This is a genomic window from Psychrobacter sp. Pi2-52 (genome assembly GCF_904846705.1).
GTDB lineage: Bacteria > Pseudomonadota > Gammaproteobacteria > Pseudomonadales > Moraxellaceae > Psychrobacter.
Genome location: NZ_CAJHBS010000001.1, coordinates 1 through 57,671, shown reverse-complemented (window position 1 = coordinate 57,671; position 57,671 = coordinate 1). Strand labels below are relative to the sequence as shown.

Sequence of the window (57,671 nt, the reverse complement as noted above, 5' to 3'; positions counted from 1 at the left end):
TTATCGCTGGCACCGTCTTCAGCAGATGATAGGTATGCCAATGGCTTTTTCTGGATACTCTCTGGGCGAGGTCAGTGCTTTTTGTTGTAGTAGTCAGCTCAGCTATGCTGCTGGTCTAGATATGGTCAATAAAAGAGCTAACCTTATGCAAGATGCGGTCACAGAGTCTAGTGGATTATTGGCCATCAAAGGTGTGCCCGATAGTAAACTTGATTACCTACTTGCAGAAAGCCAAACCCATTTGTCTATCAAGATTAATAGAGACCAATTCATCATCGCTGGCAATAGTGAAAACCTTGAGCAGGCCACTCAAGTTGCTCAGACCTTAGGTGCTCAAAATATTCAACGACTGAAGGTATCCGTGCCCTCACATACGGTCATGATGCAATCTGCTGCAGACGCATTTAGTAGCTATACACAGTCTCTGACGCTGCATCCAATGCAGATACCTATTATTAGTGCTACTGAAGGCACAAGATATAGCGATACTGAACAAGGTTTACGCATCTTATCGCAGCAAGTTGATCACCCTTTAGATTGGTATTTGTGTCTGGAGACGCTTGAAGAGTATCAGCCGAACATGGTCATAGAGATAGGGCCAGGCAGCGCACTGTCCAAGATGATCAATAATGTGATGCCACATATTCCATGTAGAAGCTGGGATGACTTTCGCAATATCGATGGGTTACAAGCGTGGATCGATAGAAACCGATAGGATTTAATTGGGTTAGTGCTTGCTGATTATATTCTCAGTATGCTTGCCCAGATTGTGCTACAGAGCAGTTATCATATTTATTTACGACTGAGAATCACTAAAAGGTAGGCGTTACATGTTGTATGTGTGGTTTATCATTGCTGGTGCTTTTGCAGGACTCAGTGCAGGTTTGTTCGGCATCGGTGGTGGCATGATTATCGTACCAGTGCTGGTATGGATTTTTACGGCGTACGCCTTTCCACCTGAGGTGGTCACACATTTAGCGATTGGCACTTCCTTGGCAACGATTGCAGTCACTTCTCTCAGCTCATTGATGGCGCATCATAAGCATGACAGCGTGCGCTGGGAAGTTTGGCGCAATATGGCTCTAGGACTAATCATTGGTAGTTTGGTCGGTGCTGGTATTGCTGACATGATTGATGGTCAGATACTACAAATGATTATCGGTGTGGGTGCTTTATTAATGGCGCTAAAAATGCTGTTTTTATCGAACAAAGATCAGATGGTCAAGCCGTTACCGCCTGCGAGTTTACAGTTTGGTGCCGGCACCGGTATTGGGCTGGCATCATCTATTTTTGGTATTGGTGGTGGTAGTCTAACGGTGCCATTTTTGAATTGGTCAGGATTATCGATGAGACAATCCGTCGGTACCTCTGCAGCATGTGGTTTACCCATCGCGTTGGCTGGCGCGGCTGGCTTTGCTTGGTTTGGTCAAGACGTTGTAAATATGCCTGAAGGCACGATAGGCTTTATACATGTTACTGGTTTTATATGTATTTCAGTGGCCAGCTTTGCGATGGCAAAAGTAGGGGCAAAGCTTGCGCATGTATTACCTGCGTTGACGTTAAAGAGATTATTTGGCGTATTACTACTCGTTGCTGGTGGGCAGTTGTTTTTAAGTGGACTTGGTGTTTTGTAGCAACTTTAGGTACTATCTTTTATTCGAGAAGTAAGTCAGGATTTTGCGTCGCATATTCTTGTAAATGTTTTTAAAATCAAGCAAGCCAATGACAGATATACGTATTAATAGTAAATAAAATGTCTATAGTCTATGCACAAAAAGCCGTAGCAGCAGCGGGTGTTGTCATTTATCCGTCTGTTGTTTCCCAATACTGCACTTAGTAGTAATATCGGTAACTTCGCTTGCACGTGACATCAAAATGTTTGCTAACTAGTTTGATTTATCCAATAACATATCTTCCTCATAGGTCTATAGTCGCAGTTACACTTGGGTCAGACCATTTGGTCACCGTCAATTTTTTAAATGATTTAAATCTGATTGTATAATCATGACTATGAGTCGATGTAAGTAAGTATTTTTCTCTACAGCCCATATTTCACGGACAAAAAAAGCCCCAACCTTAAGATTGGGGCTTTTCGAATCTGGTAGGCGTAATCGGATTCGAACCAACGACCTCTACCATGTCAAGGTAGGTCAACGAACATGTAAAAAATCATATTATCTTACATACACTGATTTCATTGGCTCTAAGATACTATATAGATAAATAATTAAGATGTAAATTATTATATAATAAAATTTAACTCGTATTTAGGCACTATATTTTTATAGTGTTTTTACCTCTACTCAATCACTGCTTATAACAAAAAGCCGCGTATTCTTATTAAAAATTTCTCTTTATTGCGTCTATTATTAATATCACTTCTCTAGTTTTAAAGTTCGCAGGTGCTGTTTCTATTGCTTATTCTCTGCATAATATGAAGAGGTTAATAGTTTTATATCTGCATATCTTTGAGGAAAATATAAAGCATATTGCCTATATTCATGAGCACTCAAATTGGACTGAATGGCAATGGTCGGACAAAAAGCTATTGCCACTCGTCAGTCGTGTGCGGATATGACAAGGCAGTTTACTAGGACAATTGCTGACGCTAAGGTTCGATCTGAATGTTGAGGCACAGTCAGATGCGGTGACTTTAGAAATTGTCAAAACTTCTGAGATTGAAGATGAGACGCTAAATGACGAGCAAGTGCGTTCCTCAGTTGTGCGGCACTTAGGGTTAGATAATGCCAGTATGCCAACGACTACTCGTGAGATCTATTGATTCGATGATGTTAATTAGAAATTTACTTAACTCGCTATGACAGAGAGAGTCTTAATGCAAAGCTATAGTAGAGCCCAGCATCTTTATAGTATGTAAGCATAGAGTTCTTAGATAGCCTAATGATTACTGTAAAATAATAAACGTGTAAAAAATGAGCTATATTGAAAAGACTGTAATAGAGATGGCTTGATTTTGATCATTAAAATATGTAATTGAAGTCTCTCAAGTTTATCTCTACTGTTTCTTCAGCATAGCTCAAACTTTATTAACGACGTACGTCTTTAGGCGCATCTCCATTGGGCCAGTCTTTATCTTTATTAGCTTTTACAGGGCGTGGTAAGTGAGTAAAGTAACTAGCAATATCGACTGCTTCTTGATCGCTAAGAGAGTTACCTTGTCCAAAAGGCATCTTACCTTTGATAAAAGCAGCTGCTGTGTATGTTCGTGCCATACCTGCGCCATCGTTAAAAGACTTTTCTCCAGCTACTGCTGGATAAACGTAAGAACTATCATCATTATATTGACCTTCGCCATTTTCACCATGGCAAACACTACATTTTTCAGCGAATAATTTTTTGCCATTATCTGTGTTAGGCTCCAAATTTTTATCTATTTTTACAAAGCCGCGACCTTCGGGTGAGACACCGTATGGCAAATCTTGTGATAGCCAGCTCATATAAGACACCATTGCATTCATATCATCTGAACCTAGGTCAAGCGCTTTGCCGTTCATTGAGCGTTCGAAACACCCGTTAATACGCTCTTGAATTGAGTTGACACGACCACCACGACTACGGTAAATAGGATAGATACCTGGCATACCATTCCAAGGAGCAGCGTAAGCTTCTGAGCCATTACCTAAATGACAGCTAGTACAATTTAATTGGTTGCCAACATTGTCGGGCAACTCTTTATAAGTATGATTAGCAATTTGCAAGCCGCGACGCACAGCTGCGCCAAACTCGTCATCTGGAATAGTAGACTCGTCAGGCATACTGACAGTCAATTTAGTGCTTGGATTTGAGGCCATATCTTTCTTAATTGCTGCAGCTTGTGACTCAAGTGATTTAACTCGTGCTAAAGCTTCAGCTTCTTCTACTCTGTCAACCGCTTTAACCTCTGTTTCACTACATGCTGTTATGCTTACTGCACTAATAGTTAAAGCGGTAGCAATCAAATAAGAAGTATGATTAATTTTAAATAATTTCTTCACTGGAATATCCTTATTATAAAATATAATATCCGATTACATATCTATATGTTAAATTGCAGGACATACTGATAGTAGTATGTCTAATTCTTGGGATAAGTTATGTTAGCTCTATGTATAGTAAAACGAGCTCATCGACTATATCAAGACTACATGCAATACATGATGAACAATGAGAAAGGATTAAAGATGTTTTGCTAGGTTAACTATTTGTTCTTCAAAGCTGCTGACATTACCTTACGCGCATCGCATATTTTGGGGAATACTGCAAGAAATTTCGTTTTTCTCTTTAAGGAGCATATATTCAATAGTGATATTCTTTTTATTGAATGGTATGGCCGAATTGACTTTTAGCACAGTAATGCCGATAACTTTTATAACTCTGTGCGCCGTAAGCTATTCTCTTTACCAGGTGCGCTGAGAGTCTATTCTGCGCACGACTATAAAGAGCACCTTGTCTCTTCAATTACTCAGGAAAAAATCGTAATCCAAGGCTCAGTGGGGCAAAAAACTCGAAAATTTTAGAGTAATCATGAATTATATAAACTTGCTCTATTCCAAATTCATTGACCATACAGTCTCTAATAGTCAGCCATGCGGTATCTGTCCAAATAAATTAATAAAAATCAATACCTTCATTTGCCATAGTTATTGGTATGTCCGTTTCAAGACATGTCTCATAACCTCCAGCAATTGAGGCCACTTGCGTATGGCCAAGTTCTGCTAGTGACTGAGCTGCTAGCGCCGCGCGTCCACTGCTTTGACAATATAGTAGGATTTCAGTATCAGCACCCTTGATAGCTGGTAGGTCAGAAATTCTAAATTCCAGTATGCCACGAGGTACTGATATTGCGCCTTTTATATGTCCCGCAGCATATTCAGCAGGCTCTCTGACATCAATAATGATATCTGCTTTATGACAAGCAACTTGAGCCTGTGCTACAGGTATTTCAGTAATTTGCATTGTTAAACGATCCAATTTAGATTATTTAGCACTTTTTATTATGGATATGAAGCGCTATGCTTGGTTAACCCAGACAGTCCGGTTATCAGTGGCAATATAACCACATAAGCATAAACAAACAATGCTGCCACCATTGCCAGATGGAAGGCCCAATCTACCCAATAATTGAGACTTCCTAAACTAGAATTAAAAAATAATGGCAAAGTAAAAAAGCCAATCCCTGCCGCAATAGCTGCTAGTACAGTGGTAAAACGATATGCTAGCTTTTGATGCCTACCTACAATGCCCCAATAACTCCATGTGATCAGTAATAATAGAAATAATGTACCGACCAGCATCGCATTCTCTAATATAGCTTCCCACAACATCATAAATGCTTGATTTAAAAGTAACATGACAGCTCCTTTGCAAATGTTAGCGAAACTTAGTAAAAGTCCTCGCTTATATAAACGGTAGCCAGCTCATTGAAACTTATGAAGATACTGACTATCTGTACTATACGAGGTTAAACTCGACCTTTGGCAACAGCCATATAAGCAGGTTTCAGCATCATTTCTTCTAGAAACCATGCGAAATAGCTTTCTTTTAACGGGTTAACCAAAGGCACACTTGGGGTTAAATTATTTTCATAATCGAACTCAACAAGCATTGCCTCACCTTCTTTGATTAACAACGGACACGAGGTATATCCATCAAATTTTTGACTGGGTGCCTTGCCTTGTATTACCTCAATAAGATTGTTCGTCACTATGGGTGCGGAGAGCTTAACGGTTGCGGCTGTTTTACCTTTTGGCGTTCCATTAATATCACCGACCCCAAAAATATTTTCATAGCGCTTGTGTTGTAGCGTATATTTATCAACGTCAAGCCAACCATTTTTATTGGCTAAGGGGCTGTTTAGTATACTGTCTACCGCAAACATGGGTGGTACAACATGAATAAAATCATAGTCTTGTCGACTTTGACTGCCCTCCGAATCCGTGAAATAGGCAGCTTTTGCTGATTTATCGATGCCAGTTAAGCGTTGCTCAAAGTTTGCGCCAATTGGTGGATCATAAGATGCCCAGCGTGATAATATATTTTCGTTTACAACAGGCACGCTAAATACCGTCTGATGCGGACTAAAAAATTGAATATCACTGTTTTGTCGTGTACCTGCTTGTATGAGTCTGTCATGCAGCATAAAGGTCATTTTCAATGGCGCACCTGCACACTTCATGTCAGTATGTGCTAGCGTCATTACGGCGCGCCCTCCTTTTTGACGAAAGGCATCTATTTGTTGCCATGTTTTTATAGCAATTTCTGGACTATGGTAAACACTACCAATGCCATCAGTGCCTAAGTCTTGAATATTAAGACCTTCTATTTTCTCAAAACCTAATCTTAAGCCAGTTGCTACCACTAGATAGTCATAGCCAATTTTTTTGCCGCTCTCAGTAATTACCTGATTGTTATCCGGTGAAAACTCACGGGCATTTTCTTGTATCCAATTTATTCCTGCAGGAAGAAGGTTGGCGTTACTGTCTATAACCTTGTCGGTATTATTCCAGACGCCTGTGGCTAACAAAGTGTAGCCAGGTTGATAATAGTGAGCTTGTCGACTGTCTAGTATAGTCAAGGTTGCGTTGGGAAGTTGACGACTCAATCTATTGGCAACAGCCAATCCTGCAATACCAGCACCGACAATAACAATATTAACTTTTTCTTGAGCTGTGGGAGACGATACGCAGCCATTCAGTGACATGCTGCCTATAACTGCTCCAGTTGCAATGCCTGCACCAATCAATTGACGACGATTAAATAATCTTGAAACTATTGGTTGTTTGTTATCGTCAGCGCGATTGGGATGCGCTGCCAACGCGTCTTGATTCGATATACTGTTTTGATTACTTGAATGTCGTTTCATAATGATCTCCTATGTCCTTCTATACCATTCAGAATAGTTAATTAAAATATATAGATATAAAACAAGGACATAAGAGCAGATGTTTTGTCCTTTCTATGGAGCGCTTAAGCTAATCAACTCTTAAGCTACTGATTTCTCATTAAAAACTGGCTATTTTTGTATCTTTATCAACCATCAATTTAGCAATGGCTGCAGGGTCTGCTACGGCAACACCATCAATTAGCGCAGACTTATCAAGCCCTTTACCCGGAAGATAAATGGCACAAACTTCGACTGTAGTTTTGGTTTTTTCCATAACTGTCTTCATTAACCCTTGTGCACTCATATTCATTGGTGGTTGCCCTGTAGTGACACTGCTAGGCGCATCACGTAGTGCCATGTCACCAGCTGCACCGCAGAGCAATACGTTGGTTTCAGCTCCTTGCTTCGCTGACTGCATAGTGAGCACCATTGACATTAGCTGCACCTGAGCATCATCCGATGTGACAATAACCAATAACGATGGTTTTGCTATCTTGATATGACGAGTTTCTTCAGCAGAAGCAGAACTAACTGCTAAAAAAGTGGCAACTGCAGTAAGGATAGGAATAAAGATTCGTTTCATAATATCTCTCAGTTTCTCACGAAGTTATCGGCTGCTATATTTGCTTATATGGCGAACAGCCGCTGGATAGTAATTTTAATAATACAAGTTTAAGACATGCTATTAGATAATAAGTTACAAGGTACATTTAGAAAAACTAATAGTTATATTAAACTATATAATATTTTTTAGTATATTACTATGCTATATTTAATCTATTGCATGATTGCAATGATTTAATACCTATTTAATTAAGGATAAACAAATGAGAAACCGTCAACGTTCACGTGAAAACTGTTCATGCCAAGATGACATGGGACCAACTAACGCCATTCAATTCCCTCAACTCAACCAACCGTCACCAGACTTCAATGCGTTAACCACTGATGGTATGAAGTCATTAGCTGACTACAAAGGTAAATGGTTAGTATTATTTTCTCATCCAGCAGATTTTACGCCTGTATGTACTACGGAGTTCATAGCCTTTGCCAATAAAGCTGAAGATTTTCGTACTAGAAACTGTGAATTGTTAGGATTATCTATTGATAGTGTGCATTCGCATATTGCTTGGATGCGTAATATCAAAGAAAATTTTGGTGTAGAGATTACCTTTCCTATTATTGCTGATTTGTCGATGCAGGTTGCCAAATCCTATGGCATGATTCAGCCCGGTGCCAGTGACACCTCAGCAGTACGTGCCACCTTTATCATTGACCCTGAAGGTATATTACGAGCAATGGTCTATTATCCAATGAGTAATGGTCGCTCTGTTGATGAATTCTTACGCTTACTTGATGCCTTGCAAACCAGTGATGGCAACAAAGTTGCTACACCAGAAAATTGGAAAGTGGGGGAGCCCGTCATTGTGCCGTCACCTCGTACCGCTGCAGAAGCTGAAATACGTGCTAATGAAGGCTATGAGTATAAGGATTGGTATTTTAGTAAAAAGTCGCTGTAACAAATATGAATTTGTGAATTAGCGATTAATTTTGAGAAAGTTAAGCCCTGTTAATTAACTAATGAGCCTTGGCTTTCTCAAATATCACTATTTATATTTATGCCACCAAGAGTGGTTATTAGCATCAGCCAGCTGGCATAAAAGAATCGTATGTATCTATGGAGAGAGCATGAAAACCATTATTTTGTCGTTATTCCTTATGTTTGGTATGATTTTTTCTGCCAGCGCGGAAGATTCGTTATCTGTGCCACCACAGGAGGTCTGGAGCCTTGTGCAGGAGCATCCTGATGAGTTGTTGTTTGTTGACGTACGAGATCCTATAGAAATCATGTTTGTCGGCTTTACGGATGCCGTGGATATCAATATTCCTTTTAAGCTAGTTGATCGTACCCAGTTTAATGAAGACAAAGGCAGCTTTGCTATGCAGAGTAACCCAGATTTTGTCAGTGGTATTGAAAAGGCACTAAAGGCTAAAGGGCTTGATAAAGACTCACTCATTGTTACGATGTGTCGTTCTGGTTCCGCACGTGGCAAGCCAAGTGCCGATTATTTAATTTCCCAAGGGTTTTCAAACGTAAAATATATTGATCACGGCTTTCAGGGAACTACAGTAAAAGAGGGTAGGATGAAGGGATTTCGTGTAGTGAACGGTTGGCAAAATGCTGGTTTACCTTGGTCGTCAATGATTAATGCAAACAAGATTAGTAAACCTTGAGCCTTGCTAAGTGCTATATATAGATGGTTATTAGCACAGCATTTATGTTGAATGACTTCTACTACTGTTAATATTAAATCACTAAACGAGGTTTTATTATGATATTTCGACAACTATATGAGCCGCTCTCTAGTACTTATACCTATCTTATAGGAGACGTCAATACAGGACAGGCAGTACTAATCGATCCTGTCATTGCGACGATGGATCGCGACTTAGCTGAGATACACAGATTGGGTCTGACTCTAGCTTATACTATTGATACACATATCCATGCCGACCATATAACAGCCGCTTTGGAGATAAAGCGTGCGGTTGGTAGTAAGATCGCTGCACCTGCCTACGACCGACTGGCATGTGCGGATGTTGGGCTAGAAGAAGGTATCCCATTTGAGATTGATGGTATTAGCTTGCAGCCTTTACATACACCAGGTCATACTGCAGGACATTTTGCTTACTTGTACAATGATCGAGTTTTTACTGGAGATGCGCTACTGATAGATGGGTGTGGTCGCACTGACTTTCAGCACGGTGATGCAGATGCATTGTATCATTCTGTGAGGCAAAAATTGTTTTCTTTGCCGGATGAAACATTAGTTTATCCTGCACATGATTATAAAGAGAGGTTTGTGTCCTCAATCGCGCAAGAAAAAAAGCGCAATCCAAGGCTTGGTGGCGATACAACGATCGAAGAATTTAGAGCTATTATGAATAACTTAGATCTACCATATCCTAAATTTATAGATCATGCAGTACCTGGTAATCAGCAGTGTGGTGTCTGTCCAAATGACTTACCTGATAACCTAGCGGCATACTGTCGTCAGATGGAACATAGTCCTCAAGGGTAATATGCCTTATGCTAGAGAGGTATTAAGCGCTTTTTGTAGTTAAGCGTTTTAATACCTTTATCTATATATAAGTAGAGCGTTAGAATTTTTCTGATGGACGGATAAATAGACTAGAATCGTTAATCATCGCATGCTACTCATAACGACCCCAGTCGCAGAATAAACTGATAATGGCCTAAAGTTCTTAAAACAGTTAGATTTAAGTCATGGTCAGTGCTAGAAGCAGTTAAACCAACCGTTAGGCTTAACATATGAGTCGACCCACCTAATCGCATATATAATACGTTCCTATTGAAAATAAGTAGCTAATAAAAATCAATACCTTCATTTGCCATAGTTATTGGTATGTCCGTTTCAAGACATGCCTCATAACCGCCAGCAATTGAGGCCACTTGCGTATAGCCAATTTCTGCTAGTGACTGAGCTGCTAGCGCCGCGCGTCCACTGCTTTGACAATATAGTAGGATTTCAGTATCAGCACCTTTGATAGCTGGCAGGTCAGAAATTCTGAATTCCAGTATGCCACGAGGTACTGATATTGCACCTTTGATATGGCCCGCAGCATATTCAGCAGGCTCCCTGACATCAATAATGATATCTGCTTTATGACAAGCAACTTGAGCCTGTGCTACAGGTATTTCAGTAATTTGCGCTTTCGCAGCGCTAACTAGGTCATGTGAGGTTTTCATATTAATGCCTTAGAATAGGTGAGTTCATCATATGTTTAAAGTAATTACAAGCCCATTGCCAGCTTGATTAATTGCGCAATAATAAAAATAGTCAAAAACCCTGCTATATACAATCCAATGAACCATGCCCATTGTGTTTCTTTTTTACTAAAATTTTTCATAATGACTTCCTAGTTAGCGTATTAGTCAGCTTGTTAGGCCCAGCTGCCATAATGACTTACAGCAACTGTCAGTTATTGATAATCATGATTAATACATATGCTCATGATCTGTTTTTCCCTTAAAGGTGTAATAGGCAAAAGCAGTATAACTTAGGATAATCGGTAGCATGATGACCGCACCAACAAGCATAAAGGATAACGACGTATCCGCCGCCGCCGCTTCATAAACAGTCATCTGATAGGGAACAATGTAAGGGAAAATAGCAAAACAAACACCGATATAACCCATCAAAAATAACGCGACCGTTAGTAGAAAGGGACGGTACTCTCGCTCACCTGTCAAGTCTTTACGCATCAAGAAGAATAGCAGTAACACAATGATTGGCATCGGAGCTAGGTAGAGGATACCTGGTAAACTGAACCAGCTTTCAATGGCCACGATATCTGAGAGGTACATAAACACCGTTACCACTATCATCGCTGCGACCAAAGCAAAAAGCAGCCACTCAGAAACTTTACGCGCCCATACTTGTAGGTTGTGTTCTGTCTTAATGATTAGCCACGTAGAGCCAAGTAAGGCATAACCAATAATCATCGCAAAGCCGCAGACGATAGAGAAAGGTGTTAACCAGTCGAATGGACCACCACTATATAAACGATTACTGGCTTCTAGACCTTGTATTAAAGCACCCAACATTAGCCCTTGACAAAAAGTCGCTAACACCGAGCCCACAAAGAAGAAACTGTCCCATACATGACGACGTGTTGAGGATTTAAATCGAAACTCAAACGCGACACCGCGCATAATTAGACCGAATAGCATAAAGATAACTGGTAAGTACAAGCCACTCATAACAATGCCATAAGCGACAGGGAATGCGGCAAATAAGCCGCCACCACCAAGTACGAGCCACGTCTCGTTACCGTCCCAAAATGGCGCGATAGAGTTCATGATGCGGCTACGATTTTTGTCAGAGCCAGCAAAAGGAAATAAAATACCACAGCCCAAATCAAAACCATCAAGTAAAACGTATATGAAGACAGATAAGGCAACTAAACCGCCCCAAATTAGAGGTAAATCTAATACATCACCAAAGTTAAACATTAGCGTAACCCCTCATCATCTTTATCGTTTGCAGGCGTATCCAAGTTCTCTGTATTATCACGTTTGAGGCTTTCAGTAGGGTTACTATCCCCACTTAATGTACGACCCTGACCTTCAGTCACAGAATGCTCATAGAAATTATCTTCCGCAGGATCTTCATAAGGTTGTGGGCCTTTAGAGATCAACTTTAGAATGTAGAAGCTACCCGCGCCAAAGACAAAGATATATAGTACGATAAAGCCAATCAAGGTAGTGGCCACTTGTTGGGCAGCTACTGGTGAAATACTCTCAGCGGTACGAATGACACCATATACAGTCCAAGGCTGGCGTCCTACTTCAGTAACGAACCAACCTGAAAGCACTGCAATAAAACCCATCGGGGTCATGACCATCCATGCCCGGTGAAACCACTTGCTTTCAGGGTTGTAATGTTGTTTTTTGAAGTATTTATAGATACTGAACAGGCCGACAAGTACCATCAAGGTACCAATAGCAACCATAATCCGGAATGCCCAAAATACAATGGCGACAGGTGGCTGATCTTCTGGTGCCCAATTTTTAAGTCCTTTGACCTCACCATCTAATGAATGAGTCAGAATTAACCCTGAGACATAGGGAATACTTACTTCGTAATTATTAGTCTGATTTTCTTGATCTGGGATAGCGAATAGACGTAAAGCTGCACCGCGCTCATCTTCCCAAATACCTTCCATCGCGGCAACTTTAGCTGGCTGATGCTCTAAAGTGTTTAGACCATGCTCATCACCGATCAACACTTGAGCTGGCGCAACAAAGATAGCCATAATCATCGCCATACCGAGCATGACTTGACCGTGCTTGCGATTTTCAGTGTGTTTTTTTGATTGAATATAATAAGCGCCAACGCCGCCGATGACAAAAGCAGTCGTTAAGTAGGCAGCCGTTACCATATGTGCAAAACGGTAGGGGAAGGAGGGGTTAAATATAATCTCAAGCCAATTGGTAGGATAGAGAAGACCATCAGCGCCTATCATAAAACCTTGTGGCGTTTGCATAAAGCTATTAGCCGACAAAATCCAAGTAGCTGATATCAGTGTACCAATAGCGACAATCGCAGTTGAGGCAAAGTGCATACGTTTGCTAACGCGGCCCCAACCAAAGAGCATGATACCTAAGAAGGACGCTTCTAAGAAAAACGCCGTCAATACTTCATAAGCTAATAATGGACCTATGACGTTACCGGCTTTATCTGAGAACACCGCCCAGTTAGTGCCGAACTGATAGGACATTACAACGCCTGATACGACACCAAGACCAAAGACTACAGCAAAGATCTTGACCCAATGCTTATAGACTTCAGCATAGATAGGGTTACCCGTTCTAAGCCAACGAAACTCTAGTACCGTTAAAAAACTGGCAAGTCCGATAGAAAAAGCGGGGAAAATAATATGCCATGAAATGACAAAAGCAAATTGGATACGTGCGAGCATCAACGCATCCATCTGATCGATCACAAATGCAGCGAACATAAATGGTTACCTTTGTTTGTTAACTGAGTGGCGCAACCTTCCATGATATGTTTAAGCAACTGTTCGTCCATAAAAGTAAAAAATATTACGGGTAATAGCCAATAGTTATTTAGCTAAAATTATCAATATAAGCTCTTAAAAATTAACAGTCATCTATCTGTTATACGAATGGATTGCTATATGTAGTAGTCGTTAGATAATTATCGATGATATAAAAAATACTATGAAATAAAGATCAAAAAGATAATTAATATTCAACTGTTCTTGTTGATAGTTATTAGTAATATATTTAAATAAATCTGTAGTAATAATACACGATATACTATTGTATAGTATACAAAAATATATATTAATTGCATTTAGTCAGTCAGTTACTATGCTTTAGACAAAAGAATGTGTCGTTCATATGCTGATTAAAACGTTAGGCGTTTACTTCTTTACATTCACATGGTTAGCTGTCTAAGTAATAGCGTCAGAGATTGTAACCAGGGGCTGTAGGCTTGAAGATCGGACATAATGGTATAAAAGCATATAAATAAAACCATACCTGAAAATGTGCAAGTACGAAGATAGGGGCAGCGTATTAAAGAGCTCAAACAAGCGAATGAAGTCATGCACAAGAATACGACTTTTTCGCACAGGCAGAGCTCGACCGCAAACTGGATAATTAGTCAGTTTATCGATGACTACAAAAATAATCACGGGATCGAGCCAATCTGTCGAGTAATGCTGATTGCCTCATCAAACTACTATCGTGCTAAATACTTGGAGCGTTGTTTTAGAAAGCGCTATTTAGAGAAATTATAAATCGCTACAAAGGCACAAGAGATAAAAGAAATCGTACTTTTTGGGATTGCTATTAATGCCTTTACCGCAATACATACTTATAAAAAAGCCAGATAATCTAGTATCTGGCTTTTCATAAAATCTTAATCCTTAATAGGAAGAGGTGAGTATTTTATCTATCTAAAAAGTAGTGTTTAAGCCAATTTGTAGGCCTTGACTATCATAGTCACTACCAAATGTTCCATTATAACCACCGTATACAGCAACTTGAGTAGAGGCATTAGTTCTAATAACATGATCAACGCCAACACTCACATCTATCAAGTCTTCATCCATACCTTTCACTGTGTAAGGTGCTAAACCATTTTGGTCTATGAAACCGCTCTTGATAGCAAGATCATCGCCAGATGCGTTTGTGTATTTAACACTACCTGTTAGACGAGTATTACTAGTAGGGAGTTGATATTCACCACGGGCACCGATAGAAGCTAGAAGGATATCAGAGTCTTGATCTCCAACTTCTAGATTCCAAATACCTGCGCTATTTTCAGTAAATCCGTCAACTGAAACATCATAATATTCAATTGATGCCGTAGGACCTACTTTAAAGCCGCCCATGTCTTTCAAATAATCAACATTTAATGCTGCGAAAACCTGTGAGCCGTCGGTATTTGCAGTTGCGGTGGACTGATCCGGTGCTTCCCGTGACGAGTCATATGATAGATCTTGATAGCCGACTGAGGCTTGCACTAAGCCGCCCGCACCAAAACGAGTTCGTGTAAAGGCTGTTACTGAGTAACCATCAGCATCTATCTTGCCTTGATTCTGATACGCTTCTGCCTCTGAATCTGTATAACCTACTGCCAAACCTAGCGAGGAATTAGTACCGTTTAGACGCTTCTCTATACCTGCAGAAAGTGAATAAACATCAATATCATAACCTAGAGAATTACTCACTGGATCATATGATGAACGTGAGCCACTTTGCGAAGCAAAACCATACAGACCATCCTGCATTAACCAACTATCATTATTTGAATTAGCATCCTGATTATTACTCATGCTATCCCAAGGTACAGATCTAGTAACGGCTCTTAACTGATCACGCGATGCCTCGAAGCCAATATTAGTGAATGCTGCTGCGTAACCAAATCCGATACTATTTAGGAACTTCGATTTTTCAGTTGCACTCATCTCTTCAATACCAGAGATGGCATCTTGATAAGTTTCGTTATTACCTAGAAGGTTTAGATAAGGAACTTCGGCCAACGTATCCACATAAATTGCATTTCGCAACTGATAATCAGATGTTGCACTCGCGACGATAGGTGCAAACTTTGGAGCAATGCGCACTGTTACTTCACCACCGTCAATAGTACCGACCGTCATTGTGTAATTCAGATTGGCATTACGTAGATCTTCGACTGGTTCAACTTCAAATAAACCATTCGCTGTTGCCGCAGCCACAATAGTCTCAGGTACTAAGCTGCCTGACTCATAACCAAGGTCCTCTACACTAACGCCTAATGAAGTTGCTAAATCAGTAAGTCTGGCGGCAATATTGTCTTCAGTATCTAGTGTGCCGTATGTCCAGCCACCTTTAGAAGGATTATTCCACGCGATTAGTGCACCCTCATCATCGGGATCTTCATTATCGTCCCAGAATATACCGTCTGGTACCATAGTGTTGTCTAGATAGCCTGTACCGAAAAGTGCATTGTATTCATCGTTGGAGAGACCATCGAACGTCAAAGTATTCCTTGACTTTGTGACAAGATTAAATTTTGTTTTTTCAGGAGAGAAAAATCCAATTTCACCTTCTTGACCACCGCCACCAAATAAACCATCGGTCAATCCAGCACCTAAACCAATATCTGTAGCATCGAGGTTAAATAAAGCAGTGTTATCAGGATCCAACTCATCCATTAGATTACCATCTTTATCCAATAGCTCAATATTGAAACCAGTAATACGCGCACCTGTAAAATTAGACATTTTTCCAAACGTGAAATAATCCACTGATGAAGTATCGATAGGTTCATCTGTTTCTGTATTTATATATTCTTTTGTTGAAGTACGAAAATGCGTATCAAATGGATCCATTCCTGTTAGATAGTTTTTTATACGTTTGCCAGACCCAGATATTGAATCACACAGCGCTTCATTACTCGCCATCAGACAATTGGTGACGATACCGCGTGAGTCAAGATCTGAGAAGCTAGTGGTGAATCTATCATAAGGTTCAACAATAACCGGATTTTCATTCGTATACTCATTGTCCCTAGACGCGGTAAAGGTTATCGCCTTAATACCTGGCTCTACGACATTTTCTTTTTCATCGACATAGACAAAGCCACCACCTGACGTTCCAATGAAAGCATCAGTATCGAAAGTATCTGCATGTGCAATAGTCAATGGAACTACCAGTGCCACCGGTGCAACCGACACTAACAAGTATTTTTTAATCTTCATTTTGTACTCCCCAACCTATATGTTATTTGACTAGCTATTACTATCAATAAAAACATGTGATGAAAAAATACAAACAACTTTTATCATCAGTTCATTCCAGCTACAAAAGCCTATTCAGTATGACTTTTATAGGTTTGATGCGGCTTAATATTAGTGCTGTTGAAATTCTATTTTATTAATATACAAATTTATATATTCAATAATAATATAGCAACATCGATTGGGGTTTGCAAACAAAAAAACACTCAAAGAATCAATAAGATATAACATTTACATCTCTTTGATAAATATCCTTAATAATATTAAGGGTTTAGAGGTAAACTACTGCACTCTATTATTTACAATTAAGCTGCTTAATTAATATTTAAGGATTTTACCGTAAAAAATGATATCTACTTGCTTAAATAAAGCTTGTAAAAAGAATACCCATTACCTTAGAATGGCATTACTTGCGGTCATGTATATTTTGTTAAGTATCTTTTCTTGAATGCTTCAAACTGATTTTTCAAAATATCAAGCCTCCCTAACTATAAATGTTACTAATATTACCTATGCATGATTAACAGATGGGTAATAAGATGACCCTATCATGTCTACTAAGCATCGCAAGCTTGTTTTACGATATTCATCACCCGTAACAATGTGGTTGGGCACGGTGGTTGCATGTTTTGCTTGGATCATGCACATCTCTCTATTGCTGACACCTCTATGGGATGACAATACCCACTTAGGTCATGGTATCTGTGCTGAGCTTGCACCGATTGTATCGGCAGCTAAGCAGTATGAGAAAATACAGGCTAATATTACTCAAACGAATCACAACATACCCATTGATAGTGCCGCTCGTCATTTACCTCATCATAATGCATCCTTATCTTTAGCATCGCCTGCGACTGTTAAGCCAGTCGTAACGGTTGTCGCCGCACCTTCACAGGAAGTCTTATATACCGAAGATAAGGTTAGAAGCTCTGACCCTGACTCCGTAAAATACAATGGCTGCTACTTTTGCACTGCCATGTCTGCAGCACTATTACCAGTCGCTTTTACACATACTGATTCAGCTTTGATAGAGCTGTCTACTGTCTTAGTTACGCTTTTGTATCGCTCAAATGCCTACTATCCTAGTAATTTCTTACAACCTCTTACACGCGCTCCTCCACAATCTATACTCATATAATCAGTGATATTTAAAGGCAGGTAGTTGCTATCAATCAATGAGCTTATTTGAAGCTTTGATTGACGCGTTTGTATGCGTTTGCCTAAAACACTGCACTCAAAATACTGCACTCACAATATTGTGCTGAAAATACCGTCTATTTATATCGGAACATGCTCAGTAAGCACCTAGTCTAAACCCACAATTACTTGGCCTAAATGGCATCTTGGGACAAAAAACTGAATAACCGATTTTATAAAAGACGTTTAAAACGTTTAAGAATTTCTAGGAAAATAAGATGTTAATTTCACCAATGAATGCTGTACCTACCTTAAAACTCAGTGTTTTATCTATAGCTTTATTTCAAATCAGTAGCGCCTATGCTGACACTGCCAACATAAATAGTTATGGTCATAGCGAAGCGCTTCCAACTGCAACCTTACCGACAATCACCGTTTATGCCCCCGTAGCAAGTACCAATATTCTAGGCACAGCTGCAACGCTCGATCGCAATGATATCAATAGCAAACAAGTTGCGACCAGTGATACCGCTACCATATTGACCAAAATCCCTGGTATCAATGTACAGAGTGCTGGCGGTATCTCAAGCTTACCTGTTGTTAGAGGTTTGGCCGACAACCGTTTACGTATTTTGGTAGACGGTGTGGACTCAATTGCTTCTTGTCCAAATAGCATGAATTCACCGCTATCTTATATCGTACCTAGCGCAGTGGCAGACGCTACTGTCTATGCTGGCGTCACACCAGTGAGTGTTGGCGGTAATAGTATCGGCGGCACTATCGTTGTTGAAACTGCAGAGCCAGTATTTTCTGCGGACAGCACTTTGGTCAGCTCAGGTGAAGTTGGAGCGTTTTATCGCAGCAATGGTAATGGCTACGGTGCCAACCTTTCAACGACGCTAGCGGATGATATTTTTAGCTTAACTTATAAAGGTAGCTATGCTCAGTCTGATAATTATACTGCTGGTGGCGACTTTAAGTCTTATACAGCAACAGGTAACGGTGATAAAAAATTACCCAAAGATGAAGTCGGATCTACCGCTTTTGAAAGCAAAAACCAATCGCTAGATCTTGCTTATAAAAACGGTGACCATTTACTACAAGGCACTTATTTATCACAGCGTGTACCAGAGGAGCTATACCCAAACCAGCGTATGGATATGCTTGACAACCAGCTCGATAGAATAAACTTACGTTACAAAGGTGAGTTGAATTGGGGGCAGTTAGAAGCACAGGCATATACTGAGAACGTCGAACACTATATGAACTTTGGTGATGATAAACAGTTCTTTTATAATGACGCCAATGGCATGCCAATGTATACCGATAGCGAAACTATCGGTGCTAATATCAAAGGTATTATTGAATTGACTAACCAAGGCACAGCGACCGTAGGTGCTGAATATCAAGACTATACGCTCAACGACTTATGGCCAGCTTCTGGTACTGGGATGATGTCACCAAATGAATTCCAAAATATCAATAATGGTCAGCGCCAACGTATTGGCGTCTATGGCGAATGGGAAAAGCAAATCACGCCGAAATGGACAACTCAAATTGGTGCTCGTTATGAAAACGTACGTACTAGCGCTGATGAAGTCATTGGCTATAACATGATGGCTAATCAAACTCGTGATAGCGCTAACTTCAACGCTAGTGATCGAAGCATCACTGACAATAATATTGATGCAACCGTGATAGCCCAGTATGATATAGATGAACAACGTTCAATAGAGCTAGGTGTTGCCCATAAAGAGCGTACCCCAAGTATTTATGAGCGATATACATGGTCGACATGGCCAATGGCGGCTATCATGAACAATACTGTGGGTGATGGTAATGGCTATTTTGGTGATCCAAGCCTGCAACCAGAAAAATCCAATACTTTATCGGCAACTTTCGATTGGCATGCTGTTAATGATAGTTGGAACATCAAAGCTACTCCTTACTATTCAAAAATTGACGACTATGTCGATGCTGTACAGTGGGACTCAGCTACGAACGCACCTGCAGCTACCCAAACAGTAGATCGATACAAGGTGCTACGTTATACCAATCAAGACGCTAGAATATATGGCATCGATATCACCGCAGATCGTGACTTAGCCAATAATGCTTGGGGTTATTGGGGCCTCTCAGGTTCACTGAGCTACACCAATGGCAAGAACGAAGAAACTGGCTCTGATCTATATAACATAATGCCCTTGAATGGTAGCATTGCACTTAATCATGAGAATAGCGGTTGGAAAAACCAAGTTGAAGTAGTGGGCGTCGCTGCCAAAAACAAAGTCTCAGATCCTCGTAATGAGCTGAAAACCTCAGGCTATGGCTTGTTGAATCTAAGTACTGGTTATCAGTGGAAAGATATGAGTGTCGAAGTGGGTGTCGATAATGTGTTTGACAGAAGTTACGCCTTACCTTTAGGGGGTGCTTATATGGGTCAAGGTAAAACCATGTCAATGAATGGTGAGTTAGCATCAGGGTCTAACTGGGGTACTACCGTACCAGGTGTTGGCCGCTCATTCTTCATGGGTGTGAATTATAAGTTTTAGTTTCGTTGATGTTTGCTGAAAGTGAGAAAAGAGGTAGTTTGAATCGACGTATAGCTTTCTTTTCCGCTAAAGCCCATATTTATGGATAAAAAAGCCCCAGTCTTAAGATTGGGGCTTTTCGAATCTGGTAGGCGTAATCGGATTCAAACCAACGACAACGTTGTTACCAGTGAAGATCTAATAACTATTTTAGAAAGTATCACGTAGGGCAAATGAATGCTAACGCAAAGCGGCAATAATACCAGCAATTTTGTAATATGTCAGCACAAACACTTGAACAGCGTAATGACTACTACAAAATATTAAAACGCATGTAAAAAGTAGACGATGTAATAAAAAGAGTATGGTGCAAAGTTTTATTGTTTTGAGTGCAACACAAGCTAATTCAGCAGTCTGTTATAAGTGGTTCCATTATATCAGTCTGTTTTAAGTGGTCTGTTAATAGGTTCAAAGGGATAAATAGCTGGTTCCCTTAGGGTATAACCCAAAGGAACTAGTAAAAAAGAATCTCTCTATCCAAAGTTATTTGTCATAACGCCCGTTTTTTACATGGTTACTCTGTATGACCGTCAGATACCCAGATACCATCCTGACCAACAAAATAACTATGAGTTTCCTCTACTTCTAGTTGGTAGACATGTGTCATAAATGGATTGGGACAAGGATCATCAAAACGTGCCATACTTTCATGAATGCTAGAGTCTAACAACCCCTCGGCGTTTCCATATTTTTCTAGATTAATTAATCCATTCTCATAGATCTTTTTGTTTTTACTAGAACCCAGTTTATTCTTTTCTATTATGTTGCCATTATAGTAACTTGGTGAATTATAGAATTCTTTAAAGCTTTCAATATCACGATTCGCATAAGGATTTGTATCTTGGAACAGACGATTGTTCAATTTTTTATATAAGTCAATATCAATTTTAAACGGTACCTGCTTATTAACATGTGAAAATGAATCAGCAGTTGGTAAATTTAATTGGTATTTATCATGGTTATAATATTTCTCTTCTCCTAAGCTTACTAAGCAGTAACTATCTTTATCGAAACTAACAAACTCTATGTTTCGATATTCTTCCCAATAGCTGTCTAAAAAATCATTCACATCAAAGTCGCTACTCCAATCAATGTTAGCAAGAATAAAGTTTATAGGCGGCATGCTGTAAGTATACGCACAGTCCTGAGGAAAGTTTGGTAGCGTACGAACAGGCAAAAAAGAAAATTTTGATAACTGTATTTTGTCTTTACTGACAGAGACTATTTCAGGAGGATTGATACCTTCCTCATAAGATTTAAAGTACTCGTCGATACATTTCTTGAATAACTCTCTAGAAAATAAATTTTTAGCAGGTTGCCAACCCATTCTAATGAGATTGTTGGTTGAAACTCTAATCTTTTGAATGTCCGTGCAAAAAATATAGCTATCATTGTGTCTCTCATCTTCATCTAAGTTAATATCTTCATCAAGCGAATCGTTGTGGTATTCAACTTTATATATTCTTTTAGGTTCAGAAGACGTAACTGTTTTAGTTACCTTCCTTGAAACCAGCTCACCATCATCATTAATTTTTGACAATACAAGATCTCCAACTTTAATATCTTGTATTGGCATTAAACCTTTATCTGTATGTACTAATGTACCTGCGACAAAACTCATTCTATTTTCCTTATTAGTAAACTAAATCAGCCCATAGTATCAACTATCTTGTGAAGCTTATAGCTGAAGTTCTCGCTAGGGAGCCGTATCCTTACGCCCATAACCACTGAGCCTGTTTTTAGATTATTATAAATATGTTGAGACACCTCAACCCCTTAATAGCTCGATGCCTGTATAGCGCACCGATCAGGATTTAACATTAATAAGCTCTATTACAATTAGTGTATTTACGATTTATTAAATCAAATTCATACCAGAAATCCCACATATATCTGTCATCTGCATTGAATACTATCCTAACTCCACGTTCAACTTCCCAACACCAGCTAAATATAAGCTTAAGCTTTTGATAATGCATTTCAACCTCGGGAAATGGGATAGTTAATACATAAGTACCTGCTTTATCATATACCTTTGCTACAAAGTCTGTATTTCTAGAGAATCTTTCTTTATTAAAAATCAAAAAGTAATCGAAATTATCCAAAAGCGTAACCTCACCATACTCGAAGTCGATTTCAAAATTATTCAGTAGTGCTGATTTTTCGCGATTATTTAACTCCATTTCCCTTCTCTTTTAGAGCTAGTTCATTAGAATAATATAGTAAAATTTCATAATTTTATGGATAGCTCAAGTGGAAATTAGGTTCGTTATAGCAAATCCTAGAGATAATTTTTTTCGAAAAGCTCACATGATGTACATTACTAAGTACACTATGTCTCCCTAAATAGCTTGATCAATTAGCGTATATAGCCTACAGCCATAGATTCAAGTCCTCACTAGGGTACCGCATCCTTTTCACTCTATAAAATCCATAAAACGCCAAAACCAGTAATAAAAGAATGCTATAAACATAATAAAACCCGTATTCATATACGTATTCATACCCTTTATAGTGTCTAAAGTCCCCTGATAAGTGATTACCTCCTTAATTCCAGCTTCGACATCTTCCACATTAAGACTTACTATCTGTCTAACTCCATTATGGAACCCTAGAAAATCTTTCTGTATATACCACCCTATCACGGCTTTTTTAGCTTCAATCGGTTCTAAATATTCTTTGCCGAAACAAGAGGAGTCAGTATCAAAAGCTGAATAGCTGCACCCATATACTTCTTTACGGTTAAGATTACTGAGATCTAACAACATAAAAATGTGATTTCCCTCACCTACGTCCAAACTGCCTACAATACCTTCACTATAATTAAGCTCAGACTCTAAAGGGAAGTCTCTACCTTGCCAACTCAGTATTGCCCAGGCTATTAGCCCTATCCAAGTTAATAGAAGAATGACTATTTGAACTTTTCTAGTTAATGTTAATACTTTGAATTGTTTCAGTCGTTTTGTTAAGTGTCTCACTTAGTACCAAGCCCTTTTACCAAATCGGCCATTAAATCCTTATCCGTTTGTCTGCTCAAAAAATCCAACAGATTATCGGCTGTATATTCCCTTAAACCGTCTACTGAATCCTTCTCTAAAGCATCTACAAGAAAAGCACCCAGTAGTATTTTTTGTCGTGTCAGCTTCTTATCTAATTTCTGTTTTTCTTCTAAATCACCACTATCCAGCAAGCTCATATTTTCCCTTAAACTAGCAAATCTATTTATTCCGATAACAAGGCTCATTTTAAAAGAGTTTAATGTAAGAAACTTAACTCAAAATAGATAGCTTTTCATCTGTAATCAGCATCATATGCACAAAAAAACGTAGTAGGGGCGAGTATTGCCATTTGTTCGTTTGCTCTCTATGGTCTTGATTAGCAATACCGATATGGAGAGCGTTTTTCGAATCATTAGATTGTTGTTTAATGTCTTGATAGTTAGTAGATGACATGGTTTTCATCAATAAAGCTTCATTGCTACTCACCAGCCAACGTTTCAAAGGCAGCAGTTTCTTAGCAATATCAATGAAACGTTGCAACTCTTTCTCATCTTCTTTTCCAAATGGTAGGTATGCTCTGCTACTAGACAGTTTTTGACTACATATCTCAATAAACCAAGTCCAGTCAGCCCCTGACTTTTCTCGTAGACGATAGGCATTACTTAGCAAAAGCGATAGCAATCTTAAGTCACTCTGGTATTGAATGTTCAGTGGACTCAGTACAGGGGTGTTTGAATCTGATAGCTTAACAAAGCGAGGTTTGCCGCGTTTGGTAGTGATGTCGGTAATCTCGCTGGCACGTTTTATTAAAATATTTGCATCGTGAATAGAAATATTTGCCAACTGGGCCGCTTTACTTAAAGGCATCTTTTTATCATAGGTCTGTAGTAGCAGTTGTACTCGGTTTAGACCATAACGACCAAACAGCTCATTAGTGACTGGCGTATTGGTACTCAAGAGAAATTGCTTATCACAGCTTTCGACCGTAAACTTCGGTGACTTGCGTTTGCCTTCTATGATATTTTTAAATAACAGCGTACGTATACTAGGTATGCTGACGCTACTATTACAAACAGTCGCATTATTCTCTTTAAGCTTTTTATTCGTAAAACCTGTTATGTTATACAGCGTTCGCTCTGGCAATGTTATATCTGCTTTACTAAGCACATAGGTCGCCATCAGCGTGGCAAAATGGTTGTAATACTCAAAGCTACGCTCAGGCGACAGGTGTCCCATAATGCCTGATAGAGCGTACCAGCGATCTTGTGCCTTGATATGCTCCCCGAGTAGGCCTTTTTTTATACGCAGTACGTCGCTTTCGTCATAATCGGTGAGTCCCTCTACGAGATCTGGATGACCCAATAGCGCTAGAGATAGGTTGCTCACAGCCGTATGCCTAAACCCATGAAAGGTGTGCTCTGCCACGTTATCATCTACCGAGATGTCTTTTAAGACTCGTTTGAGTAACTGCAACGGAACATGGTCATCAATAGGGCGCTGATCCGATGATAAGGTAAAGATAAATTTGTTTGAACTGTCGCCAATATTACTCTGCACAAAGTTCATAAAAAAATTCAGCTCATTAGGTTTGAGGACGGCAAATAAGGGAACGCGGCGAATACTACTTTGAGTCTTGGTTGGACGATAGCTATTGGGCCTTATTACTACTGATGGCACAGCTGTTTTTAAGCCTTCGATGTCACTATACTTAAGTCCCAACAGCTCTTTTTTGCGCATGCCAGTACGATAGACTAAGATAAATAAAAGCGCGAACATCTCCCGCTCCAATATATCTACGGAACCCAGTATCTGCGTAATAATGGCTTGGTACGCTTGCGGTGATATCAGCTCCGCACGTACACGCCGACCATTTTTGGACTGTTGGAAGTTCACGGAGGGTAGGTTGTATTTGCTCTTTGCAAAGTTGTGCATATTCTTCAATAAATTGGCAGAGTATCCAATGTCAGTATTGTTACGTACGACAGCTTTGTACTCTAAAATCTCTTCGTAAAGTTCCTCAAACTCTTCCTCTGACCAAATATCAAGCGGCTGCGCTGTGGTGAAATACAACCACTCATAGCCTATGGTTCTAATATATTTCAAAATAGACTCATTACTAAGCGATTTTGACTCTTTTCGATTGAGTAAACTTAGCACCCAATCTAATAAAATTTTTTCACTTAAGTCATCGTATTGTTCATAGCGTTTTTGTACTCTTTCAATAAGAGTAGGCGGCTTTTTGCTGGTTTTTTTCTTTTTCTGTTTTTCATCCATTTTTAAGTCTTTAGTCAGATTCATAATTAAATCAGACTTTCTAACCTCTATCTTTTTGGTAGAACTATTACTAGATGTCTCGTTTTGATTGGCAGAGTTTTTGCTGATAGACAGCGTCAAAATATGTTCTAGATCATACGGCTTCTTTTTATACTGACATTTTTGGTTCAGAAACCGACCAAAGTCTTGCGTACTTAATCCTGCAGTATTATGCATACCTCGCAGCACCCCAACTGAGGCATGGTCGATACTAGCGTCATCGAAATCCTCCCAGTAATAACTGGCGTAATATAAAAATCTTGAAAAGGGAAGTGGCTTAATACCCAAAGGCTTGATCACGTCAGATAAAGCTACGGTCAAATATTGTTTTATCTTATCTTTTGACAGCTTGGCAATGATAGGTTTAATCTCTGATTGACTACTTTTTTCATGATAGCGCATTAGCCAACACTGACTGACCATATCTACAATGATTTGCTTAGTGTTATAAAGCTGGTCACTTTCTTCTTCGCGCTCGTTACCAAAGCGCTTTTGTACAAAGCGCGGCGAGACCATTATTCTTTCTTTGATGAATGGCTGATACTCTTTGGTGAGCAATGAGATAAGCCACCCTTGAAGCATTTGTACCTCATTGATACCGCCATACACAATTCCTGAGAATATCAGCCAGCCTATAATCTGATCTTGGCTATAATCGGCTGTTTGCTCCCAATTATGCTCTACTGCGCGAATAATTTTGACCAGCGCCTTACCGTCTTTTAACCAAGCTGTATTTGTAATTAGTGGATTAATTTTAGTAGGTTGTGGCGCGATTATCTTGGGATAGTGATGCTCAGCAAGCATATGGTACTTATTTTGATAGTCAACGAACTTAACGACGACTTGCCAGACATGTTTGAGTGTTCTAGATGACTCGTAAGCTTTTGCAATTTTGTTTTCAATGATTGACTGAAACTCATCAAAACCCTCTTGAGACAATGGTTCCAATTGTCTATAAAGCTCTCTCTGAAACTGGCTTAAAGATTGACTCCAAGATAGCCATGACAAATCAAAATAATCTTTAGAGCTTGGCGAAAATGAAAAAATGCGTTCATTGGGCCAAAGCGCTTGTTGGTAGTATTTATTGAAAGACTTTATGAATCCGATATTTCCAGGATGAGTCCTTTTCAACGACTCCCATTCGGTTTGTAAGTCGGCGAGTAGCTGTATCTCACGTTTCCTTGCCGTGTCACTGTCTTTGAGTATAGATGGGTAAGGCACGCAGCGCTTTTTTCTACCATCAAACTTTGCTAAATTATCAATAATTTTTGGCAGCTGTATTTCATTTATTAGCATGGTCAACCTCTGCAGTGCTTGTGCCAACATGATTTGAATTAGGATAATGATTGATTGTGATATCTGATAACCCAAGCTGTGCTGCGATTTTTTCAAACACGGACGCTACACGCTTAATATCTGCTTTACTACTTGATGAGAAGCGCCCCAATACTTCTTGACGAGCTTTTTCATGACCAATAACCGTGTTAATCAGTGATAAGGAAACGCCAAGATTTTCAAGCTGCGTACGAACAAAGTGGCGTGTCCAATAGGGATTGGCGTCAATGATGTGCTTGGTCATATGATAAGCATCGCCACGCTTAATGTCTTTAAGAATAGGGGCGTTAGCAGTAGGAGCTCGCTCATACAACAGCTTTAATAGTGCTTCATCATTACCTAAACGGATATCATCAATGATAGCGCTGATATCATGATGACCTTGGTGCTTTGCCTGATAGTTGATCAAATACGCTCTATAGTCTGTTAGATGGCGTATAAGTGCGGGGCATAGCGGAATGAGACGATCACTTTTGACCTTCTTAACAGGCTTGTCATTGATGAGTAGCCAACCCATATCAAGATCAATGTCGTACATCCTGCCAAGACCGTTATTTGGTCGCACGCCGGTTAAAAGGCAAAAGACAAACCATACAAAAATACTGGTTCTGTTAAAGTGCTCCTCATCGTTTGAACTTTGATCGGTCCAGTACTTCATCTCATTTATGATGTCGCAAACTGTTTCAATCTTTAGCGCAAACGCTGAGCCCACCGTATATTTATGCCAAGGAGTGATATAAGTTAAGTCAAAATCACTGTTGCTATTAAATATACTCAGTGCTGATTTATAGTGAGCCATAAGTGCTTCGCTAGTGTGGCTACTATAGTACATTGCAGGAGCATGGGACGCAGGTGTGCGACAGATGATATCGGCGATGTGCGCATGGCAATTAGGTGTATAACGAGAGAGCACGACATGTAGTGCGGTCTCTATACGATTGACAGACAGGTACGGCAATCCAAGGCTGCTACGCAAGGCAGCAAGATAAGCCGTAAAGTCTTTTTTTAAAGGCAACTCGCAAGCAAGTAAATCATCTATAAGCCATGATGGCAGTGGAACTTTGATGGTGTCAAAAGTATTTTCATAATCCTTTTTGAGCAGTGTTTGGCTTGTGGACTTGTCGGTAATACCTAAGCTATGTTTAATGTAATACTTTTTGCCTTCAAGATTGAAAATTCTAGGATGACCGATATAGCCGGGTATTAGTAAGGACTTAACTGGCAGCCCGGTAATCATAGATAACAGTAAAATACCCGCACACGTTTTATCAATCTCTGATTCTGGTAAGGTGCTTGCATCTTGGTTGAGCGCAGCAAATAACGCTTGGTAGCCGGCAAGGGAGAGTAAGCGCGTGTTAGAGTTAAGCGCGAGATTGCGCTGAGACATGTAGTTTTGCTGTAGCGATAAATCTATAGTTTGGAGCGGTATAGAGTTTTTGATCAACGGGTTTGGATATTCGCCATAGCTGACATAGGGTGCTTCATAGTGGTCAATACGCTCTTCAAAACTGGTGGTTAACCCTTCATAGCTTTCAGTATTAGCGTCTAAAAATGCAAGATCTATGGCGATAGCGCTGTGTTCTATATCATCACGTGTGTTAACCCATGCATCATTGCTAGGCGTGGTATTCCAGTTGTGGCTCGTTGCAGTAGAGTCTAAGGGCAATCTCGATGTGTTATCTGCTAAGTTGATAGCTGTAATTTTAATATGTTTAGGTGGCTTCTTACGTTTGGGTCTAGGCTTACGTAGTGTCTTCTTACGATCGGGTTTAGGCTTGCGTAACGTATGCGCATTTTGATAGGCAGTCGTTATTTTTTCTATTTGGCTCAGTTTGGCTTTTTCATCAGATTCATTTTTTTTTACTTTCTCACTTTTTTTCTGCTTTAATAGATCATTGAGGGTGTTAGATATGTACTCTACACTTATGGTCATCTGAGGTAAATCGGGTAGTTCACGCCAAATCCACGTTCGTCTTACAGAGCTTGAAAACTGAGCCTGTTTAAACTGCATTAATATATTATCAGTGTCAGTTTTTCTATTGTGAAAGATAAGTAGAGCTGCTGTGTGCATCGCTATGGATAACCAAACTAGTTGTTGCACTGCTTGACCTAACTGCCGTTTAATGACGATATCTTGCATTAGGATAAGCAGTTGCATCATCAATGGTTTTTGTGCCAAATCCTTACGATTGATTTGCATATACTGATCGTCAACTGGCCTTTTTTGTAGTGTTTGTATGACAGTTTCTGATAAATACTCAATCGCATCGTCATCTCGTTCATAACTACCATCTACTGTAGCAATAATGGTAGAGATAGCCTTTAAGACAGATTCTGGGTAAACAAATGCTTTATTATTCTTTATATGAGCAATGGTCTGTGCCGACAGCCAGTGTTCTTCATTGGGAGAGGTATCATCATTCTCAGTCATAAAACAGCCTCAGAAGGTCGCTTGTAATAAGTTTGCTCACTTATGTTTATAAGCCGACAAAATGTAGTAATAGCAAAAATGTTTTTGCCAAATAATTTTTGGTTTATCTCTTGATCCAAGATCTCGTTTAGCTGCGTGTAAATGAGCTTGATATCTATTTTTTTATGGTATTTTGCGATGAGATCAATAAGCTCGTAAAAACTGATGTCAAAATTAGACTGTTTCTTTGATATATATTTCACGGCTACTTCTTCTCTTAATAGATCAAAATCAATATAAGGGCTTTTTGCCATATGAAATAGCTCAAAGTTATTGAGCAAGAACCACTTTTCCTCCTCTTTTATAAAGCAGGTAAGTTTTGAACAAGCATTACTTTGCTCAAGTTCGATAGCCTGGCTATTCAGAAGTGGTCTGATATGGCAGGTATAAATATCAAACAGACTAATAATTTTTGGATATATAAGCACATTGAGTGTTTGTAGCTTAGCGATCGATAGTGATTTCACATCTTTCCTATTAAGATATCGAGTTGATGACTTGGTCGTTATATCCTGTGTATTGACCTCCACTAATAATTTAAGAGTATTAGCAAACAATTGAAAGCCAATTTGTGAGGTTTTAAGTCAAAAACTTGAATTAAGCGACAGCTGATGACGCCTTGCTACGCTCTGAGCTTTTGTAGACAAAACTGATGACAACTCTGTTAATAGACCGAAAATCTCAATGTTAAGAATCTAAAAGGTGCTTATGATGAGATAAGAAAGCTAGGAGGTTTTACTAAACTGGTAAGAAAAGTGTGTTATGTGGCTTTGAGACAACATGTATCTTTGATTTTTGTGATGCTATTTGCCAGCTATCAAGTGATAGTGCGTGCTATTCATTAGTACTTATTGATAGAGCTTTATCGAAAAGAGCAGTTGTAGCTAAGACGTATGGTAAACGTCCATAGATACAGCACGAACGAAATATGACTAATACAACTGCTATAACAATGTGATGTGCGAACACCGACGGGCTAGCCACTGTTTAAATACAGATATATACAAAATGATACATTATGTATCTAGTTAAAATCTAACAGAGATGTAAACAAATATCAACTTTTAGACTTAACAGTCATTAGAGAGTCTCAGTGGTTTACTCTGAAAAAGAAGACGGTACTATATTGAAGCGATCGTAGAGACAAATTCAATCTTTTGAGCAATTACAAACTTGCTTTGATAAACTAAAGGCCCAATATCCTCATGTAGATACGTTGTCAATGGGTATGAGTGGAGATATTGAAGCTGCCATCAGTGCAGGTTCGATTATGGTGAGGATCGGCACAGACATTTTTGGAACGCGAACTTAAAAGGTAATAACAGACATATGTCATATAAAAAAATCGCATTTATAGGCACAGGCAACATGAGCTATGCCATTATTGGTGGCATGATAAAAAACGGTTTTAATGCAAACAACATCATTGCTACAAACCGCAACCAAGAAAAGCTTGCAAAGGTAGCAGACAATTTTAAGGTAAAAACCACCAGTGACAATAACGAAGCCCTACGCGATGCTGATGTTATTGTATTATCTGTTAAGCCTCAAATGATGGGCGATTTATGTAAATCGTTTCAAGAATCAGGCGTAGATTTTAGTGGTAAACTATTTATATCGGTTGCCGCAGGTTTAACCGTTAAGCGTTTACGTGAAATGCTCGGCCAAGACGTTAAGATGGTGCGTTGCATGCCAAACACACCATCGCTACTAGGGCGTGGCGTGTCAGGTTTATTTGGTGCAAACGAAACAGCCGATGAACATGAGTTTGTACAACAAGTCTTTGAATGTACTGGTATTGCCGTATGGGTTGAGCAAGAGTCGCAAATTAACGATATTATTGCTGTGACTGGCTCATCGCCTGCTTACTTTTTCTTATTTATGGAAGCCATTGAAGAAAAAGCGAAAGCACTTGGTTTTAACGATGAAGATGCCCGTCGCTTAGTACAACAAACAGCACTTGGCGCTGCCGAAATGGCACTTAGCCAGCCTGATATTAGTATTTCGCAATTACGCTCAAACGTAACAACTAAAGGCGGTCCTACTCACGAAGCTGTTGAGCACTTAAAAGATGAAGGCTTAACTAAAACCGTTGGCGATGCTATGGATGCGTGTATTGCACGTGCGGAGCAAATGGAAAAAGAACTTTAAAATTATACTGTATGCATCAGATAATGCTTCTTATAAACAGAATTTAGTCTAGTTATTATTAAATAACACTTTCTAGAGTCTTCTCAGTAGTTGATATTTAGACGGTGAAATATCGTCATGAATGTCGAATAAATAAAAGCACCTTATGTCATAGCATAAAGGATCACTGATATCTAACCATTTCGTAGATAGAGCATTAGGGTTAATGCCTAGTATTTTCAGTGCCGCCGCTTTGATAAAGTCTAATAATTAAAAGCCCATCATTTTAAGATATCGACTATATACCCTTATATCATTACCTCACCATAACAACCAGCAATTTTCCAGCGCGTTAAGGAATAACAAATGCCTGCCAGTACCACTAATAATATTAGCAAAATCAATCAAGACGATATCAACAAAGCCGTCTGGAACGCCTGCGATACTTTTCGCGGAGTCATCAGTGCCGATACCTATAAAGACTTTATCTTAACCATGCTGTTCCTCAAATATCTGTCTGATGTATATCGCGATGAGTACATCAAGCTGGTCGAGCAGTTTGGCGACAACCCCGAGCTGATCCATGCCATGATGTCCAAGCAGCGTTTTGTCTTGCCTGAAGGTGCCAGCTTTTGGGACTTATACGAGCAGCGTCATCAGCCGGGCAATGGTCAGCGCATCGATGAGGCGCTACACGCTATCGAAGAAGCCAACGGTACGAAGCTCAAAAACGTCTTCCAAGATATTAGTTTTAACACCGATAAACTCGGTCAAGAAAAGCAAAAAAACGAGCTACTACGCCACCTATTAGAAGATTTTGGCAAAGATATTCTAAACCTCTCCGCTGAGCGTGTCGGTAGCTTAGACGTGATTGGTAATGCTTATGAATATTTAATCAAGCATTTTGCTGCCAGTAGTGGGGCGACGGCTGGCGAGTTCTATACGCCACCGGAAGTGTCCAATTTGCTAGCGACTATCCTTGAGCCTGTCGAGGGTGATGAAATCTGTGATCCAGCCTGTGGTTCAGGGTCGCTACTCATCAAGTGCGGGGCAATGGTACGCAAAAACTCAAATTCTAAGAAGTATGCGCTATACGGTCAAGAAGCCATTGGCTCGACATGGGCACTGGCCAAGATGAATATGTTCCTACACGGTGAGGACAACCACCGTATCGAGTGGGGCGATACCATCCGTAATCCGCTGCTACTTGATAAAGACGGCAAGCACTTATTACAGTTCGATGTGGTGACTGCCAACCCGCCGTTTTCATTGGATAAATGGGGTCATGACGATGCCAGCAGCGATCCCTATGGTCGCTTCCATCGCGGTGTCCCGCCCAAGACCAAGGGCGACTATGCCTTTATCAGTCATATGATTGAAACACTGAAACCTACTACTGGTCGTATGGGTGTGGTCGTACCGCATGGCGTGCTGTTCCGTGCATCTAGTGAAGGCAAAATCCGTCAGCAGCTCATTGAAGAAAACTTGCTCGATACGGTGATTGGCTTACCTGAAAAGCTGTTCTTTGGAACTGGTATTCCAGCCGCTATTCTGCTGTTTAAAAAGAACAAGACCAATGACAAAGTTCTGTTTATCGATGCCAGCAATGAGTTCAAGTCAGGTAAAAATCAAAACCAGCTCACTGAAGATAATATTAATAAAATCATTGAGACGTATAAGGCGCGGGAAAGCGTCGATAAATATGCGTATCTAGCGAGTTTTGATGAAATTAAAGAAAACGACTTTAACCTAAACATTCCGCGCTATGTCGATACGTTTGAGGAAGAGGCGGAGATTGATTTGGATGCGGTACGTTCCGAGCGTCTTGAGTTAAAGGCTGAATTGGACACGTTAGAAACCGAGATGGCAGGGTTTTTAAAGGAGTTGGGTTATGGTGCCTAATGGTTGGGAAGCTATAAAACTAAACGAAATCTGCGATAAAGTAACAAGTGGTTCTCGCAATTGGGCTCAATACTATTCCGAAAAAGGTAGTAAGTTTATAAGAATGACAAACTTACAACGGAATAGTATTTACTTAGACCTTTCAGATTTAAAGTTTGTTGATATACAAAGTTACTCTTCTGATGGGCAAAGAACTTCATTAGAAACTGGCGACATTTTAATGTCTATCACTGCTGAGCTTGGCAAAATTGGCTGGGTTCATGAAGGCTTAGGTGAATCTTTTATAAATCAACATACTGCTCTAATTAGGTTGAAAGATAATAAAGCGTACAGTAAATATATAGCTTACTTACTTTCTTCTAAAGAAATGAATCATCGTATAAATAGATTGAATGACTCAGGTGCCAAAGCGGGATTAAATTTAACAACTATACGTTCTATTCCTCTAACGATACCTCCTGTATTGGAACAACAAAAAATAGCCAAAATCCTATCGACTTGGGATAAAGCGATTAGCACCACTGAGCGATTAATTGACAATAGTACCCAGCAGAAAAAAGCCTTAATGCAGCAACTTCTGACGGGTAAAAAACGTTTGCTTGATGAGTCGGGTGAACGGTTTGAGGGTGAGTGGGAAGAGATTGAGTTGGGTGGAATTGCTAATATTTATCAGCCTAAAACTATTTCACAGAAAGATTTAACCAATGAAGGTTATTTAGTTTATGGAGCTAACGGAATTATCGGAAAATATTCCGAGTACAATCATGAACAAGAGCAGGTTGCTGTTACCTGCCGCGGAAGCACCTGCGGGGTTGTAAATTGGACTATGCCCAAATCTTGGATTACAGGTAATGCAATGGTAATTAATGTAGATGATTCAGATTCTATTTCTAAAAGATTCTTGTACTATAAACTGAGCTTTGCAAATTTTAACTACTTAATATCTGGGTCTGGCCAGCCTCAAATTACTGGAAATATAAAGACTCATAAAACAAAACTACCAATTCTCAAAGAACAACAAAAAATCGCCACCGTGTTAACCAATGCTGATAAAGAAATCGAATTGCTTGAGCAGCAATTGGCTGATTTGCAACAAGAGAAGAAGGCGCTGATGCAGGTGCTGTTGACGGGTAAGAAGCGAGTGGTGGTTTAATGTAAACAAAAGTTTGCGTATATAAGTGATATAAACGATACTTGGACAAAACTTATTCAAAAGAAGCGATGAAAATGATTGATGATGTCCTTAAAGAAAAAATGGAAGCAAGAAGAAAGTATCAGCCTTATCGTTCAGGTGATGTCAGAAGTCAGTTTGATAGAGATGAAGCACGATTGATACATTCAGCTGCTTTCAGACGGCTACAGTCTAAAACTCAAGTGCTAGGTTTGGGGGAAAGTGACTTTTATCGCACTCGGTTAACTCACTCTATGGAAGTAGCTCAAATTGGTCGAGGAATAGTTCAGTATCTTGAGAAGTCAGGTGAGTTTTCTGAATACAAAGAATATTTGCCTGATATGGCTTTAATTTCAGCAATTTGCTTAGCACATGATATCGGTCACCCTCCATTTGGTCATGGTGGCGAAGTGGCACTTAACTACTGTATGAGAAATCATGGTGGTTTCGAGGGCAATGGTCAGACGCTACGAATTTTAGGTAAGTTAGATAAATATACTGAACAGCATGGCTTGAATCCTACAAGACGAATGCTATTAGGTGTTTTAAAGTACCCTGCCGCCTATAGCAGTTTAGTAAATGATAGTTTTTATGAGTCTGAAAGTAACTCTGATGTTCCTTATTGGTTGTTCAAAGCGGATGCACAAAAGCCTCCTAAGTGTTATTACGATACAGATAAAGACATTGTAGAATTTATCTTTGAAGGCTTTGATGAAGAAGACGTTAAGAAGTTTACTGCCTTTGAACCTAAGGAAGAAAAGCATCAATGCACACGTTTTAAATCACTAGATTGCACAATTATGAATTTAGCAGATAACATATCTTATAGTTTACATGATTTGGAAGATGCACTTTCTTTAGGGATGATTAGTCGAGAGCAGTGGCAAAAGCATTTTAATGACAATGATGGCTTGTTCGATATCATTGAAAACTTAGAGAATGAAAAATTAGAAAAAGAATCTAACTTTGATTGCATAACTAGAAAGCTTTTCGGTGAGGAAAGTTATGAAAGAAAAGATGCGATTGGTCGTCTAGTTAATCTTATGATAACCAATGCGGAAATAGTTGATAATGGTTCCGACTGTGAAAATCTGTTATTAGGTCTTGAAGTTAAACTAAAAAAAGAAATTGAAAATTTAAGAGAGCATATCTTTATACTTGTAAAAAAAGTTGTCATCAAAGATGTAAATGTTCAACAGCTTGAGTTCAAGGGACAAAAGCTAGTTATAGAACTGTTTCAAGTTTTGGCTAAAGATCCTGAAAGATTCTTGCCAAATTCTACCAAATTAATTTGGAAAGAATCTACGAAAAATCTGCCAGTAGAAAGACAAGAGTCGGCCCAGATGAGAGTGATTTGTGACTTTATTGCCGGTATGACTGATGATTATGCTGCTAAGTTCTATGAGAAGTTTTTCACTCCTAATAAGGGATCTATATTTGATAGGTTGTGATCGATTGCGATTTCAATATAGTCGGCCTATGATGATATCGAACTATTACAAGTATTATAAGATAGCCACTATCGATTAGGCAGCACTTAATATAACCGCCATGCTTACTGCCCTTTGGGTGACGCGTAACCTTGGCGGTTTTTCTTTGCTAGAGGTAATCCCGAATGAGTAAAGTTGAGCTTCCACCAGCAGTGCTAGATTGCTTAAAAAACGATATGCAGATTGAGATGGAGCATTTCTTTAAGAAGTACGATAGTTTTGATGACAGCTTTAAGGTAATAGCAAATAAATTACTTGTTGATATGCTGAGAGTTTCAAAAAAATCATCTTCATTTAACAAAGATGTCAGTTTGTATGAAGATGGTACTCATGAACAAAATGAATTTATGGATGCGATGTTTGATTGCTTCAAGTTATTTAATGAATTGCAGAGTAGCAAGATAGACTTACTCAAAAGGATATATAAACACCATAGCCGATCTGAGGGCTATTGGTTTCCAGTAGTAGTAATTTCAAAGCCACTAGCTAGTTATCTAAATGAACCAACAGAATTTATTTTGTATAGGGGTTGCTACTTAGATGAATATAGTAATAAGGACTACAGGCAATCGTGGACTTCAGACTTAGATACCGCTAAAAGATTTGCTTTTATTTATGGTGACTACAATAAAAATAATAGAGTTGTAATTAAAGCCAAAGTTAAGAGTACGGATATTGCTTGGATTGTAGGAAGTATTACTGAACATGAAGTTGTTTTATTACCTGATTTCGCACCTATCGAAGATGCTATTGAATTGAGCTATACCCAATATTGTGAGAGTAAAAATCAATGAATACACCCAGTATCAACTTCGCCGAAGAATTCAGCTCAAAAATCCCTGCCCTAACCTTGCTGACAACATTAGGCTATGAGTTCATACCACCCAGTCAATGCAGTGCCATGCGCTCAAAAGTGGTTTCAAATAAGGCCACTGACCAAGTCGTATTACTGCCCATCATGCGTGCATTTTTAGCCAAGCAAACTTTTACATTTGAAGGTCAGGCGCATCATTTGTCAGACAGTGCCATTGATAAAATCATGCACGAGCTGAATCCCGCCATGAATTTAGGCTTGCAGGCTGCGAACGAGGCGCTATATAACGCTATGCTCTATGGCGTGACCGTGACTGAGTTTATCGATGGTAAAAAGACTTCGCAGACTATCGCTCTGATAGATTGGAATAACATCGATAATAATAGCTTTCACGTTACCGAAGAGCTGGTGGTACTCAATAGTGAGGGTACGAGTAGTCGTAGACCTGATATCGTCTGCTTTGTGAATGGTCTACCGCTGGCAGTGATCGAAGCCAAACGTCCTGACTCGAGTAGAGAGTGGCAATCGACCAATGCCCAAGCGGTGTCCCAGCATATCCGTAATCAAAAGCCAAAAGAAATTCCGCATCTATTTGCCTATAGCCAGTTATTATTAGCGGTTAATGGTAATGACGGTCTGTATGCTACCTGCGGTACGCCTGAGAAGTTTTGGGCAAAATGGGTCGAAGAAGAGATCTCTGAGCTTGAGTTTCATCGTTTAAAAAATCAAGCGCTCAGTGATGAGCAGATTGATAACTTGTTTGGTGATCGTCCTACCTCTATCAAAGATGAATATCAGTCATTAGTTGATGGCGGTGATCTAGCTGTCACCGACCAAGACCGCTTAATCATCAGCCTTTTACAGCCTGAGCGTCTGCTTGAAATGACACGCATGTTTACTTTGTTTGATAAAAAGGCTGGCAAAATTGTTGCTCGTTATCAGCAAGTCTTTGGTATCAAAGCCTTGATTGAACGTATCAGTACCTTTGACGAGAAGGGTAGTCGTGAGGGCGGTGTCATTTGGCATACCACAGGCAGTGGTAAATCTTTCACGATGGTATTCTTCTCCAAAGCACTTATTTGGTTAGAAGAACTCGCCAAGTGCCGTGTCATTGTGGTCACCGACCGTGTTGATCTAGAAACTCAGCTTAGTCAAACCTTTGCTTCTGGTGGCGTATTATCCGATCGCGATAAATCCGATGCCATGGCAACTTCCGGTCGCCGTCTAGCGCAGCAAATCGGTCACGGTAACGAGCGCGTTATCTTCTCTATCATTAATAAGTTTGGCTCAGCCGTTAAGTATGATGAATGCTATAACGACAGCCCAAATATCATCGTCATGGTCGATGAAGGTCACCGTAGCCAAAACGGTGAGAATAATATTCGCATGGCACAAGCACTGCCAAACGCAGCCTTCATTGCCTTTACAGGTACGCCATTGCTTAAGGATGATAAGACTGAGAATAAATTCGGTAGCATTATTCACTCTTATACCATGCAGCAAGCAGTCAAAGATAAAACCGTCACGCCACTGTTATACGAAGAGCGTATCCCTGAATTGAATACTAATGACCAAGCGATTGATGCTTGGTTTGACCGTATCACCCAAAAGCTTACTGATGATCAAAAAACCGATCTCAAACGTAAGTTCTCACAAAAAGGTCAAATCTATCAGGTTGAAGGTCGTATTGAGCTGATCGCTCATGACATCTCTGATCACTTCCAAAATTTTAAACAGCAGCATCTAAAAGGTCAGTTGGCTTGTGACTCTAAAGCCTCAGCTATCCGTTATAAAATGGCATTAGATAAGATTGGCAAAGTGACCTCAGTGGTTGCCATGTCGCCACCGGATACCCGTGAGGGGCATGACACCGTCGATGGCGAGTCAAAAGACATCGTTCAGAACTGGTGGCAAGCCAATGTCGCCAAAGAGTATGGCGGTGACGAAAAGGCCTATACCAAAGCCATCATAGAAGCCTTTAGTCAAGATGATGGCCCTGACATTATGATTGTCGTTGATAAGCTACTAACGGGATTTGATGAGCCAAAGAATACCGTGCTGTATATTGATAAGCCCTTAAAGCAGCATAACTTGATTCAGGCGATTGCACGGGTAAACCGCTTGCACGAGAAGAAACGCTTTGGTTATCTGATTGATTATCGTGGCATCCTAAAAGAGCTAGATATTACCATTGAGAAATACCAAGACTTAGCAGAACGTACGCAAGGTGGCTTTGATATCGAAGACCTTAAGGGTCTGTATAACGCGATGGATACCGAGTATAAGCAGCTACCAAGACTGCATAGCGAGCTGTGGGCAATATTCTCATCAGTGAAAAACAAGCAAGACGGACAGGCGCTAAGACAAGTGCTAGCACCTAAGATGCAAGAGATCGACGGCAGAGTAGTCGATACCAAGCTCAAAGAACGTGATGATTTCTATGCGGCTTTAACGGCATTTTCTAACGCGATGAAAATTGCGTTGCAATCGGCGTCTTTCTTTGAAGACAAATCATTCGATAGCAAGCGTGATCGCTACAAAGCCGATCTAAAAGCCTTTATCAATCTACGTAAGCAAGTACGCGAGGATGCTGATGAAACCATCGATTACGATGAGTATGAAGCGGATATTCGCAGCTTACTTGATAAGCACATTGCAGGGCTTGAAGTTCGTGAGGCAAAAGGTGCTTACTTGGTTGGCAACTTAGGTAAGGATGTTAAGCCTGAAGAATTAAGCGATGATGAAGCGCGCAACCAAACCGATAAAATCACTGGTCGTGTCACTAAGATGATTGAACAAGATCTGGCTGATGATCCTTATGCTCAAGAGTATTTTTCTAAATTGCTTAAGCAAGCGATTGCTGATGCTAAAGCCATGTTCGATGCACCCGTGAAGCAGTACATGATGTTTGCTGACTTTGAGCAAGCCGTCAAAGACCGTGATGTCGCTGATGTGCCAAATGCGTTTATCGATGATAGTGGTAAGTTAAACAAACATCCTCAGGCGTACTTTGGTTTGTTTAAGCATTTATTTGATGCTGATTTCTTAGCAGACAAAGAGCTAGATAACGACAAGCTAGTCGCTTACGCTTTTGAGATTGATAAGATCGTTAAGACAGCAGTGGCTGAGTATTCTATCAATCCAGCAGAAATTGAGAATGCTATTAGTGTCAAATTGCTACCGATGTTATTTATGGATTTGGGTATCGATAAAGCGCAACAACTCATCGAAGAAGTGCTAAAGATTACCCGACTTGGACTTTCAAGAGACAAGTAGGCTAAGAGCAGTAAGAGGGTAGTAGGTAATGACTGAGAATGGCGTATTTTATTATGGTCAAGATAAGATTGATTATGAAGTCGTGCGTAAAGAAGTAACTTATAAAGAAAAGATAAAGAAACCTGAAAGCGACAAGCTGATTGCTAAAAAGGCTAAGCCTCGAAAAGTGATCATTAAAGTACATCCTGATCAGCGTGTGGTTGCCACCGCACCTGTCGATGCGACTGATGAGATGATTTATGATGCCATGATGAAGCGTGCGCGCTGGATATGGCAAAGCCTACAGGACTTTGCCAAACAACAAGATCATGTATTGCCTAAGCGTTATGTTAGCGGTGAGACCCAATTTTATCTGGGTCGTCGTTATGTGTTAAAAGTGGTAACTAATGCAGCAGCTGCTGATGAGATACACAGCAGGGTGAAGCTTAGTTGCGGTAAGCTGAATGTAGAACTATCTCAAAGTGATTCTGAGTTGGACACTGAAGAACGAGCTGTCTTAGTTAAACGTCTTATTGATGAATGGTATAAAAATAAAGCCAAGCTTATCTTTATAGAACGCCTAGAGACAGTATTACCTAAAGCAGCGTGGGTAACTGACATACCAGCTTTCAGATTGCTAGTTATGAAGAAGCAATGGGGCAGCTGCTCTACTAAAGGCAATCTAATACTTAATCAGCACTTAGTAAAAGCACCAAAGGAATGCATTGATTATGTAATATTGCATGAGCTATGTCATATAGCTGAGCATAATCATAGCGAGCAATTTTGGCGCTTATTAACGCAAGTAATGCCGAACTGGCAAGAGGTAAAAGCGAGGCTTGATGAGATGGCTGAGCTTTATTTGAATGAGTAAATCATAATACCTTTATCGCAATTAACATAAAAACCACCTTCAAAAAAGTAGCTAGCTATCAACTAAAATAACCCGCGTCAGGCGGGTTATTTTAAGTTCAGTTCTGAAACGCTTTTTAACTATGGCGTACCTGCATGCCCCACTTTCACTTGCACAGCTAACATACGTCCTTTGGTTTCTACCTTGCGAGAGGCCTCATCCCAGTCTGGCGCCGCGCACATAAATAATGTCTTACCATCATGTCCACCAAGAGTAACCGCAAAGATACCATCAGGTGCAGTATCGATAGTTTCTAAAATTTCACCACCCTCTGCTATGCGTACCGCTCGCTGGTTTATGGTATCTGCGATCCACACAGCACCCTCGGCATCCAAAGCCAAACCATCAGGTAATATGCTGGCATTTTCTATACGTAGACCCAGATTTGGCTCATCACCTAATTCTCCAAAATTAGCAAAATCACGCTTGTCTCCGAGGCTACCATCTTCTTTGATATCAAACTGCGTAACTTTGTTCCCAAATAGCTCGTTAACGATCAATGTTTTCTGGTCTGCAGAGATAACCATACCATTTGGAAATGCTAATCCTTCAGCAACAACCTTTGAGCTGCCATCAGGCTTAACCAATACAAGCCCTGTGTTTTCATGGTCAGCGCCACCCATCAAATCAAAACCAAAGTTGCCGACATAAGCATTACCATTGACTGAAACCACCATGTCATTGGCATGACCACCGCAATGCTCCCAGATATCAGCGTGAACGACCAAGTTACCATCATTTTCTAGTCGCAAGACTTTGCGGTCTTTCATCGATACAACCAGCAGACGCCCATCAGGCAACCATCCTAAACCGGAAGGTTGATGTTCAACATGGATGATTTTCTCCGCTATTCCTTCATCGTTGACCCGATAAACGCCTTGAGTATAGAAATCGACAAACCACAGCGCATTTTGATACCAGCGAGGCCCTTCTAAATAGTGAAAGTCATCAACGGCAACTTCTATTTCATATTTCGACATAATCATCTTCCTTGATTGATAGACAAAATTATTTAAACAATATTTCTTATCAGGCTATTTCTTCATATATTGCAGTGACTTCCTCTAAAGTCATATCTTTGGGATTGGTGGCAATTAGTCGCGCATAGGTATTGATAACTATGTCGGCTAGAGCAGGAATATCGTTCTTTGTAATATCTAGTTCACTTAAACGGTATTTGAGACCACTGTTTTCCAAAAATATTTTTAGTTGACTAATAAATGAAGTCGCTGCGTCTAAATCTGTCATTCCAGCTGTTTGAGTAGGCATGACAGCACGAGCAAGCTCTGCGTATAGAGGAGCAGCTTCTGATAAGTTAAATGTAAAAACACCGCACATGACGAGTGCATTAGCATGTCCATGTGGAATGTGGAAGTTAATACTAAGCGGGTAGGAGAGCCCGTGAACAGCGGCTACAGAGGCATTGACGAAGGCGATGCCTGCTAACGTAGAACCTAACAGCATATCGGCACGAGCATCAATATCGTCACCTTGGTTTAACACTTTTTCAAAATTATTCCAAAGCATTTGTAAGCCTTTTAGGGCTAATGCATCTGAAATAGGATTCTTTTTAGTACGACTCGTGTAGGCTTCAATACAATGCACCATAGCATCAAGCGCAGTTGCTGCAGTGATATGACGGGGTAATTTTAGTGTTAATGTTGCATCTAAAATGGCGACGTCAGGTAGGATTTTAGGAGTATAAATAGCTTTTTTACTGCCATCTTTTGCGGTAATCACGGAGACAAAGGTAGACTCTGCGCCCGTACCAGCAGTGGTCGGTATGGCAAATAGCGGCAGTTTTTTGAACCCACTAATATCTCTATCTAAAATATCATTAACGGACTGAAAGTCGTTTGGATATAAAGCGACAATCTTCGCTGTATCAATAGAGCTTCCGCCCCCTAAGCCAATGATCAAGTCACATTGATTGTCTCTTGCAAGCCCAATAGCGCTTTCAACAATTTCAATGGGCGGGTCTGCAACGACACTATCGAACACAACGACATTAACACCGGCTTCCTGTAAGGCCTGCTGGGCGATATCGACATAGCCTAGTTCGGAGATACCAGCATCTGTAATAATGATGGCTGATGTTGCAGAATATTGTTTTGCTAAAACACCTAGCTTTTGGCGCATGCTGTCAGCTTCGCTGACAATATGACCATTAGTATAAAATTCAATCCCTGTCATTTTGTTCTTCCTTGTATATATATACTCACTTGTTGAGAACAAACGATGCAAAAGTAAGAGTGCTTTTATATTGATTAGACTCTTATAAGGCGTCAATGCTTTTCAAGCGTATTAGGTAACTACTTACCTTATTAACATTTTTACTTTCAATACATTTTTTACAAAAGCAGTGTGCAGTGAGCTGCAAAAAAACGTATTAAAAGATTCTAGGTACCAGAAAAGTAAGCAATATCTGAATTTATTAGCATGCTTAACTAGCCGATGTTTGTAAGGTATTACATTATCATAAATATTAGAGAATAGTCATTAAATGATTTGACAGCTATCACTTTAGTTGCTAATTTCAGATGAGTGTTCAGTTGTACGTTAAGTATATATTGACCTAATTATTTATAACCACTACTAATGGTGTATTTAACTTACCTGTCAAATACTATAAAAACATAAGTTAAATCAATGAACTTATGACTACTATCAAAAGGAATTGATAATGAAATTAGCACCCATTTTTCTGATAAGTGTGCTAGCCGCGATGAGCCTTTTAGGTTGTTCAAACCAATCTAGTAATGGTACGACTTCTTCAGAAGAGACCACTGTTTTACGTTTCTCACATTTCTATCCTGCAACGTCTGATATTAATAAAGAGATTTTTGAACCTTGGGCAAAAAAAATCGAAGCTGATTCGGGCGGGCGTCTTAAAGTTGAGGTATATCCTTCGGCCACTATCAGTAAAGCGGATACAGCTTATGAGTCTGCTGTAAAAGGAACCATTGATATTGGCTCACAAGTACAAGGTTATACAAGTGGTCGATTCCCACTATCTCAGATTGCAGAGCTTCCAGGATTATCTAACTCATCAACACAAACAGGCTGTATGCTGCAAACCTTGTATGACAATGGTACGATTGCTGACGAGTATAAAGATTCTCACTTGCTCTTTATGTTTGCCACAGGACCTGGAACCTTGCACAGTACTAATAAATTGATCAGAACTCCTGAGGATATGAGAGGTATGCGTATTCGTAGGCCTTCAGCAGTTGCAGGTGACATCATCGAAAGTATGGGAGCTTCTCCTGTGGGGCTACCTGCCAATGATATATATACTTCTTTACAGCGTGGTGTAGTTGATGGATTAAGCTTTCCGTGGGAAGCTATGGAGACTTTCAAACTAAATGAGTTGACGAAGTATCATACTAATATGCCATTTTATAGTTCTGCTTTAATGGTAACTATGAATAAAGCTAAGTATGAGGGTCTGCCAGAGGACTTGAAACAAGTTATTGATGACAATTCAGGTATGGCGCTTAGCAAGAAAGTAGGGGCCATGTGGGATAAGACTTATTCAACGCAGCTACAAGCAGCTATCGATCAAGGAGACGAAGTTGTCGATATCTTAGATCCACTCAATGACCCAGATTGGAAAGACCCACTTGAAAAAGGTACAAAGAAATATCTTGATGATGTGGAGTCTTTAGGACTAGATGCTTACGGGGTCTATGATAAGGCTAAAGAAGCTAGTGTAGTCTGTAAAGTGTAATCTTATAAAAATTTTAGCTAAAATGCTGAACTGACTAAATTGAAAAAGCCCCAACTTTAAGCTGAGGCTTTTTTGTTTTTTTGATTCTAATTATTTCAAGATTTACCTATCTAGGACAAACTGTCCACCAGAAAAGCTAATACATCCTTCACAAAACCAAGAGTTCAGCCTTCTTGCATAAGGTATATCTGCTGGCACATCTAACTGATAGGGACGACCACAGTACTCACAGTGTATGTCATCTAAATAAACCTGACATTTTGCAAGTGTAGCAAATAAAACATCAGTCTCCGTGTTGTGTTCATAACAAAGCAGTTCTAAATGCGCTATATAATCACTGGGCGACACATAGGACCAATACTCATGGCACAAACGCTTTGCTGTATTCTCTAGAGCTGAATCAAAGACGAAGTTCATGCTCATAATACCCTCCTTAGTATCCATAGCCATTTTGTGGTAGTAGCTCGTAGAGCTCACTCTGTAGCTGACTACACATATCATCAAAGACATAGTCGAGATTAGTTTCTAAGCGCTTCTGTACCCATATGCGCAGCGCCGTATGATTATCAAAGCAACTAGCAATACTTAGGAACCTAGCCAAACCAGTACCTGACTGAATACAGAGCTCACAGATAAGGTAGTTAGCAATATTATCTGCACCATTACTGACATAGCCACTAGGTTTAAATGTCGCATGCAGCTTATCGTAATCAATCATTTTCATTGTGAAGTCTCCTTGTCAGTAGATACTTGAGCAATCTGACTGCGATTGACCAATGCTTCAAATGCACTACCATCCTGCCGAGTCATATTCGGTACGTAACGGCTATACGTGTTGAATAGCATCTTGGACGTAGAGTGTCCCATTTGACTGGCAATCCACTCAGGACTTTCGCCAGCAGCTAACCATAGCGTTGCTGCGGTATGACGAGTCTGATAAGCATTACGCTTTTTAAGACCCAAAATTTTAAGAGTAGGGTGCCAAACACGTTTGTTCACGTTGTTGTAATCAAGTGGTTCACCCGTATGCGCGCAAAATACATAGTCAGATTGCTTATAAGTGATAGCCTGCTGTTCCTTCAGAGCATCGTAGACCCAAGGTGACATTTGAATCGCACGGTAAGACTCTTGAGTCTTAGGAGGAACAATTTTGCCTTTGACATAAGCTTGTTTGATCACAATCTCACGTCGATTAAAGTCAATGTTCTCCCAAGTCAATCCATCAATTTCACTCGTACGCATACCTGTGAAAAAACGTACCAGATAATAATTGCGATAGTCTGCTCTTACACCATTAATAAACGTCCAAACCTCATTCAGCGTGAATGGTTGAATATCTGTTTTGGGCTGTTTGAGCGCATTGATATCGTAGTAAGGATTATCAAATTTATAGCGTTTAGCTGCTTCTTTTAGTATCATACCTAAAGGTACCATGATCGAATTGATGCGTGCCGCTGACAGATGTTTGTTAGCTTTTCCGTACGTTACTTTGGCGAGCGATGAACGGAAGGCTAATACATCTGTCTTTTTTATGAGATGAATGGGTTTAGTCCCAAACTTAGCAATCAAGTACATATCAATAATCTCCTTTATTTTACGCTTATAGGTATCGCGCCATTCAATTTCTTTTTCAGAGAACCATAATTCTGCAAACTGTTCAAAAGAGGGCGTATCGGTATTAATGCATTCCTTACGATCGTTTAACGCTACCATCTGTGCTGCTTTGTCACTTTTTGGAAAGTACTTAGCGTAATTGAACAGTCCTAAGATGATTTCTGCTTCCATCTTCTCAATCACTTTTTCAAGCTTCTTGCGATTCGCTGGTGTGTCTGTCAGGTTTGTCGTCTCCCGACAGCGTATACCCATATAGTAAAAATCTACAACAAGCTTGCCGTATCTACTTCTGATACTAGCCATTCTATTTCTCCTTATTGAAGTGCCATGGCATTGACGCTACCGGCGATACCCGTGCGCATATCCTTTTCAATTTCTTCCCAAATGTACAAAATCTTACGACCACCAAATGGACGTATGTAATGAATACCTTCGATAAGCACACTATCCTTGAGCTCATTACGGATAGTACGAGGGTTGTATTTGATGAGCTCAGAAAGCTCTTGGGTAGTTAGGTAGGTATGTGACATAATATGTTCCTTATATAAAGTTTAACCATAATGGTACTTTTAAACACCATAGTTGTAATTTACCATAAATTTATAACTATGCAAGTACTTTTTATAATTATAATTGGAGTTTATAGAATGATAGTTAACCATCTCCCAACTTTGTTAGCTGAAAGAAGGCTAAAAGTAGCGGATGCCGTACGAGCAACAGGGGTAAGCAAGACGACATTACATAAGATATATAACGATCAATCATCTAGAATTGATTTTGATACTATAGATAAGCTTTGTGAGTATTTAGAAGTAGAGGTAGGGGATATTTTTGAATATGTAAAAGAGGATAAAGAGAGAAATACTCAGAAATAGGTTTTAGCTTACAGTTTAAAGTAGAGGTCAAAAAGAGAGTTTTAATTTTAATGGTTTTTAAGGGTCGGTCACGTTTTGGTCACCATTTGGTCACCGTCACTTTTTTAAATGATTTAAATCTGATTGTATAATCATGACTATGAGTCGATATAAGCAAGTATTTTCCGCTACAGCCCATATTTCACGGACAAAAAAAAGCCCCAATCTTAAGATTGGGGCTTTTCGAATCTGGTAGGCGTAATCGGATTCGAACCAACGACCTCTACCATGTCAAGGTAGCGCTCTAACCAACTGAGCTATACGCCTATTTAGGTTGAGCATTTTAGCAAGTTTCCCAGACTTTGCAAGTCTTTTTTAGCTTAAACTTCTTTTATTATCATAATATCTACTATTTAGGCTTATATTAGATATTTGGATATACTTTTGTGTATATTCACTAAATATTAAATTTATTAAGTTTAGTTTTTATTGTTAATAAAAGTGGTGATGCTAATGATTAGACCCTTATAACTGGTATGATGTCTCTCTAAATAATGCGATCATCATGATGATAATGACTTAAAGTTAATCATGCTTAGTAAACGTTAAACAAATATTAAAAACAGTTGGAGAATAACATGGGTCTCTTGGTAGATGGGCAGTGGCAAGACAAGTGGTATGAGACAAAAGAGAGTGGCGGCCGCTTTCAGCGTGAAGATGCTGGTTTTAGAAACTGGGTAACGGTAGATGGTAGCGCAGGGCCTACAGGTATTGAGGGCTTTAAAGCCGAACCTGACCGCTATCATCTATACGTGTCGCTAGCCTGTCCTTGGGCACACCGTACCCTTATCTACCGCAAGCTTAAAGGCTTAGAAGACATCATTCCGATATCTGTGGTTCATCCTTTTATGGGAGAGCACGGCTGGACGTTTGCAGAGGGTGCAGGTGTTGTTGCTGACCCAGTTATCAATGCAGACTATGCCTATGAGCTGTATACCAAGGCCAAGCCAGACTATACAGGCCGTGTCACCGTACCTATCTTGTGGGATAAAAAAACAAACACAATCGTGAGTAATGAATCATCTGAAATTATTCGTATGTTTAACTCTGCCTTTGATGAGGTTGGGGCACTAGCAGGTAATTTTGTGCCAGCATCGTTATTGCCAGAAATCGATGATATTAATGCGTTTGTCTATCCGACGATTAATAATGGGGTGTACAAGGCTGGATTTTCGACCACACAAGATGCTTATGAAGAGGCGGTGATTGAGCTGTTTGCTGCATTAGATACACTGGAAGCGCGCCTAGCAGATAAGCGTTACCTCACAGGGAGCACTATCACCGAAGCGGATTGGCGACTGTTTACCACCTTAGTTCGTTTTGACGCGGTCTATGTTGGGCATTTTAAATGCAACCTGCGTCGTATCGTTGACTATCCAAATCTTTGGGGCTATCTGCGTGATTTATATCAGGTACCTGGTATCGCAGAGACAGTAAATATGAATCATATCAAGCAGCATTATTACACCAGTCATGCCAATATCAACCCCACGCGTATTGTCCCTACTGGCCCAGTGCTTGATTTTAATGAACCCCATGACCGTGCCCGTCTATAGTTTTATTTATCAAAAAATATTTAAAAAAAGCCCCAGCTACTAATAGGCAGCTGGGGCTTTTACATTATAAAAGTTAGTGTAATTACTATTAGGCGTTGTTTAGCTGACGGGCCGCTTCTAGAGCGAAGTAGGTCAAGATACCATCGGCACCAGCACGGCGGAAGCCAATCAGCGACTCTAAAATCACTGCATCACTTAACCAGCCGTTTTGAATGGCTGCCATATGCATAGCATATTCGCCTGAGACTTGATACGCAAAGGTGGGTACGCCAAAGGTATCTTTGACTTCACGAATCAAATCAAGATAAGGCTGACCTGGTTTGATCATGACCATATCTGCGCCTTCGTTGATATCCATAGCCACTTCATGTAGCGCCTCAGCACGATTGCCAAAGTCCATCTGATACTGTTTCTTATGGCCACCTTTTAGGTTACCAGCACTGCCGACAGCATCACGGAATGGACCGTAGTAAGCAGAAGCATATTTGGCTGAGTAAGCCATGATAGCTGTATTCACAAAACCTTCTGCTTCAAACGCGTCACGCATGGCATTGATACGGCCGTCCATCATGTCACTAGGAGAGATGATATCTGCACCGGCGCGCGCATGTACCAACGCCTGCTTGACCAATACTTCGATGGTTGCATCATTGATGACGTAACCGCTGTCATCAAGCAGGCCATCTTGACCATGTGAGGTATAAGGGTCTAATGCTACATCAGTCATGACGACCATTTCTGGCACAGCATCTTTGACCGCTTTTATTGTACGTGCAGTCAGGGCGTTTTCGTCATAAGCGGCGCTACCGTCTGGCGTTTTCAAAGCGTTATCGATCACAGGGAAAAGGTCGATGGTCGTCACACCTTCTGCTAACAGTTCTTTGGCATAGTTGATTAGCAAATCAATCGATAAGCGTTCAACGCCCGGCATACTAGCGATGGTTTCGCGTTGGTTTTCGCCTTCTAAGACAAAGACAGGGGCAATAAAGTGCTTAGGATGCAGCTCTACTTCACGAATCATTGAACGTACGTTGTCATTGTAGCGTAGACGACGTAAGCGAGTAGCAGGGTATTGACGGTTAAAGGTATAGCTCATAATAATTCCTTATGATTGTTTTAATAGTTATCATGTTACATGGTTAAAATAATATCGCTATGAGCGGTATTTTATAGAATTAGCTTATCAAAATCTGTGCTTTATAAGTGGCTGTATATAAAGAGACCTCATATAAAGAGAGCTTACATAAAGTGAGCCTACTATAACCAAAAGACGTCAATAAAAGCAAAAAGCCCTACCACGTTAAGTCGGTAGGGCTGATAGTACGTATCGACTGTCAATGTGATGATAGAGCTGCGTCATCAGATTAAGGCTGGGTCATTTAAGGCTCAACAATCTGGGTCACAGGAACTTGCTCAACACTATTGTTATTGAAGCGAGTCTCTTCAGTGACCACGCCGACAGCGGCATCTTTCTTACCATCGTCATTCACATCGACGATAGCAGTCGGTTCAAAAGTAGTCGTTTCTACCGTTTGCGACTGCTTAATGGCGACAGCTTCTTGCGGCGTAGTCACACGCGCTGAACCAGCTGCTTTGATGGCATTTGTCGCTTTGGTTTTTGAACTAGTAGCAGTTCCAGTGACAATCTGCGCCAAGTTGGTGTGCTGCGGTACAGGGATGACGGTCGGTACATCAAGGTTCGCACCGCCACCAAGCGCTTGGTACAGCTCAATCTGGCTAACGATTTTCTGTAGCTCTAAATCTAGGATACCTTGCTGAGTAGAGAACAGTGAACGCTGCGCGTCAAGTACGTCTAAGTAATTGTCCAGACCTGCTTTAAAGCGCGCATCTGCTATCTGATATGTCTGCTCAAAATTATCTTGCAGACGATACTGCGCCTCTAACTGCTCACCGAGCGTCGCACGTGTAGCAAGTACATCTGACACTTCGCGGAATGCCGTTTGAATAGAGCTCTCATAACTAGCAAGCGTTTGCTTACGTTCAATTTGAGCCACATCGTAATTGGCGTCTAAACGACCTGCATCAAAGATAGGGACGCTAATACTAGGTCCAAACGACCAGCCAACCGCACCATTTTTGAACAAGTCATTTAAGCTGCCGCTACTAACGCCCACACTACTGGTCAAGCTAATAGATGGGAAGTAAGAGGCACGCGCTACTTCGATATTCGCACCAGCCGCTTTTAGGTTGTATTCTGCTTGTAGCACGTCAGGACGATAACGTAGTAATTCACTTGGTAGACCGGCATTAAATATCTGCTGGCTGGTGATATTACTGACAGCAGGTGTTGGGATAAGCTCGTTTGGAATAGCGCCACCAACCAAGTACTGCAATGCATTGCGTGATTGAAGAACGCTGGTCTGGGCACGTAATACGGCAAGCTTGGCATTCTCTAATGAGGCAGAAGACTGTAGTGAAGGTAGCTTAGGATCGATACCTGCTTCAAAACGTTTATCCGCGATAAATAGCGAACGCTCACGACTCTCAACTGTGGCTTCAGCTAGCTTTAACTGCGCTAAGCTGTAGCTTAGGTTGGCGTAGCTTTGCGCAATATTACTAATCAAGCTGATTTGGGTCGCATCTTTGGCTGCTGTGGTCGCCAAAAAGTTCTGCAATGCTTGATCTTTTAAGCTTGAGATTTTACCCCAAAAGTCGAGCTCATAATTGGCAAGACCTAAGTTGACACTGTAGCTACTATTAGGGTTTCGATCAGTACGATTCTGTGCTGAACGAGTATAACCAGCACTGCCATTGATAGCGGGCAAGTCATTAATATCAGTAATCTGATACTGTGCACGAGCTTTTTCAATGGCTAGGCGCGCACTTTCAAAGTCTTTGTTTTTTTCAAGACCGAGAGCAATCAGACCCTTTAGGCGCTCGTCGCTATAAAAATTCTGCCAGCGTTGACTGGCAATGCTTGCTTGGTCAGCACTACTGACAGTTTCTTTATCAAATGCACCGTAAGATTGCTGCATAGGGATATTTGGCTCTGCTAGCACAGGACGCATATCCGCTTTTGGAATGGTGTTACAAGCGGCCATGCTGATTGCCAATGCAGTCAGCCCTAATAGGCGGCCACTGTTTTTGCGCAAACGAGTTAGTGCTGGCTGCGCATCGATAGCTGTAATAGCTACCGATGACGAGTTGATGATAGATGTTTTTTGAGCACTCATTGTGTATTGTCTCCAAGACTTGCAGGCTGATAACTCTCAGAAGGTGTTGGGTTATGCGAGTTAGGCGTACCATTGCCACCATCTTTATCATTGGGTGTGTTGTTCTCATATTTATGCGGGAACGCACTACGCACCCAGATATAGAACATTGGGATAAAGAAGATACCTAAGAGGGTTGCTGTGATTACTCCACCAACAACACTAGTACCAATAGCGTTTTGACTGCCTGAACCTGGCCCATTCGCCAAGAATAATGGCACAACACCCAAACCAAAGGCAAGTGAGGTCATGATAATCGGACGCAAACGTTGGCGTGCTGCGGTCATGACGGCTTCTCTGAGACTGTAACCTTCCTCTTGGTGTTCTTTCGCAAACTCGATAATCAAAATGGCGTTTTTGGCGGATAGACCAACGACAGTCAGTAGACCAACTTGCAAGTAGATATCATTGGCAAAACCACGTAGCCAGGTAAATATCACTGCACCCAATACCCCAAGTGGAATCACTAGTAGCACAGAGAAAGGAATCGACCAGCTTTCGTACAAAGCTGCCAAACATAAGAAGACAACTAGAATTGAAAGCGCATAAAGCATCGGCGCTTGGGCACCTGACTTCTGTTCTTCCAATGACATGCCTGTCCACTCGTAACTGATACCCTCAGGTAGCTTGTCTATCATCGCTTCCATTGAGCTCATTGCTTCACCAGTACTTAGTCCTGGTGCGGCGCTACCTTGGATGTTCATTGACGGTAGGCTGTTGTAACGAGTAAGACGCGGTGAGCCTGACTGCCACTCACTACTAGAGAAGGCATCAAACGAAATCATATCATTCATGTCATTTCGTACATACCATTTACCAATATCATCAGGGTTGGTACGACTGCTGGCTTCACCTTGTACATAGACGCGTTTGATACGGCCACGATCGATGAAGTCATTAACGTAGCTTGAGCCCCACGCTGTCGAGATGACACTGTTGATATTGCTTAGTGACAGGCCATAAGCCGCCGCTTGTTCTTGATTGATATTTACTTTAAGTTGTGGCGAATCTTCTTGACCGTTAGGACGTACGCCAGCCACTTGATCGTTCTGTGCGGCCATACCTAAGAGCATGTTTCGGGCTTCAAGTAGCCCATCATGTCCGAGGTTGCCACTGTCCTGAATCATTAAGTCAAAACCACTGGCATTACCAAGCTCGGTAATCGCTGGTGGTACGATGGCAAATACTTGTGCTTCGTTTAGCTGAGTAAAGAAATACCCCATCGCTCGACCGGCGACAGCTTGAGCGGTGTTTTCATCGCCCGAGCGTTCCTCCCAGTCTGATAAGCGCACAAACGCCAGACCCATATTCTGACCTTGACCTGCAAAACTAAAGCCTGCGATGGTAAAGACCGAAGCGATATTATCGGTTTCTTGGGTATCGTAATAGTTTCTAACTTTATCCAATACGTCTTGCGTCTCATCCAGCGTCGACCCAGCCGGAAGCTGAACCAAGGTAAACATAATACCTTGATCTTCTTCTGGTAAAAACGAGCCTGGAATACGTAAGAACACGACCGCCATGATACCGATGATGGCTGCGTATCCAATCATGTATAACCATTTAAAACGAATACTTTTGCCTACAAAGTTTTCGTACGAACGGCTAAGTTTGAAGAAGCCACGGTTGAACCAACCAAAGAAGCCTTTTTGCTTTTCGGTACTGCCTTTTTCATGACTTTTGCCACGTTTTAACAAGGTCACACATAGGGCAGGGGTAAATACAAGCGCGACCATGGCAGAGAGCACCATGCTGGTAATCAGCGTGATAGAGAACTGACGATAAATCACACCTGTTGAGCCACCAAAGAAGGCCATCGGTACGAATACTGCAGACAAGATAAGCGCAATACCAATAACGATTTTACTGATTTCACCCATTGACTGGATAGTTGCATCTTTGATAGAGATGTGAGGATCTTCTTCTAGTATTCGCTCGACGTTCTCTACAACGACGATCGCATCATCGACCAGTAGACCGATGGACAATACCATGGCAAACATGGTCAATACGTTGATACTAAAGCCTGCAATATACAACACTGCAAAGGTACCCAAGAGTACGACAGGTACCGCAAGGGTCGGGATAATGGTGGCACGCCAGTTCTGTAAGAAAATGAACATAACGATAAATACCAACACAATCGCTTCAATGAGGGTCATAACGACTTGTTCAATAGACAAGCGTACAAATGGTGTGGTGTCATACGGAACGACTGAGGCTAGACCAATTGGGAAGTTTTTTTCCAGCTCAGCCATACGTGCGCCGACGGCTTCACGAGTCTCAAGGGCGTTTGCGCCACCAGCGAGTGAAATACCTAAACCGGCTGCTTCTTGTCCATTATATAAAGACACAACGCTATAGTTTTCACTGCCGATTTCGACATCTGCCACATCGCCTAAGCGTACTTGTGCGCCTGAGGTATCTGTTTTTAGTAGAATGTTTCGGAATTCTTCAGGCGTTTGAAGATAGCTTTGCACCGTGACCGTGGCATTGATAACCTGTTGGTCGGTATCAGCAGGTGCTTGACCCAATTGACCGGCAGATACTTGCGCGTTCTGCGCTCGTATCGCATTGACCACATCTGAAGGTATCATGTTGTAGCTACGTAGGCGTGAAGGGTCAAGCCATACACGCATCGCATAAGTAGAGCCAAAGACTTGAACTTCACCCACACCTTCGACACGACTGATCGAATCGACGACATTAGAGTTAATATAATCGGCAATATCTGCCCGATCCATGGTGCCATCTTCAGAAATAAATGCTTGCACCATCAAAAAGCTGCTAGACGATTTATTGACGTTGACACCTTGACGCTGAACAGACTCAGGCAAGGAGCTCATCGCTGCTTGCAGTTTGTTCTGTACTTGTACTTGAGCTGTGTCAGGATCTGTGCCATTTTCAAAGGTAAGCGTCACTGACGCACTACCATTCGACGAGCTCGACGATGACATATACATCAGACCATCTAGGCCTTTCATACGCTGCTCAATGATCTGTACTACTGAGTTTTCTACGGTTTGCGCATTAGCACCAGGGTAGCTTGCACTGACTGAAATCGTTGGTGGTGCGATACGTGGATATTGTTCAATCGGTAGATTAAGAACGGATATCACCCCGATGAGCATGACCAAAACAGCCAGCACCCATGCAAAAATAGGGCGATTAATAAAAAAACGTGACATAGTATATCCCTAAGTCTTCCTGTCTTGAATGGAATTAGTTGGCAGCGGCTTCTGTTGGTTTTTCGGTAGAAGTCTCATCGCCAGCTGGCTTTTTATCCATCGTTTTTGCGGCTTGCTGCGGCGTTTTGGTATTAGTCGCATTTGGTGCAGCTGGTGCAGCTGGTGCTGGATTTGCGCTTTCTAAAGGTTTAGCGACCACTTCTTGGTCAGGTTTAACCTTAGAACCGCCAATCACAACCACTTTGTCACCTGCTTTCAAGCCTTCAGTGACGACCCATTGTCCATCGTAAGTACCATTAATGGTGATCGGACGTACTTGGATTTTATTATTTTCGTCAACGATATAGACTTGCGTCTCACTCTTAGGCGTACGAGTGACCGCACTTTGCGGAACAAGAGCTGCGTTGGTAATAACACTCTGCGTCAAACGTGCCGTGACATACATACCTGGTAGCAGGATGTTATTGCTGTTTGGGAAAATAGCACGCAATGTGACAGCACCTGTTGACTCGTCAACTTTGGCTTCCGACAGTGCAAGTTTACCGCGTACTGGGTAAACAGAACCGTCTTCTAGCACCAATTCAACTGAGTTCATACCTGGCTGAGCAGTACCATCTGCAATCTGCTGACGAAGCTTGAGCAACTCAGAAGAAGACTGGCTGATATCGACGTAGATAGGGTCTAAGCGTGAAATAGTCACCAATGGATCGGCTTGACCAGCACTGACTAGAGTACCAGCAGTGACGCTAGAGCGATCAGTACGACCGGTAAGCGGTGCGCGTACGATTGTACGGTTTAGATCTAAAGTACTGGCTTCTAAACCTGCTTTTGCAGTCTGAATGCCTGCTTTTGCACTCTCAATACCTGCTTGAGTTTGACCGACAGCGGCGGCGGCGCTTTGTACTGCTGCTTGTGCTGTACGTACGGCTGTTTGTGCTTGATCGTACTGCTGCTTTGAGATGGCATCAATACTGACCAGACCTTGCAGACGTTGTAAGTCATTTTGCGCTTGTGCTAATGACGCTTGACGACTGACCAACTCAGCTTTTGCATTGGCATTGTTTGCCACAGCAGTTTGATAGTTAGCCTGTGATTGCTGTACGGCAGCTTGGCCACTCGTTACAGATGAGGCATAGTTGTCAGTGTTGATGCGATACAGTGGCTGACCTTTTTTGACGTTGCTTCCTTCACGGAATAGTACTTCGTCAATCACACCGTTGACCTGTGGGCGGACGTCGGCAGTTTGATAAGCTGCAGTACGACCAGAAAAAGTTTGTACTTGAGGGACGGTATCGAGAGTGACTGTCTGAACGTTGACAACCGCAGGCGGCATTTGCTGCTGTGCGGCTTGCTCACCAGCGGCGTCCTCGTTGTTGTCACAGCCAACCAGTACAGCTCCAGATAGTACAGATGCTATTACAAGCGCAAGATAAGAGTGCTTCATCAATGTCCTCGGCAATATATATAAATAGTGACAGTATAAAAATCGATCAATAAGTTTGGCGTACTGAATATAAGAGTCTTGCTAATGCTAAATAAAAAGAGTAAATAGCCTAAGCTAGCACTATTTACTCCAATTTCAGATGATTCCGTTAGCGAAATATGACTAATAAAAAATCTGACATCGATATGGATTAAATATCGAAAGGATTATTTAGCCTTAATTGTTTAAGCAAACCACAGAATGGATTAATAAATTTAATAAGTCATTATAAACTATTGGGGTAACCCCACAGTCAAGTAGTTTGCGATACGAGCTGGATCTAAAAGCGGTAATATTACAGTTTACGAATTAATAGATTACCGTCATAGTAAGCGTCGTCTCTATTAACAGCTAATAGAACCATGCACAACCTAGTATCAAAATATATTGTAAACTTTTGTTATAAATCTAAAACCCTATAGTAACTAAGGTTTTTAAACGATAGAAAATCGACTTTGTCAACAAAATGACAATTTTAGCAACCCCTAATTACAGTCATAAAAAATAACTATCAGTATCTCTCTAACAAACGTCATCAAACTTTGACCGACTGTCCAAAAAGCCTTATACGATTATAGTACTGCAAGAATGTATGAAACTTAAAGAAAGGTAACGATTTGGCTGACATGCTATAGTCAGTTCAAAATAAAATTGTTATGGTTAGGACAAACATCATAAAACAACTTGGATAAGTCGTTTTCCAACCA

At 40.6% G+C, this 57,671-nt stretch carries 44 protein-coding genes, 1 tRNA gene, 2 pseudogenes and 1 other annotated feature (1 of these 48 running past the window's edge); of the genes and pseudogenes, 19 read left to right on the top strand and 28 right to left on the bottom strand.

Annotated features, from left to right (window positions below; all coding sequences use genetic code 11):
• The 3 genes and pseudogenes from mdcH to JMY00_RS13565 form a co-directional block, all read left to right on the top strand.
• Positions 1-715 carry the 3' portion of a malonate decarboxylase subunit epsilon gene (gene mdcH, locus JMY00_RS00235; RefSeq protein WP_201578656.1) on the top strand. Its footprint begins 209 nt before the window's first position, so only the last 715 of its 924 coding nucleotides appear in the window; the start codon falls outside the window, past its left edge; the stop codon is at positions 713-715.
• Positions 716-830: 115 nt separating this feature from the next.
• Complete coding sequence (locus tag JMY00_RS00230; RefSeq protein ID WP_201578655.1) at positions 831-1,634, top strand: sulfite exporter TauE/SafE family protein; 804 nt, start codon at positions 831-833, stop codon at positions 1,632-1,634.
• Between the two features lie 956 nt (positions 1,635-2,590).
• Positions 2,591-2,782, top strand: a pseudogene (locus JMY00_RS13565) (DUF4172 domain-containing protein); the annotation flags it as partial.
• Positions 2,783-3,047: 265 nt separating this feature from the next.
• Here JMY00_RS13565 and JMY00_RS00220 read toward each other — a convergent pair.
• The 5 genes from JMY00_RS00220 to JMY00_RS00200 all read right to left on the bottom strand — a co-directional run bounded on the left by JMY00_RS00220 (position 3,048) and on the right by JMY00_RS00200 (position 7,466).
• Positions 3,048-3,995, bottom strand: a complete 948-nt coding sequence (locus tag JMY00_RS00220) for a c-type cytochrome (RefSeq protein ID WP_240990593.1) — start codon at positions 3,993-3,995, stop codon at positions 3,048-3,050.
• Between the two features lie 613 nt (positions 3,996-4,608).
• On the bottom strand, positions 4,609-4,956 hold the full coding sequence (locus JMY00_RS00215) for a rhodanese-like domain-containing protein (protein ID WP_201578654.1): 348 nt from the start codon (positions 4,954-4,956) through the stop codon (positions 4,609-4,611).
• A 38-nt stretch (positions 4,957-4,994) separates the two neighbouring features.
• Complete coding sequence (locus tag JMY00_RS00210; RefSeq protein ID WP_201548939.1) at positions 4,995-5,351, bottom strand: hypothetical protein; 357 nt, start codon at positions 5,349-5,351, stop codon at positions 4,995-4,997.
• 110 nt (positions 5,352-5,461) lie between these two features.
• A complete protein-coding gene (locus tag JMY00_RS00205; RefSeq protein WP_240990592.1) occupies positions 5,462-6,862 on the bottom strand; it encodes an FAD/NAD(P)-binding oxidoreductase in 1,401 nt (466 codons plus the stop codon).
• A 139-nt stretch (positions 6,863-7,001) separates the two neighbouring features.
• On the bottom strand, positions 7,002-7,466 hold the full coding sequence (locus tag JMY00_RS00200; RefSeq protein ID WP_201578653.1) for a hypothetical protein: 465 nt from the start codon (positions 7,464-7,466) through the stop codon (positions 7,002-7,004).
• A 244-nt stretch (positions 7,467-7,710) separates the two neighbouring features.
• Between JMY00_RS00200 and JMY00_RS00195 the strand changes: the two genes are divergently transcribed.
• From JMY00_RS00195 to JMY00_RS00185, 3 genes are all read left to right on the top strand, one after another.
• Positions 7,711-8,403, top strand: a complete 693-nt coding sequence (locus JMY00_RS00195; RefSeq protein WP_240990591.1) for a peroxiredoxin — start codon at positions 7,711-7,713, stop codon at positions 8,401-8,403.
• Between the two features lie 169 nt (positions 8,404-8,572).
• Positions 8,573-9,118 carry a rhodanese-like domain-containing protein gene (locus JMY00_RS00190; RefSeq protein WP_201578652.1) on the top strand — a complete coding sequence of 182 codons (546 nt, stop codon included), beginning with the start codon at positions 8,573-8,575 and terminating at the stop codon, positions 9,116-9,118.
• Between the two features lie 98 nt (positions 9,119-9,216).
• Positions 9,217-9,966 carry an MBL fold metallo-hydrolase gene (locus tag JMY00_RS00185; RefSeq protein ID WP_201578651.1) on the top strand — a complete coding sequence of 250 codons (750 nt, stop codon included), beginning with the start codon at positions 9,217-9,219 and terminating at the stop codon, positions 9,964-9,966.
• A gap of 305 nt (positions 9,967-10,271) precedes the next feature.
• Here the strand turns inward: JMY00_RS00185 and JMY00_RS00180 are convergent, their stop codons facing one another.
• The 5 genes from JMY00_RS00180 to JMY00_RS00160 form a co-directional block, all read right to left on the bottom strand.
• A complete protein-coding gene (locus tag JMY00_RS00180) occupies positions 10,272-10,655 on the bottom strand; it encodes a rhodanese-like domain-containing protein (protein WP_201578650.1) in 384 nt (127 codons plus the stop codon).
• Positions 10,656-10,699: 44 nt separating this feature from the next.
• Positions 10,700-10,816, bottom strand: a complete 117-nt coding sequence (locus JMY00_RS00175; protein WP_201548947.1) for a DUF2474 domain-containing protein — start codon at positions 10,814-10,816, stop codon at positions 10,700-10,702.
• An 88-nt stretch (positions 10,817-10,904) separates the two neighbouring features.
• The gene (gene cydB / locus JMY00_RS00170; protein WP_201578649.1) at positions 10,905-11,921 is read right to left on the bottom strand and encodes a cytochrome d ubiquinol oxidase subunit II; all 1,017 of its coding nucleotides are present in this window, start codon (positions 11,919-11,921) and stop codon (positions 10,905-10,907) included.
• On the bottom strand, positions 11,921-13,402 hold the full coding sequence (locus JMY00_RS00165; protein ID WP_201578801.1) for a cytochrome ubiquinol oxidase subunit I: 1,482 nt from the start codon (positions 13,400-13,402) through the stop codon (positions 11,921-11,923). The genes cydB and JMY00_RS00165 overlap by 1 nt, the downstream gene beginning before the upstream one ends.
• A 652-nt stretch (positions 13,403-14,054) precedes the next feature.
• Positions 14,055-14,170 (top strand) — a sequence feature (AL1L pseudoknot).
• A gap of 225 nt (positions 14,171-14,395) precedes the next feature.
• Positions 14,396-16,648: a choice-of-anchor F family protein gene (locus JMY00_RS00160; protein WP_201578648.1), complete on the bottom strand. Its 2,253-nt coding sequence runs from the start codon at positions 16,646-16,648 to the stop codon at positions 14,396-14,398.
• A 628-nt stretch (positions 16,649-17,276) separates the two neighbouring features.
• On the opposite strand from JMY00_RS00160, the gene JMY00_RS00155 reads away from it, so the two are divergent.
• Positions 17,277-17,864 carry a hypothetical protein gene (locus JMY00_RS00155; protein ID WP_201578647.1) on the top strand — a complete coding sequence of 196 codons (588 nt, stop codon included), beginning with the start codon at positions 17,277-17,279 and terminating at the stop codon, positions 17,862-17,864.
• A 277-nt stretch (positions 17,865-18,141) separates the two neighbouring features.
• Positions 18,142-20,415 carry a TonB-dependent receptor gene (locus JMY00_RS00150; RefSeq protein ID WP_201578646.1) on the top strand — a complete coding sequence of 758 codons (2,274 nt, stop codon included), beginning with the start codon at positions 18,142-18,144 and terminating at the stop codon, positions 20,413-20,415.
• 553 nt (positions 20,416-20,968) lie between these two features.
• Here JMY00_RS00150 and JMY00_RS00145 read toward each other — a convergent pair.
• From JMY00_RS00145 to JMY00_RS00115, 7 genes are all read right to left on the bottom strand, one after another.
• Positions 20,969-22,075, bottom strand: a complete 1,107-nt coding sequence (locus JMY00_RS00145) for a hypothetical protein (RefSeq protein ID WP_201578822.1) — start codon at positions 22,073-22,075, stop codon at positions 20,969-20,971.
• 199 nt (positions 22,076-22,274) lie between these two features.
• Entirely contained in the window at positions 22,275-22,637 is a 363-nt protein-coding gene (locus JMY00_RS00140) for a hypothetical protein (protein ID WP_201578645.1), read from the bottom strand.
• Between the two features lie 234 nt (positions 22,638-22,871).
• Positions 22,872-23,432, bottom strand: coding sequence for a hypothetical protein (locus tag JMY00_RS00135; RefSeq protein ID WP_201578644.1), 561 nt, complete (start codon positions 23,430-23,432; stop codon positions 22,872-22,874).
• Positions 23,429-23,650, bottom strand: a complete 222-nt coding sequence (locus JMY00_RS00130) for a mobilization protein MobS (RefSeq protein WP_201549486.1) — start codon at positions 23,648-23,650, stop codon at positions 23,429-23,431. The genes JMY00_RS00135 and JMY00_RS00130 overlap by 4 nt, the downstream gene beginning before the upstream one ends.
• Positions 23,651-23,723: 73 nt before the next feature.
• Positions 23,724-27,062: a tyrosine-type recombinase/integrase gene (locus tag JMY00_RS00125; protein ID WP_201578643.1), complete on the bottom strand. Its 3,339-nt coding sequence runs from the start codon at positions 27,060-27,062 to the stop codon at positions 23,724-23,726.
• Positions 27,049-29,532: a hypothetical protein gene (locus JMY00_RS00120; protein ID WP_201578642.1), complete on the bottom strand. Its 2,484-nt coding sequence runs from the start codon at positions 29,530-29,532 to the stop codon at positions 27,049-27,051. Before JMY00_RS00120 ends, JMY00_RS00125 begins: the two co-directional genes overlap by 14 nt.
• On the bottom strand, positions 29,529-30,038 hold the full coding sequence (locus JMY00_RS00115) for a hypothetical protein (protein WP_201578641.1): 510 nt from the start codon (positions 30,036-30,038) through the stop codon (positions 29,529-29,531). The genes JMY00_RS00120 and JMY00_RS00115 overlap by 4 nt, the downstream gene beginning before the upstream one ends.
• Positions 30,039-30,721: 683 nt before the next feature.
• Here JMY00_RS00115 and JMY00_RS00110 point away from each other — a divergent pair.
• From JMY00_RS00110 to JMY00_RS00075, 8 genes and pseudogenes are all read left to right on the top strand, one after another.
• Positions 30,722-30,883, top strand: a pseudogene (locus JMY00_RS00110) (alanine racemase); the annotation flags it as partial.
• Between the two features lie 17 nt (positions 30,884-30,900).
• Entirely contained in the window at positions 30,901-31,722 is an 822-nt protein-coding gene (gene proC, locus JMY00_RS00105; RefSeq protein WP_201578640.1) for a pyrroline-5-carboxylate reductase, read from the top strand.
• Between the two features lie 345 nt (positions 31,723-32,067).
• A complete protein-coding gene (locus JMY00_RS00100; RefSeq protein ID WP_201578639.1) occupies positions 32,068-33,603 on the top strand; it encodes a type I restriction-modification system subunit M in 1,536 nt (511 codons plus the stop codon).
• Positions 33,593-34,756, top strand: coding sequence for a restriction endonuclease subunit S (locus tag JMY00_RS00095; protein WP_201578638.1), 1,164 nt, complete (start codon positions 33,593-33,595; stop codon positions 34,754-34,756). The genes JMY00_RS00100 and JMY00_RS00095 overlap by 11 nt, the downstream gene beginning before the upstream one ends.
• A 68-nt stretch (positions 34,757-34,824) precedes the next feature.
• A complete protein-coding gene (locus JMY00_RS00090) occupies positions 34,825-36,225 on the top strand; it encodes an anti-phage deoxyguanosine triphosphatase (protein WP_240990590.1) in 1,401 nt (466 codons plus the stop codon).
• 164 nt (positions 36,226-36,389) lie between these two features.
• A complete protein-coding gene (locus tag JMY00_RS00085) occupies positions 36,390-37,058 on the top strand; it encodes a hypothetical protein (RefSeq protein ID WP_201578637.1) in 669 nt (222 codons plus the stop codon).
• Positions 37,055-40,354 carry an HsdR family type I site-specific deoxyribonuclease gene (locus tag JMY00_RS00080; RefSeq protein WP_201578636.1) on the top strand — a complete coding sequence of 1,100 codons (3,300 nt, stop codon included), beginning with the start codon at positions 37,055-37,057 and terminating at the stop codon, positions 40,352-40,354. Before JMY00_RS00085 ends, JMY00_RS00080 begins: the two co-directional genes overlap by 4 nt.
• Positions 40,355-40,382: 28 nt before the next feature.
• Positions 40,383-41,207, top strand: coding sequence for a SprT family zinc-dependent metalloprotease (locus JMY00_RS00075; protein ID WP_201578635.1), 825 nt, complete (start codon positions 40,383-40,385; stop codon positions 41,205-41,207).
• Between the two features lie 119 nt (positions 41,208-41,326).
• On the opposite strand, the gene JMY00_RS00070 is transcribed toward JMY00_RS00075, so the two are convergent.
• Both JMY00_RS00070 and JMY00_RS00065 read right to left on the bottom strand, forming a co-directional pair.
• Positions 41,327-42,226: an SMP-30/gluconolactonase/LRE family protein gene (locus JMY00_RS00070; RefSeq protein ID WP_201578634.1), complete on the bottom strand. Its 900-nt coding sequence runs from the start codon at positions 42,224-42,226 to the stop codon at positions 41,327-41,329.
• A 49-nt stretch (positions 42,227-42,275) separates the two neighbouring features.
• Positions 42,276-43,439, bottom strand: a complete 1,164-nt coding sequence (locus JMY00_RS00065; RefSeq protein WP_201578633.1) for an iron-containing alcohol dehydrogenase — start codon at positions 43,437-43,439, stop codon at positions 42,276-42,278.
• 490 nt (positions 43,440-43,929) lie between these two features.
• Here JMY00_RS00065 and JMY00_RS00060 point away from each other — a divergent pair, with 490 nt between their 5' ends.
• The gene (locus tag JMY00_RS00060; RefSeq protein WP_201578632.1) at positions 43,930-44,976 is read left to right on the top strand and encodes a TRAP transporter substrate-binding protein; all 1,047 of its coding nucleotides are present in this window, start codon (positions 43,930-43,932) and stop codon (positions 44,974-44,976) included.
• A 102-nt stretch (positions 44,977-45,078) separates the two neighbouring features.
• Here JMY00_RS00060 and JMY00_RS00055 read toward each other — a convergent pair whose 3' ends face one another.
• From JMY00_RS00055 to JMY00_RS00040, 4 genes are read right to left on the bottom strand one after another with little or no spacing between them, the layout of a single operon-like run.
• Entirely contained in the window at positions 45,079-45,399 is a 321-nt protein-coding gene (locus JMY00_RS00055) for a hypothetical protein (RefSeq protein ID WP_201578631.1), read from the bottom strand.
• 10 nt (positions 45,400-45,409) lie between these two features.
• Positions 45,410-45,700, bottom strand: coding sequence for a hypothetical protein (locus JMY00_RS00050; protein ID WP_201578630.1), 291 nt, complete (start codon positions 45,698-45,700; stop codon positions 45,410-45,412).
• A complete protein-coding gene (locus JMY00_RS00045; RefSeq protein ID WP_201578629.1) occupies positions 45,697-46,893 on the bottom strand; it encodes a DUF3596 domain-containing protein in 1,197 nt (398 codons plus the stop codon). The genes JMY00_RS00050 and JMY00_RS00045 overlap by 4 nt, the downstream gene beginning before the upstream one ends.
• Before the next feature lie 11 nt (positions 46,894-46,904).
• On the bottom strand, positions 46,905-47,120 hold the full coding sequence (locus JMY00_RS00040) for a hypothetical protein (RefSeq protein WP_075107543.1): 216 nt from the start codon (positions 47,118-47,120) through the stop codon (positions 46,905-46,907).
• Between the two features lie 117 nt (positions 47,121-47,237).
• Here JMY00_RS00040 and JMY00_RS00035 point away from each other — a divergent pair, with 117 nt between their 5' ends.
• Positions 47,238-47,465: a helix-turn-helix transcriptional regulator gene (locus JMY00_RS00035; protein WP_201578798.1), complete on the top strand. Its 228-nt coding sequence runs from the start codon at positions 47,238-47,240 to the stop codon at positions 47,463-47,465.
• A 229-nt stretch (positions 47,466-47,694) separates the two neighbouring features.
• Here JMY00_RS00035 and JMY00_RS00030 read toward each other — a convergent pair.
• A tRNA-Val gene (locus tag JMY00_RS00030) sits at positions 47,695-47,771 on the bottom strand.
• Between the two features lie 311 nt (positions 47,772-48,082).
• Between JMY00_RS00030 and JMY00_RS00025 the strand changes: the two genes are divergently transcribed.
• On the top strand, positions 48,083-49,060 hold the full coding sequence (locus tag JMY00_RS00025) for a glutathione S-transferase family protein (RefSeq protein WP_201578628.1): 978 nt from the start codon (positions 48,083-48,085) through the stop codon (positions 49,058-49,060).
• 88 nt (positions 49,061-49,148) lie between these two features.
• Here JMY00_RS00025 and hemB read toward each other — a convergent pair whose 3' ends face one another.
• From hemB to JMY00_RS00005, 4 genes are all read right to left on the bottom strand, one after another.
• A complete protein-coding gene (hemB, locus tag JMY00_RS00020) occupies positions 49,149-50,156 on the bottom strand; it encodes a porphobilinogen synthase (RefSeq protein WP_201578627.1) in 1,008 nt (335 codons plus the stop codon).
• 283 nt (positions 50,157-50,439) lie between these two features.
• Positions 50,440-52,254 (bottom strand): efflux transporter outer membrane subunit, encoded by a 1,815-nt coding sequence (locus JMY00_RS00015; protein ID WP_201578626.1) that lies wholly within the window; start codon positions 52,252-52,254, stop codon positions 50,440-50,442.
• The gene (locus tag JMY00_RS00010; RefSeq protein WP_201578625.1) at positions 52,251-55,481 is read right to left on the bottom strand and encodes an efflux RND transporter permease subunit; all 3,231 of its coding nucleotides are present in this window, start codon (positions 55,479-55,481) and stop codon (positions 52,251-52,253) included. Before JMY00_RS00010 ends, JMY00_RS00015 begins: the two co-directional genes overlap by 4 nt.
• Before the next feature lie 34 nt (positions 55,482-55,515).
• Positions 55,516-56,925 (bottom strand): efflux RND transporter periplasmic adaptor subunit, encoded by a 1,410-nt coding sequence (locus tag JMY00_RS00005; protein WP_201578624.1) that lies wholly within the window; start codon positions 56,923-56,925, stop codon positions 55,516-55,518.
• Between the last annotated feature and the right edge of the window lie 746 nt (positions 56,926-57,671).

Bases quoted from the DNA above. Each gene is read 5' to 3' on its own strand.
- JMY00_RS00230 (WP_201578655.1), top strand. From the start codon at position 831: ATGTTGTATGTGTGGTTTATCATTGCTGGTGCTTTTGCAGGACTCAGT.
- JMY00_RS00215 (WP_201578654.1), bottom strand. From the start codon at position 4,956: ATGCAAATTACTGAAATACCTGTAGCACAGGCTCAAGTTGCTTGTCAT.
- JMY00_RS00210 (WP_201548939.1), bottom strand. From the start codon at position 5,351: ATGTTACTTTTAAATCAAGCATTTATGATGTTGTGGGAAGCTATATTA.
- JMY00_RS00205 (WP_240990592.1), bottom strand. From the start codon at position 6,862: ATGAAACGACATTCAAGTAATCAAAACAGTATATCGAATCAAGACGCG.
- JMY00_RS00200 (WP_201578653.1), bottom strand. From the start codon at position 7,466: ATGAAACGAATCTTTATTCCTATCCTTACTGCAGTTGCCACTTTTTTA.
- JMY00_RS00195 (WP_240990591.1), top strand. From the start codon at position 7,711: ATGAGAAACCGTCAACGTTCACGTGAAAACTGTTCATGCCAAGATGAC.
- JMY00_RS00190 (WP_201578652.1), top strand. From the start codon at position 8,573: ATGAAAACCATTATTTTGTCGTTATTCCTTATGTTTGGTATGATTTTT.
- JMY00_RS00185 (WP_201578651.1), top strand. From the start codon at position 9,217: ATGATATTTCGACAACTATATGAGCCGCTCTCTAGTACTTATACCTAT.
- JMY00_RS00180 (WP_201578650.1), bottom strand. From the start codon at position 10,655: ATGAAAACCTCACATGACCTAGTTAGCGCTGCGAAAGCGCAAATTACT.
- JMY00_RS00175 (WP_201548947.1), bottom strand. From the start codon at position 10,816: ATGAAAAATTTTAGTAAAAAAGAAACACAATGGGCATGGTTCATTGGA.
- cydB (WP_201578649.1), bottom strand. From the start codon at position 11,921: ATGTTTAACTTTGGTGATGTATTAGATTTACCTCTAATTTGGGGCGGT.
- JMY00_RS00165 (WP_201578801.1), bottom strand. From the start codon at position 13,402: ATGGATGCGTTGATGCTCGCACGTATCCAATTTGCTTTTGTCATTTCA.
- JMY00_RS00155 (WP_201578647.1), top strand. From the start codon at position 17,277: ATGTCTACTAAGCATCGCAAGCTTGTTTTACGATATTCATCACCCGTA.
- JMY00_RS00150 (WP_201578646.1), top strand. From the start codon at position 18,142: ATGTTAATTTCACCAATGAATGCTGTACCTACCTTAAAACTCAGTGTT.
- JMY00_RS00145 (WP_201578822.1), bottom strand. From the start codon at position 22,075: ATGAGTTTTGTCGCAGGTACATTAGTACATACAGATAAAGGTTTAATG.
- JMY00_RS00140 (WP_201578645.1), bottom strand. From the start codon at position 22,637: ATGGAGTTAAATAATCGCGAAAAATCAGCACTACTGAATAATTTTGAA.
- JMY00_RS00130 (WP_201549486.1), bottom strand. From the start codon at position 23,650: ATGAGCTTGCTGGATAGTGGTGATTTAGAAGAAAAACAGAAATTAGAT.
- JMY00_RS00125 (WP_201578643.1), bottom strand. From the start codon at position 27,062: ATGCTAATAAATGAAATACAGCTGCCAAAAATTATTGATAATTTAGCA.
- JMY00_RS00120 (WP_201578642.1), bottom strand. From the start codon at position 29,532: ATGACTGAGAATGATGATACCTCTCCCAATGAAGAACACTGGCTGTCG.
- proC (WP_201578640.1), top strand. From the start codon at position 30,901: ATGTCATATAAAAAAATCGCATTTATAGGCACAGGCAACATGAGCTAT.
- JMY00_RS00100 (WP_201578639.1), top strand. From the start codon at position 32,068: ATGCCTGCCAGTACCACTAATAATATTAGCAAAATCAATCAAGACGAT.
- JMY00_RS00095 (WP_201578638.1), top strand. From the start codon at position 33,593: ATGGTGCCTAATGGTTGGGAAGCTATAAAACTAAACGAAATCTGCGAT.
- JMY00_RS00090 (WP_240990590.1), top strand. From the start codon at position 34,825: ATGAAAATGATTGATGATGTCCTTAAAGAAAAAATGGAAGCAAGAAGA.
- JMY00_RS00085 (WP_201578637.1), top strand. From the start codon at position 36,390: ATGAGTAAAGTTGAGCTTCCACCAGCAGTGCTAGATTGCTTAAAAAAC.
- JMY00_RS00080 (WP_201578636.1), top strand. From the start codon at position 37,055: ATGAATACACCCAGTATCAACTTCGCCGAAGAATTCAGCTCAAAAATC.
- JMY00_RS00075 (WP_201578635.1), top strand. From the start codon at position 40,383: ATGACTGAGAATGGCGTATTTTATTATGGTCAAGATAAGATTGATTAT.
- JMY00_RS00070 (WP_201578634.1), bottom strand. From the start codon at position 42,226: ATGTCGAAATATGAAATAGAAGTTGCCGTTGATGACTTTCACTATTTA.
- JMY00_RS00065 (WP_201578633.1), bottom strand. From the start codon at position 43,439: ATGACAGGGATTGAATTTTATACTAATGGTCATATTGTCAGCGAAGCT.
- JMY00_RS00060 (WP_201578632.1), top strand. From the start codon at position 43,930: ATGAAATTAGCACCCATTTTTCTGATAAGTGTGCTAGCCGCGATGAGC.
- JMY00_RS00055 (WP_201578631.1), bottom strand. From the start codon at position 45,399: ATGAGCATGAACTTCGTCTTTGATTCAGCTCTAGAGAATACAGCAAAG.
- JMY00_RS00050 (WP_201578630.1), bottom strand. From the start codon at position 45,700: ATGAAAATGATTGATTACGATAAGCTGCATGCGACATTTAAACCTAGT.
- JMY00_RS00045 (WP_201578629.1), bottom strand. From the start codon at position 46,893: ATGGCTAGTATCAGAAGTAGATACGGCAAGCTTGTTGTAGATTTTTAC.
- JMY00_RS00040 (WP_075107543.1), bottom strand. From the start codon at position 47,120: ATGTCACATACCTACCTAACTACCCAAGAGCTTTCTGAGCTCATCAAA.
- JMY00_RS00035 (WP_201578798.1), top strand. From the start codon at position 47,238: ATGATAGTTAACCATCTCCCAACTTTGTTAGCTGAAAGAAGGCTAAAA.
- JMY00_RS00025 (WP_201578628.1), top strand. From the start codon at position 48,083: ATGGGTCTCTTGGTAGATGGGCAGTGGCAAGACAAGTGGTATGAGACA.
- hemB (WP_201578627.1), bottom strand. From the start codon at position 50,156: ATGAGCTATACCTTTAACCGTCAATACCCTGCTACTCGCTTACGTCGT.
- JMY00_RS00015 (WP_201578626.1), bottom strand. From the start codon at position 52,254: ATGAGTGCTCAAAAAACATCTATCATCAACTCGTCATCGGTAGCTATT.
- JMY00_RS00010 (WP_201578625.1), bottom strand. From the start codon at position 55,481: ATGTCACGTTTTTTTATTAATCGCCCTATTTTTGCATGGGTGCTGGCT.
- JMY00_RS00005 (WP_201578624.1), bottom strand. From the start codon at position 56,925: ATGAAGCACTCTTATCTTGCGCTTGTAATAGCATCTGTACTATCTGGA.